We start from the raw sequence: 57671 nt of genomic DNA on the forward strand, positions 1-57671 counted from the left end.
ACGACTTCGTCAGCCCGCAGATCCTGCTCAGCCCCGGCTCGGGGCGGTACACGGTGACGACGGCGATCTACGCGGGGATCAGCCAGTACTCCACGGACCTGACGAAGGTCTTCCCGAACCTGCTGCTCGCCGTGGCGCCGGTGATCATCTTCTTCGTCTACATGCAGCGCCACATCATCAGCGGCCTGACGGTCGGCGCGGTCAAGGGCTGAACCGCCCCCACGCCACGGCGCCGCCCCCAGGTGGCCGCGCCGTCAGGCCGTCATGCCTTCAGCCACACATCCGTCATGGACGGAAGAGGGAGGAAATGAAGTGTTAGGTAACTGGCGGCCGGTCGCGGCCGTGCTGATCGCGTCGGTGTGCGGCGTCGCCGCGGCCGTCCCCCCGGCCGCCGCCGACACCGCCGACGGGGCCGACGGCGGCGCCACCTACTACGTCGCGCCCTGGGGCAGGGAGTCGTCCAACGGGCGCTCCACCGTGGCGCCGTACCGCCACATCCAGCAGTGCGCCGACGTCATGGTGCCCGGCGACACCTGCCTCATCATGGGAGGCACCTACGAGGAAACCGTCGTGCCCGCCCGCTCGGGCACCGAGGGCAAACCCATCACCTACCGGGCCTTCCCCGGCGCGAAAGTGACGCTGAGCGGTACGACCCGGCTGCGCGGCTGGGCCCGCCTCACCGGCGACGACGTGCAGCGCATCGCCCAGACCGACCCGTACGCGCTCGACTCGCCCTTCAGCCAGGCCGTCGAGGCGGGCCACGTCTACAGCACCGCCGCCGACCTCGGAACCGACGTCACCACCGTGCAGACGTTCACCGACAAGAAGATGAACATCGAGGCCCAGTGGCCGTACCCCGGCCTCGACCTGCTCGACCCGGCGGTGCAGTACGCCGCCGCCGGCAGCGCGGCCGCCACCATCGTCGACCCCGCGCTGACCCGCCCCGCCGGGTACTGGAACGGCGCCCGCGCCCAGACGAACTACTGGTTCATCACCGCCACCGGCACCGTGAAGAGCTCCGAGGTCGGCTCCGTCACCCTCGACGTGGCGCCGCCCTGCAGCCACAAGATCGTGCCCAAGGACACCCGCTACGCGCTCTCCGGCAAGATCGGCGAGCTCGCGCACCCCGGCACCTGGTTCTACGACCCCGCCGGCAAGCGCCTCTACCTCTACAGCGAGGACAACCCCAACCTGCACGTCATCGAGGCCAAGACCCGCAAGCTCGCCTTCGACCTGCGCAACGTCGGCCACACCACGATCGCCGGGGTCAACCTGTTCGCCTCCACCATCGAGACCGGCGTGGGCAGCAGCCACGTCGTCATCGACGGGATCACCGCCAAGTACCTCTCCCACTACACCGACATCACCCGCGGCGCCGCCGACTGCGGCTCGACCGTGACCCGCGGCGTCGCCGACACCGGCATCGTCGTCAACGGCACCGACAACCAGGTCGTCAACAGCGACCTGTCGCTCAGCGCCGGCAACGGCATCGCGCTGCGCGGACAGCGCAACACCGTCTCCAACAACGTCATCCACGACGTCAACTACCTCGGCACCTACGCCGCCCCCGTCGCCGTGCAGGGCAACAGCCAGACCATCACGCACAACACCATGTACCGGGTCGGCCGCAGCGGCATCAACCTGCAGTGGGACACCGCCATCGGCGGCACCCCCGGCCCCGACCACATCGCGTACAACGACATCTCCGACTACGCGCGCCTGAGCCTCGACACCGCGGCGATCTACACCTGCTGCGGCTCCGACATGCTCGGCACCCAGATCCACCACAACGTCCTGCACGACCCCACGCCGAAGAAGGGCGCCACGTCGTTCGGGGTCACCGGCGTCTACGCCGACAACGGCCAGAGCAACATCGTCATCGCCAACAACGTCGGCTGGGGCAACCCCGAGGGCACCGTCATGCTGAACGGCCTCGGCGGCGGCTCCAAGAACAACGGCGTCTACAACAACACCGGCGGCATGACGATGTTCTACGTCAAGGAGCCGGGCAACTCGACCGGCACCAAGGTCTACAACAACATCGGCCCCATCCGCGGCATCAAGGACGCCACCAACGGCGGCATGGTGCTGTCCAACAACCTGCCCGACGGCGTCGACCCGCTGTTCGTGGACGCCGCCAAGCACGACTACCGCCTGTCGGAGCCCTCACCCGCCCGCAACGCGGCGATCCCGCTGCCCGGCGTCAACGACGGCTCGACCGACCCCGTCCCCAGCCTCGGCGCCTACCAGTACGGCGCCCCGAAGTGGGAAGCCGGCGCCACCCGCTGACCCCCTCAAGACCACCCAACCACAACCACCCCTCCGAAGGACCACCCCTCCGAGGAACCACCTCTTCGAAGGACCACCTCTTCGTGGGATCGCCCCTTGTGGCGACCACCCTTTGAGGGACGACCCTTGAGGCGACCAGTTCTCTGGCGGACCACCCCGCATGGTGGCCACCTCTTCGAGGCGGCCACCACCTGGGGCGGCCACTACCCGGGGAAGCCACTACCGGGGGCGGCCACCATGCGGTGCGGCCACCACCCGAGGTGGGCATTACCCGGGGCGGCCACCATGCGGGGCGGGCACTGCCCGGGGAACACACCGACACTTGGGGTGGACACCACCGGACCGGTGCACCACCCGGCCGCGCACCGACACCCGGCAATCTGCGCCGCGCCCGAGCCACCCCGGCCCGGGCGCGGCGTCTTTCTCGCCGCCTGGAGTGTGCACGCCCTGATGTGCGCATTTCCTGGGGCGGGCGGGGGTGGTGTGCGTCGTGTCCGTGTCGCCCTGGCCCGGGTGCGGCGTCTTTCTTGTCGTCTGGGTGTGCACGCGCTGATGTGCGCATTTCCTGGGGCGGGCGGGGGTGGTGTGCGTCGTGTCCGTGTCGCCCTGGCCCGGGTGCGGCGTCTTTCTTGTCGTCTGGGTGTGCACGCGCTGATGTGCGCATTTCCTGGGGCGGGCGGGGGTGGTGTGCGTCGTGTCCGTGTCGCCCTGGCCCGGGTGCGGCGCTTTCTTGTCGTCTGGGGTGTGCACGCCCTGATGTGCGCATTTCCTGGGGCGGGCACGGGCGGTGTCCGCCGTGTCCGTGCTGCCCTGGCCCGGGTGCGGCGCTTTTCTTGTCCTCTGGGTGTGGAGGTCCTGGTGCGTGCGCCTTCTGCGGTGAGTACTGGTACGACTGGCGGTCTGCGCCGCGTCTGAGCCCCCGGCGTGGGCTCGGCGTCCTTTGCCACCGTGGGTGTCGAGCCCCGGGGGAGTGTGCGCCCAAGGGGATGTGCGCCCAGACAAGGCGCACCGACGTGAGCGTGAGGATGATCTCGGTGGCGCGTCTGGTGAGGTGGCCATTCCGCAACGTCAGCACCGCATCCGGTTCGGCCGTGGACGACTGTCCGCAGATCCAAGTCCTGCGAAGAAGCGCGCCGACTACCGTGGCGCCGTCCCGGCAGTAGCGGCGCCTGCGACGCCCGCCCTCGGCCGGTCGTCCTCGGCGGCCTGCAGGTCGGGGTCAGCGGTGGGGAGGCGACAGCCGGGCGTCACCGTACCGATGGGCCTCGCCTCCCAGGCCGGACGCGGTACTCGGTCTCGCTGTCGTCGAACCCTGTTACGGCCCAGCCAGCCATGGCCCAGTGGACCCGACGACTCCATCTGGATCCACCGGGCGTGCAGATGTCCCTGGCATCCGGTAAGCGGTCAGGCTTCAGCCGCTGGTGTCGTCCGAGGAGTCGCGGCCGACGTTCGGCTCCGAGCCGGCTGTGTCGCCGTCCGAGCCCACCGCGGGCGTTCTGCGTCGTGTTGGCGAAGCGCAGCTTCTTGGCGTTGCCACCGATGGTTCCAGCAGGCGTCGGACCCGCGCCACGACCTGGTGGCCTGCCGCCGACGCCGACGCCGACGCCGACGCCGACGCTGCGCGGCGTCGTGGCCGCCGGGCGGTTGCCGACGGCACGCTGGCCGACGGCACGCTGGCCGAAGGCACGCTGGCCGAAGGCACGCTGGCCGACGGCACGCTGGCCTTCGCCGCCCGCCACGCGTAGCTCGACGGCCGTGGTATCTCGCCGCTCCCGTGCCGTTCCCGGAACGGAGTTCAGCATGGCATGATCCGTTGGGGCCGAGCTGGACGTGAAGGGGACTTTCGCATGAGTGCCAGGGCGTTGGCGTTCGCGGCTTTCCTGCTGATCGGCTCGGGTGCTCTCACCGGCCTGCTCCCGGTCACCTCGGGCGGAGAAGGATGCGGGTCGGCTTTCGTCCAGGCCATGCCCGGCGAGTCTCCTTCCCCATTCGCCACCTTGGTGGAACAGAACAGCGCGGTGGGATGCGTGGACGTTCGTAACCTCGTGAGGATTCCAGCGATAGTCCTCATGGCGGCCGGTGGTGCCACTCTTTGTGCCGCGGGTGCGGCTCGTTGGCGTATCAGTCTGGCCAGAGGCTAGGAGGTCCCGCTGGGTGCGCCCCCTCCGGGATGTCGCGGCGCAGGTGGGCGAGGCGGTGGTGACGCTCGGGGTCGTTGCAGGAGGAGCCGGCGCGGCGGCTGACCGGGAGCGGCAGCGGATCGCTGAGCTTCACGAGCAGTGGGCCGCGGAGTGGGCGCGGCTGGACGTCGAGAAGGTCGACCGTCGTGGTTGGAGAACACCGGGAGCAGCGGAGGCAGGTCGGCCGTCGTCTCCGGGGTGGGCGGCGAGCGGAATCCGGTCAAGATCCAGATTTTGTCGGCGATGGATGCTTGGCTGGATCAGGTGAACCAGCAAACCGAACTGACGCGCATCCGCGAGGTGTGCGTCGAACGCCTGGGAGATCATCTCGGGCCCCAGGTGGCCGCGCTTGCCAGACCCGGATTCGGCCTGGAGCCCGCCAGTGAGAACCGGCCGGCGACGGGACGATGCCGTCTGGGCGGCCCCGCCCTGATGGACCCGGGAACGCCGTGGCCGATGTACGACGATGATCTACCGCTCACTCTGTTCGCCGTCCTGGACGTCGACGCGCTGGCGCCGTGGCTTGGGGACTCGCTGCCCCGCCGGTTCGGTCTGCTCAACTTCTTCTGTCACTACGCGATCCCCCACGGCTTCGAGCACCGCTATGTCGATCACCAGGATCCCGCCTACTGCCGCGTCGTTCCCGCTGATCCGGCCCGTGCCACGGAGGTCTCGGGGCCGTCGCCGGTGGCGGACGGCTTCACGCCGGTGCCGCTGCACGCCGACCCCTGCCTCGGGTTGCCGAACGTCCCTGCCGACGCGAGCCTGGAGCAGCTCATCGAGGAGTTCGGCCTCGACCCAGGGCCCGACCTTCGCAGCCTGGGGGATCCCGAAGAGAGTGTTCTGGGACCGGAGTGGTTCGACGCGTGGCCTCCGGGCGAGGGCTACTATCCGGCGGCCATGCACGACGATCAGGCCTTCGGGTGGCTGCTGAACACCGACCAGCTCTCGTCGGACGGGCACACCCACCTGCTCCGGATCTCCAGCAACCTCGGAGAGTGGGAGTTCTCCGAAGGAGGAGCCGTGCTGTTCGTCATTCCCACCGAAGCCCTCCGTGACGGCGACCTTTCCCAGGCGTTCATCGAAGCGGACATGTGGTAGCGCCTGTTGTGCGCTCGCGCCGTCTTCGGTCCGATCGACGCGGCCAAGGCCACGACCGGCTTGTCCGGAACGAACCACACCCCGAGCCCGGGCGCCCGTCTCCAGGCGGTCGCCTTGGTGGGGTGGCTACGGGGTTCTGGGTGCGGCGGTCACCTTGGTGGGGTGGCCGAGGGTGATCCAGGTGAGGTTGCGTAAGGAAGGGGTGCCGGGGGTGAAGTAGTCGCTGTGGCCGCCTGCTCCCGCGTCGAAGTGGCGTGCTCCGAAGCCCGGGCTCATCGGGTCGGTGCCGAAGCCGACCGGGCCGATCCTGGTGTGCGGGACGAACCGGATCCAGTCGTTCTGCCCCCGGGCCGCCCACACCCTGAGGGCGCTTCCTTGTACGGCTGCTCCGGTGGCGGCTGCGACGGCCCTTCGGGGCGTGCCGGCCGATGCGGTGAGAGCGGCGCGGGCGTCGATGCGCGAGCCGGTCGTGGCCGGCGGGCGGTCGCCCGAGGAACGCTGCTCGGCGGGGGAGCCGGCGAGGTCGGCGGCGGTGCGGGCCCCGCCGAGGCCCGGGCTGCCGAAGACCGCCAGGTCGGAGACGGGCAGGCCCGGCGCGGCGGCGGCGCACAGGACCGAGCCGTAGCTGTGGCAGAGCAGCGCGATGGGCGCGGCCGTGTGCCGGCGCAGGTCGTGCACCGTCCGGCGGAGCTCGCGGGCGCCCTCGACGGCCGCGCTGGAGGTGAGCGCGCCGAAGCTCCACGTGGCAGGCGCGTCGTAGCCCAGCCACGCGACCACCGCCAGCCGGGTGCCCGGGGAGAGCCTGGCAGCCTGGGCCAGCAGCGCTCGGGCGGCGCCGCCCGGACGTCTCGCGCTGTTCTCGAACGTCGCCGCCGTGGTGTCGGCGCCGGGCACGATGACGGCCACCCGGTCGGCCGAGGCCAGGTCGGCGCCGTACACCTTGATCATCCGCCCGGACGCCTGGGCGGGAGTCATCAGGACGACGGCGGCGCCCGCCAGGACGGTGGTGATCGCGAGCTTCTTCAGCATGCGCCAGAACCTACGGAAGCGGCCCTGTCACCCGCGTCACCGCACGGTCTGAACTTCTCTGTCATACCGGGGGGTGACGCCGTCTGCCCTGGGCGTGATCCGGCCGGCCCCAGGTGGTGAGGGGGCGCGTCGAGAAGTCCGGGCAGCGGTGCTGGCTGCGGGTCACCGGGGCAGTGGTCAGCGGCCTGGGCTGAGTGCTGTGAGGTAGAGGCGGGGTCGGGGCAGCGGCCTGGGCTGCGCCTGGGTGATGTGAGGCGGGGCTGGGGCGGCGGCCTGGGTCGCGGGGGGTAGTGGCAGGCGGGCGCGGGCGCCGAGGTCAGCGGGTGTAGCGGTGTTTGGCGCCCGGCGGGAAGTAGTCGGGGTCGCCGGATTCGCGGAGCCGGATGAGGGGCGTCTGCTGGCGCGGCGGCACGTACGCGGCGAACTCGCTGTTCAGCCGCAGCAACTGCCCGAGGATGGACTCGCCAATGGTGTGCGCGATCTCGTCGGACGGCTTCTCGCCGGGCATCAGCTCCACCGTCACCATGAGGTGCGGGTCGTGGCGGGTGTCCTTCACCACCTCCGTCACGAACTTGCCGGTCACCAGCCCGCTGACCTGGGGCTGCTCCAGGCCGACCGCGACGTTCTCCGGGTACACGTTCGCCCCGTAGTAGGACACGATGTCGTGGGAGCGGCCGAAGACATACACGAAGGGACGTTCCGGGCTGGACGTGGAGGGCTCGAAGCCGTGTCCGCGCACGAAGGCCAGCATCTCGTCGTACGGGACGACGCCGCCCTCGTCGGCGATGTGGTAGCGGATCAGCGGCACCCCGTTGTCGCCGGAGAACAGCAGCGTGCCCTCGTGCTCCTCGAAGAAGCGGATGTCCGGGTCGTACTGGACGAGGGTGGGCAGCCGGGGCTCGCCGAACAGTTCCTTGGCGGTGTCGGGACGTTCCGCCAGGAAGTGGCGGATCTCGATCGACAGCGGGGTCTCGTTGCCGAGGATCCCGGCGTCGGCGGTGCCGTACAGGGAGGCGATGCCGTGGACGGGGTCGTCGATCCCGGCGCGCGCGGCGACCAGGGCGCGCCACTCCTCGCTGAACACCTCGCCCGCCGTGACGATCTTCACGTTCCACTCGTGCCAGGGGAGGTCCTCGGTGTCGATGACGTTCTTCAGGTACGGCGGGTAGCCCATCAGGACGACCTGGTCGAAGTAGGGCGCGAGCTCGGGGAGGATGCGGCGGATCTCCCTGCGGTTGGTGCCGGGCGCGACGGCGGTGATGGGGTAGCCGCGTTCGGCGAGGTGGCGGCAGCAGTTGAGCGTGAACAGGCCGCCCACCCAGGTGCCGAGGGAGAAGCAGACGACGGCCAGGGTGCGGCGTTCGTGCGCGGAGAAGGTGCCGCGGAACACCTCCTCGAAGCGGTCGGCGATCATCCGCTCGTCGGAGGCCGAGCGCGGCCAGAACGACGGCACGCCGGTCGAGCCGGACGACACCGCGATGATGTCGCCCATCACGCCGTGCCGGCACAGCTGGGGCAGGGGGTGGCGGCGGGTGTAGCCCTCCTTGGTGGTCATGGGCAGCCGTACGAAATCCTGAAATGTCCGGACGTTGGCGGGATCGATGTGGTTCTCCGCCAGGAACGCCCGATAGGCGGGAACCGTGCGCGCCACGTCGTGGAAGAGATCGACCGGGTTCATCAGCCGACTGTACGACCCGGCGGTCGCCCGGGGAATGCCCCACGCCCCGGCCCGTCAGCCGCCGGGACGCACGAGGCCCGTCTCGTACGCGTACACGATGGCCTGCGCCCGGTCGCGCAGCCCCAGCTTGCTGAGCACCCGCCCCACGTGCGTCTTGACCGTCTGCTCCGCCACCACCAGCCGTGCGGCGATCTCCTGGTTCGACAGCGCCTGCGCCATCAGCGTGAGCACCTCGGTCTCGCGCTCGGTCAGCCCCTCGGCGCGCCTGACGGGGGGACGGGGCCCGCCCATCCTGGCGAACTCGTCGATGAGCCGCCTGGTGACGCCGGGAGAGATGAGCGCGTCGCCCGCCGCCACGACCCGCACCGCCTCGGCGAGCTGGGCCGCGGACGCGTCCTTGAGCAGGAACCCACTGGCGCCCGCGCGCAGCGCCTCGTAGACGTAGTCGTCGAGGTCGAACGTGGTCAGGATGAGCACCCTCGGCGCCGGCCCGTGGCGGCCGGACAGCAGCTCCCTGGTGGCTTCGAGCCCGTTCATGACCGGCATGCGGATGTCCATGAGCACCACGTCGGGGCGCAGCTCGGCGGCGCGCAGCAGCGCCTCGCGCCCGTCGGCCGCCTCGCCGGCCACCTCGATGTCGGGCTGGCTGCTCAGGAAGACGGTGAACCCGGTGCGCACCATCCCCTGGTCGTCGGCTATCAGCACCCTGATCAAGCGCTCTCCCTCTCCTCGGCCGAACCGGCGGAAGCGGCGGAACCGGCGGAACCCCCGGCCGAACCCTGGACCGGCAGCACGGCGTGCACCTCGAACCCCCCGCGCGGGAGCGGCCCCGCGTCGAGCGCGCCGCCGAGCAGCGCGACGCGTTCGCGCATGCCGACGAGGCCGTGCCCGGCGCCGGGACCGGACCCGGAACGCGAGCCGGGCCCGTTCACGACGCGCAGGCGCACGCTGCGGGCGTCGCGGGCGATGCCCACGGCGACGTCGCTGCCCGGCGCGTGGCGCATCGCGTTGCTCAGCGACTCCTGCACGATCCGGTACGCCGACAGGCTGACCGCGGGCGGCAGCCCCTCGAGCGCGCCGGACCGCCCGACCCGTACGGACAGGCCCGCCGAGCGGGCGTGGGCGACCAGCTCGTCGAGGCGGTCGAGCCCGGGCTGCGGCGCGGTGTCGGTGCGGCCGTGCTGGTCGCGCAGGACGCCCAGGACCTGGCGCAGCTCGGCGATGGCCTCCAGCGACAGGCGCCTGATGCCGCCGAGCCCCGCCTCCAGCACGGCCGGGTCGCCGGACGCCTGCATCGGCACCGCCTCGGCCTGGATCGCGATGACGGACAGGTGGTGGGCGACGACGTCGTGCAGCTCGCGGGCGATCCTGGCCCGCTCCTCCAGCACCATCTGGGCGCCCTCGGCCTGCCGGGTGCGGCGTTCCTCCTCGACGAGCCTGGCGGTGGCCAGGCGCCGCGCCCGTACGTTGTGGCCGAACAGCACGACCCCGCCGGTGACCACGGCGACCAGCGGCCCCGAACCGGGGTGGACGATCCAGGCGGTCAGGACGGTGATGACCCAGATGCCGAGTGAGGCGCCGCCGGGGGCCCGGGCGGCGGCGGAGTACAGGACGAGGAGGTACATGAGGATCGCCGTGACGGGGTACGGCGCGTCGCGGGGCGTGTCTCGCGCGGTGGCGGTGACCCACAGGACGAGGGGCAGCAGCGCGGCCGCCAGGCGCCAGGCGGCGAGCGGCCCGCGGTGGCGCAGGACGAGGGGCAGGGCGCACCCAGCGGCCGCCGCGTACGCGAGCAGCAGGGGGTGGGGCGCGTCGAAGCGGGCGGGGGAGCTCCCGAACCAGCCGGCCAGCAGGTTGACGGTCGAGGCGAAGAGGATCGCGGCCAGGAGGGTGTCGGCGACCTGGACCAGGTGGAAGGTGCCGAACGGCAGCACGCGCAGGAAGCGCGGCACCCGGAACGTCAGGCGGCTCGCGGGCGGCGGCGGGTCGGGGGCGGCGGCGTACAGCGCGAGCGCGAAGGGCGCCACGATCGCCGCCGCGACGCCGCGCACCGTCACCGGCCGGTGCCGCCAGGGCCGGCGAGGCCGGCGCCCGCCCGCACCCGCTGCTCCCGCGCCGCGCCGCCGGGCGGGGCGCGCGCCGCTCCCGGGACCGGGCTCGTGCTGCGGGGTGATCACGACGCCAAGCCTACGAGCGAGCCCGCCTCCCGGCATCGGACCGGGGTCTGATCCCGCCGATCCCCCTCAGGTAGTGCTTACACCATTACGATCGCCCTGAGCGAACACAGGCAGACTTGGGAACAACGCCGGGCTCCAATGAATTGAGTCGGTATAACTCAACCCTTTGGAGTTCGCATGAGTGAGAGCCTGACCCTCCCGGTCCTGCCGCTGGACGACGCGGTGGTCCTGCCGGGCATGGTGGTCCCGCTGGACCTGTCCGACTCCGAGGTGCGGGCCGCGATCGACGCCGCACGCGCATCCGGTGGCAACAAGCCGCGGGTCCTCCTCGTTCCCCGGATCGACGGCCGCTACGGCGCCGTCGGCGTCCAGGCCGTCGTCGAGCAGGTGGGGAGGCTTCCCGGCGGCGAGCCCGCCGCCGTGGTCCGCGGCGTCGGCCGGGCGCGCGTCGGCACCGGCACGACCGGGCCCGGCGCCGCCCTGTGGGTCGAGGCCATCGCGGTCGACCCCGTGCCCGCCGGGGAGCGCGCCCAGGAGCTGGCCAAGGAGTACAAGGGCCTGGCCACCACGATCTTGCAGAAGCGCGGCGCCTGGCAGGTGATCGACCAGGTCAACCAGCTCGACGACCCGTCGGTGCTGGCCGACAGCTCCGGCTACACCCCGTGGCTGTCCACCGCGCAGAAGGTGGAGCTGCTGGAGTCCCCCGACCCGGCCGACCGGCTGGCCAAGCTGATCGAGTGGTCGCGCGAGCACCTCGCCGAGCTGGACGTCGCCGAGACGATCCGCAAGGACGTCCAGGAGGGCATGGAGAAGCAGCAGCGCGAGTTCCTGCTGCGTCAGCAGCTCGCGGCGGTCCGCAAGGAGCTGAAGGAGCTCAACGGCGACACGGCCGAGTCCGAGGAGGAGGACTACCGGGCCCGTGTCGAGGCCGCCGACCTGCCGGAGAAGGTGCGCGAGGCCGCGCTCAAGGAGGTCGACAAGCTGGAGCGCACCTCCGAGCAGTCGCCCGAGACCGGCTGGATCCGCACCTGGCTCGACACCGTCCTCGACCTGCCGTGGAACGTCCGCACCGAGGACAACTACGACATCGACGGCGCGCGTGCCGTGCTGAACGCCGACCACACCGGCCTCGACGACGTGAAGGACCGCGTCATCGAGCACCTGGCCGTGCGCAGGCGCCGCCAGGAGAAGGGCCTCGGCGTGGTGGGCGGCCGCCGCAGCGGCGCCGTGCTCGCCCTGGCCGGCCCTCCCGGCGTCGGCAAGACCTCGCTGGGCGAGTCGGTGGCCCGCGCCATGGGGCGCAAGTTCGTCAGGGTGGCGCTGGGCGGCGTCCGCGACGAGGCGGAGATCCGCGGGCACCGGCGCACCTACGTCGGCGCGCTGCCAGGCCGCATCGTCCGCGCGATCCGCGAGGCGGGCTCGATGAACCCGGTCGTCCTGCTCGACGAGGTCGACAAGGTCGGCGCCGACTACCGCGGCGACCCCACGGCGGCGCTGCTGGAGGTGCTCGACCCGGCGCAGAACCACACGTTCCGCGACCACTACCTGGAGGTCGAGCTCGACCTGTCGGACGTGCTCTTCCTCGCCACGGCCAACGTCCTGGAGGCCATCCCCGGGCCGCTGCTCGACCGCATGGAGGTCGTCACGCTCGACGGCTACACCGAGGACGAGAAGGTCGCCATCGCCCGTGACCACCTGGTGCCCAAGCAGCTCTCGCTGGCCGGCTTCGCCGAGGGCGAGGTCGTCGTCGAGGAGGACGCGCTGCGCAGGATGGCCACCGAGTACACCAGGGAGGCCGGGGTCCGGTCGCTGGAGCGCTCGATCGCCAGGATCATGCGCAAGGCGGCCGCCAAGGACGACGTGCCGGTGACCGTGTCCGCCGACACCCTGGTCGAGTACCTCGGACGGCCGAGGTTCGTGCCCGAGTCGTCGCTGCCGGAGTCGAAGCAGCGCACCTCGGTGCCCGGCGTGGCGACCGGCCTGGCGGTGACGGGCGCGGGCGGCGACGTCCTGTACGTGGAGGCGTCGCTGGCCGACCCGGAGACGGGCGACACAGGGCTCACGCTCACCGGGCAGCTCGGCGACGTGATGAAGGAGTCCGCGCGGATCGCGCTGTCCTACCTGCGCTCCCACGGCGCGGAGCTGGAGCTGCCCGTCACCGCGCTGAAGGACCGCATGGTGCACGTCCACTTCCCCGCGGGCGCCGTCCCGAAGGACGGCCCCTCGGCGGGCGTGACGCTCACGACCGCGCTGGCCTCGCTCCTGTCGGGCCGCCTGGTCCGCTCGGACGTCGCCATGACCGGCGAGATCTCGCTGACCGGCCGGGTGCTGCCCATCGGCGGCGTGAAGCAGAAGCTGCTCGCCGCGCACCGGGCGGGCATCACCACGGTGCTCATCCCGGCCCGCAACGAGCCGGACCTGGACGACGTGCCCGAGGCGGTGCGCAATGAGCTGACCATCCACCCGGTCAGCGACGTGCGCGAGGTCCTCGACATCGCCCTCGCCCCGGCTCAGGTGTCCTCGACGGTCGCGGCCTGACCCGCGCGCCGTCCGGCTCCCCCCACCGCGCTCAGCCGCGGTGGGGGGAACCGCGCTGTCAGGGGTCGGGGGAGCCGCGCTGTCAGGGGTGGCCGGGGTCGTCGAGCAGCAGGCGCTCCAGCCGTGGCCGTGGCCCCGGCCGGGCGGACGAGGGTGCGGCGACCGTCGGCGGGGCCGATGTATCGTCAGGCGGGCGGTCACGTGACACAGGTCACGGAACGAGTCGGGAATAAGGGGATCTGAAGCCGCCGTTAGCACCGTCGTGAACGAGGAGTACGCGACCGGCATGAACGCCCATCGGTGTGGTCGTCGTCGTCCGCGTATGGGGTGTCTGTGTTGCATGGGGCGAATGTCCGTCATGACGGCCCGCTAGCACCCGACCCCGCCCGCTCTCCTCGAAGGTCCCCCATGATCGCACCGCATTTCGTGCTGCGCAGGCTCAGCCACCTGCCCTTCCACCCCGGCACGCGCTAGACCACGCCTCGCCTTCCCGTCCGGTGATGTCCGAACCCGGCGGTCGCGGCGCGGCCGCCCTCAGTCGTGGGGTATGTGGTGATCCAGGCTTCCGGCCTGCGCAAGCAGTACGGCGAGACCGTCGCGCTCGACGGCGTCGACCTGCACGTACGCGAAGGTGAGATCTTCGGCGTGCTCGGGCAGAGCGGCGCCGGCAAGAGCACGCTGCTGCGCTGCGTCAACCTGCTCGAACGCCCCGACGCGGGCACCGTCACCGTCGCCGGCCAGGACCTCACCGCGCTGCGCGACCGCGAGCTGAACCGGGCCAGGCAGCGCATCGGCATGATCCACCAGCACTTCGCGCTGCTGTCCTCGCGCACCGTGGCGGGCAACGTCGCCTTCCCCCTGGAGGTCATGGGCGTGCCCCGCGCCGAGCGGCGGCGCCGCGTGGCCGAGCTGCTCGACCTCGTCGGGCTCGGCGGCCGCGCCGGCGCCAGGCCGCACCAGCTGTCCGGCGGCCAGAAGCAGCGCGTCGGCATCGCCAGGGCGCTCGCGGGCAACCCGTCGGTCCTGCTCTCGGACGAGGCCACCTCGGCGCTCGACCCGGCCACCACGCAGTCCATCCTGTCGCTGCTCAAGCGGCTCAACGCCGAGCTGGGCCTGACGATCCTGCTCATCACGCACGAGATGAACGTCGTCAAGAGCGTCTGCGACTCCGTCGCCATCATGTCCAGCGGCCGGATCGAGGAGTCGGGCGCCATCGCCGACCTGGTCAGGACGCCCGGCTCCCGCCTGACCAGGGAGATCTTCCCGCTGCCCGAGCCGCCTCCGCCCGGCTCGGTGACCCTGACGTTCACCGGCGACCCCGGCCGGTCGCTCGTGTCGGAGGTCGTGCGCAAGTTCGACGTGGACGTGAGCATCCTCGGCGGCGCGATCGAGGAGCTGGCGGGCGGCGCGGTCGGGCGTCTGCGCGTGTCCATCACCGGCGCGGAGTCGCAGGCGGCCGTCGCCCACCTGAGCTCCGCCGGCCTGCTCGTGGAGGTGGCCCAGTGACCTGGGACGAGATGGCGCCGCTGCTGTGGCAGGCGTCGGGGGAGTCGGCCGTCATGGTGGCCTGGTCGACACTCTTCACCGTGCTGTTCGGGCTGCCGCTCGGCGTGGCGCTGGTCGTGCTCGACCGGGGCGGGCTGCGCCCGATGCCCGCGCTGAAGTCCGTGCTCGGCTTCCTCGTCAACAGCGGCAGGTCCCTGCCGTTCATCGTACTCATGATCGCCATCACCCCGTTCACGCGGCTGGTGGCGGGCACCACGGTCGGCACGGCCGCGTTCGTGGTGCCGCTGACGGTCGGCGCGGTGCCGTTCTTCGCCCGCCTGGTGGAGACGGCGCTGAGGGAGGTCGGCCCTGACGTGGTGCAGGCGGCCCAGGCGATGGGCGCGAGCCGGCTGGCCGTCGTCCGCAAGGTCCTGCTGCCGGAGGCGCTGCCCGGCCTGGTCGCCGGCCTGACCGTCACGGTCGTCGCGCTCATCGGCTACTCCGCGATGGCCGGCACGCTGGGCGGCGGCGGGCTCGGCGACCTGGCCGTCCGCTACGGATACCAGCGCTTCGAGACGGCGCTGATGATCGTCACCGTCGTGCTGCTCATCGTCATCGTGCAGCTTCTGCAGAGCCTGGGCGACCGCGTCGCCCGGCGGTTGTCCCACAAGTAAAGGAAAAATCATGAGAATCAGCCGCATCTTGGGTGCTGTCACGCTGGCGCTGTCGCTCGCCGCATGCGGAACGTCGCAGTCCGCGACGTCCGACAAGCCCGCGGAGAAGCCCGCGGACGCCGTGCTGAAGGTGGGCGCCAGCCCGGTGCCGCACGCGGAGATCCTGAAGTTCGTCAAGGACAACCTGGCCCCCGCCGCCGGGCTGAAGCTGGAGATCGTCGAGTTCACCGACTACGTGCAGCCGAACGTGCAGCTCGACGAGGGAGAGCTGGACGCCAACTTCTTCCAGCACAAGCCGTACCTGGACGACTTCAACGCCTCCAAGGGCACCAAGCTGAGCTTCCTCACCCCCGTGCACCTGGAGCCGCTCGGCCTGTACAGCAAGAAGATCACGTCCCTGGGCGCGCTGGCCTCCGGCGCCACCGTGGCCGTCCCGAACGACGCCACCAACCTCGGCCGCGCGCTGAAGCTGCTCGCCGACAACGGCGTCGTCAAGCTCAAGGACGGCGCGGGCACCGCGGCGACCGAGCGCGACGTCGTCGAGAACCCCAAGAACCTGCAGTTCAAGCCGGTCGAGGCGGCGCAGCTGCCGCGCACCCTGGAGGACGTGGACGCCGCCGTCATCAACGGCAACTACGCCATCGAGGCCGGGCTCAAGCCGGCGAGCGAGGCGCTGGCGCTGGAGAAGACCGAGGCGAACCCGTACGTGAACGGCCTGGTCGTGCGCCAGGGACACGAGAAGGACCCGAACATCGTGACCCTCGGCAAGCTCCTGCAGGACCCGAAGGTCAAGGACTTCATCAACCAGAAGTACCAGGGCTCCGTCATCCCGGCGTTCTGACGCCCCGCCGCCAACGCCCCCTCCGGACCCCGGAGGGGGCGTTCGCGTTCTCCGGTCCTGGCGTACCGTGAAGCGGCCGAATAGTGTTCGGTTCATGTATCCGGGAGCCATCGCAGCAGCCACCCCCGACAAGCCCGCTGTGATCATGGCGGGCTCCGGCCGGGTCATCACGTACCGCGAGCTCGACGAGGAGTCGAACCGGCTGGCCCACCTGTTCCGCGCCGCCGGGCTGCGGCCGGGCGACCACGTCGCCTTCATGCTGGCCAACCACCCGCTCTTCCTGTCCGTCGCCTGGGCCGCCCACCGGTCCGGCCTGTACTACACCGCGATCAGCTCGCGGCTGCAGACCGACGAGCTTGCCTACGTCGTCGACAACTGCGGCGCCCGGATCTTCATCACCAGCGCCGACCTCGCCGACGTCGCCACCTCCGTCACCGCCGCCACGCCCCGCGTCGAGCGCCGCCTCATGCTGGACGGCGTCGCCGACGGCTTCGAGTCGTACGAGGAGGCCGTCGCCGCCCAGCCCGCCACCCCCATCGCCGACGAGTGCCAGGGCGTGGACATGCTCTACTCCTCCGGCACCACCGGCCGGCCGAAAGGCGTCAAACCCGCCCTGTCGTACGAACCGCTCACCAAGCCCGGCTTCCTGGTCAGGTTCATCCAGGGGCTGTTCGCGCCGTCCGGCGACAGCGTCTACCTCTCGCCCGCGCCGCTCTACCACGCCGCCCCGCTGCGCTACTGCATGTCGTTCCAGCGGCTCGGCGCGACCGTCGTCGTCATGGAGCGCTTCGACCCCGAGAGGTACCTGGAACTCGTCGAGAAGTACCGGGTGACGCACACCCAGCTAGTCCCGACCATGTTCATCAAGATGCTCAAGCTGCCCGAGGAGACCAGGAAGGCGTACGACGTCTCGTCGCTGCGGTGCGCGATCCACGCCGCCGCGCCGTGCCCGGTGCCGGTGAAGGAGCAGATGATCGCCTGGTGGGGGCCGATCATCCACGAGTACTACGCGGGAACCGAGGGCAACGGCTTCCTGTACGTCAACTCAGAGGACTGGCTCCGGCACAAGGGCACCGTCGGGCGCTCGCTGCTCGGCACCGTCCACATCCTCGACGAGGACGGCGAGGAACTGCCCCCTGGCGAGCGCGGCACCGTCTACTTCGAGAGCGGCGTCCGCTTCGAGTACCACGGCGACCCCGACAAGACCCGCTCCGTCCAGGACCCGAAGGGACGCGGCTGGACCACCCTCGGCGACATCGGCCACCTCGACGAGGACGGCTTCCTCTACCTCACCGACCGTCGCTCATACATGATCATCTCGGGCGGGGTGAACATCTACCCGCAGGAGGCCGAGAACGTCCTGGCGCTGCACCCCAAGGTCGCCGACGTGGCGGTCTTCGGCATCCCGGACGAGGAGATGGGCGAGCAGGTCAAGGCCGTGGTGGAGCCCGTCACGGCCGAGGACGCGGGACCGGGGCTGGAGGCGGAGCTCATCGCCTACTGCCGCGCCCACCTCGCCCACTACAAGTGCCCCAAGTCGATCGACTTCCGCGCCGAACTCCCCCGCCACCCCACCGGCAAGCTCTACAAACGCCTCCTCCGCGACGAGTACTGGCCCACCAACCCCTGACCGGGCGTCGCCGGGGACGCGGCCGGTGCACGGTTCGTGTACGGCGTGGCCGTTCTGGCGGTCCTGCTGGTGGTTCTCGGCCTCGGCCTGGCCGGACTCCTTGCATGATCGAGGCGAAGGGGCGCAGGCTCAGGCGGGGCGGCTCGTGGGGACGGGCCTCCGGATCGAAGCCGCGATCCGCGCGACCCGCGAACGCTGAGCTGCCCCTGCCCGCGGCCGCTTTCATGGTTCGCTCCGGCGTGCCATGATCGTGAGCGTGACCCTGATCGCGTCGACGCAGAGAAAGATCACCAGCGCCTCCAAGTGGTACGGCACGCGGGTGCACGCACGTCCCGTGGCCACGCTCGCCATCAGCGGCGTGATCCTGGCGTCGTTCTCCTTCCTCCTGGGGGTGTCGGTCTCCGTGGCGGCAGGCGACGCGTCCATGCCGTGGGCTCGGTACGTCACCATGGCCCTGACCCAGGTGGGGATCTGTCTGGGGATAGGCCTGTACCTGCGCGACCGCCGCTGACTGCCGTCGAGCCCCGCGCGTGAAGGGGCGGTCCAGGTGCAGCCCGGAGCCGCGGTGTCGCGGGGCGGGCGGTCACACGCGATCGGCCGGGGCCGGTCCGCCCGGATCGGGGTGGCGCCCACGCCGGTCACCTTGGGAGCGCGCATCATGAGGGGCACCACCCGTGTGGACGTCGCGGGAACCGGTTTCCCGCCGTGGGCACACGGGGAAGCGGGCTTCCACCAGCATCGATAAGGCGGCCGTGAACCGTCTCATTCTTCTTCGATCATCCCCTTAAGCTGGTCTTACGCGTGTCTTGCCACCCTTGAGTCATAGGGATTTGAGGGAGATGACAATGAACGCGAACGAGCCTCGCGAGCAGGGCACCGGCGGGTGGAGCCAGTTCGGCGCCACGCCGCCGACCCCCGGGGGCTTCCCCCGGCGGGACACCATCACCATGGGGCAGCCGCTGCCGCCGCCGCCTCCTCCTGCGCCGTCCAGGAAGTTCGGTTTCGGCGGACGGAAGGCCATCGCCGGGCTCGCGCTCGCCGCGACGGCGATCGGCGGCGGCGCGGTGGGGGCCGTCGTCGCCACCGCGTTCCAGCCGGAGCGGCAGGTCGTCAGCGCGCCGAGCCCCGTGTTCAAGCAGGCGTCCAACGAGATGACGGTCGCGGACGTGGCGGCGAAGGTGCAGCCGTCCGTCGTGATGATCCAGGGGCAGACCGGTGAGGGCTCCGGCGTGGTGCTGTCGGAGGACGGCCTCATCCTGACCAACAACCACGTGGTCGTGGGCGCCGGTCAGGGCGGCGGCCAGATGACGGTCAAGTTCAGCGACGGCAGGACGGCCAAGGCGAGCGTCGTCGGCACCGACCCGGCCACGGACCTCGCCGTGATCCGGGCGGAGGGGGTGTCCGGGCTGACGAAGGCCGCGCTGGGCGACAGCGACCAGCTCAGGGTGGGCGACTCGGTGCTCGCCATCGGCAGCCCGCTCGGCCTGGACGGCTCCGTCACGATGGGCATCGTCAGCGCGCTCGACCGCACCCTCACGGTCGGCGGCGAGCAGGACCAGCAGGTCCCGCCGGGCTGGGGCCGGCAGGGCCAGGACAGCACCACCACGATCGGCGGCGCCATCCAGACCGACGCCGCCATCAACCCGGGCAACTCGGGCGGCGCGCTGGTCAACGCGGCGGGCCAGCTGATCGGCATCAACACCGCCATCGCGACGAACGGCGGCAGCAGCGGCAACATCGGCGTCGGCTTCGCGATTCCGATCAACACCGCCAAGCAGGTGTCGGAGCAGCTCATCAGCAGCGGCAAGGTCAGCCACGCGTTCCTGGGCGTGAGCGTCACCGACGCCACGGGGGACGTGCCGGGCGCGCTGATCAGGCAGGTGACGCAGGGAAGCCCTGCGGAGAAGGCGGGTCTGCGCCAGGGAGACCTCATCACCAGGATCGGCGACAAGGCAGTTGACGGAGGAGATACTGTAGTTGGACAGGTCAGAGGTTTCAAACCCGGCCAACAGGTCAAGATCACATATATGAGGGACGGCAAGGCCAACGAGGTCACGGTCACCCTCGACGCGAAGAAATAACCCAAAGACCCCCTCATGGACGGGTGTGCCGTTGAGATCGCTGCGGACTCGGCGGCACACCCCCGTCCCTCAGGTGAATCGGCGGCCCTCGTCGCGGCGGTAGGCCCACGCGGCGGCGGCCGCCGCGCCGGCGGTCCAGACGGCCAGCATGACCAGCGGCACCGGGCCGGGCGTCACGCCCGAGGTGGCCGCCCAGATCAGCTCGGCGGCGCCCCGGCTCGGCACGTACGGTGACACCGCCTCGACGAAGCCGGGCAGCGTCTGCGGCGGCAGCAGCAGCCCGCCGAGGATCGCCACCGGGAAGAACACGATCTGCGACACCGCGAGCGCGGCCTTGAACGTCAGCAGGAACCCGAGGAACAGGCCGATCAGCATGAACGGGACGCAGCCCGCGACCAGCGCCGCCAGTCCGAGCGCGAGGCGTCCCGGCGTGATCGTGGCCTCGGTCAGCAGCGCCGCCACCAGCAGCACCGGCACCACCGAGACCAGCATGACGGCCAGCGTGGACAGGATCCGCCCGGCGAAGCGGGGGAACGGCCCTGCGGGCAGCGTGCGGACGTAGGTGTTCCACGGTTGCTCGCGGTCCTGCGCCACGGAGAGCGCCAGCCCGATCAGCGCCGACGACATCGCGCCGAACAGCATCATCGAGCCCGTGGCCGCCGTCGCCGCCCGCGGGTCGCGTCCGGCGAACGGCACCACGAAGGCCAGCATGGAGATGGCGGGGAACAGCGAGCCGGCCAGCAGGCCGATCGGCACCCGGAGCTGTTCGAGCAGCTGGTAGCGGGTGTGGGCGAGGACCAGGCTAGGCATGCGAGCGCTCCTTCGTCTCGTCGGACGGCCCCGCCCCGCGCGTCTCGTCGGACGGCTCGGTCCTGCGGGCGGTGATGGCGAGGAACGCCTCCTCCAGGGTGGCCGGCCTGATCTCCAGGCCGGAGAACGGGACGCCGCTCAGGACCAGCGCGGTCACCAGCCGGTCGGAGTCGGGCGTCACCAGGTGGATCCGCCCGTCCGACCGCTCCACGCCGGAGACCCCGGGCAGTTCGGGCAGGTCGTCCGCCACGAGGGAGACCCGCCTGACGCCCACCGTCTCGCGGATGGCGCGCACGGTGTCGTCGGCCAGGACGCGGCCCTCGCCCACCACGACGACCCGCTCGGCCAGCGCCTCGATCTCCTCCAGGTAGTGGCTGGTCAGCAGCACGGTGCCGCCCGCCTCGTGGAACGCGCGCACGCCGTCCCACAGCGCCCGCCTGGCCTCGACGTCCAGGCCGGTGGTGGGCTCGTCCAGGAAGACGAGTCGCGGGTCGCCGGCGAACGCGAGGGCCACGGCCAGCCGCCGCCGCTGCCCGCCTGACAGGCCGCCCACCTGCCGCCTGACCAGGCCGTCCAGCCCGAACCTGGCGAGCAGTTCGTCCCTGTCGGCCGGGCGCGGGTAGTGCGCCGCGGCGAACGCGACGATCTCGCCGACACGTAAGGACTCCGGGAGGCCGGTCTCCTGCGGCGTCACGCCGATGGCGCGCCGCGTGACCGGGTCGGCGGGGGAGCCGCCGAGCAGCTCCACCGTGCCCGACGTGGGCCTGCGCAGTCCGGCGAACAGGTTGATCAGCGTGGACTTGCCCGCGCCGTTCGGGCCGAGCAGTCCCACCAGCTCGCCCGCGCGGATGTCCAGTGAGACGCGGTCGAGCGCCAGCACGTCGCCGTAGCGGCGGCTGGCCTCGACGGCGCGCGCGAGTACGGTCACGTGATGCCTCCCGAGGCGTCGAGCAGGGCGCGGATGGCCTTGGTGTAGTCCTCGAAGGCCAGCCGGCCGCGCTTGGTGAGCGAGACGTAGGTGACGGGGGTGCGCCCCCTGTGCGTCTTCGTGATGCGGACGTATCCGGCGTCCTCCAGCTTGCTGAGGTGCACGGACAGGTTGCCCGCGGTCATGCCGAGCAGCTCCTTCAGCGCGGGGAAGGCCAGCTCGTCGCCGCCGCCCAGGGTGTTGAGCGCCGCGACGACCCGCAGCCGGGCCTGCGCGTGGATCACCGGGTCGAGTTCGGGCAGCTCCTGGTGCGCGGTCATCCGCGGCGCCTCAGCCACAGGCTCATGACGATGAACCCGCCGCCCAGCAGCACCGCCGTCAGCAGGGCGTGCCATCCGATGCCCAGCAGGACGCCGAGGGCGTTCACGGCGGCCACCCAGACGCCGGCGAAGAACATCCGCCAGTCGAGCCAGATGGCGCCACCGGCCATGTACAGCACGGCCACGACGAGCATGGACATGCCCGCCCAGATCAGGGTGGCCTCGGCGGGGGGAAGCTGCGGGCTCATGCGCGAGGCGATGATCCCCATGAGCAGCATCCCGGCGCACCAGGCGTAGCCGAACATCGCGCCCTTGGCGGTGCTCTCGCCGCGGGTGAGCCTGCTCGCCCGTACGATGCCGAGCGCGGCCACCCCGCCCGCGACGATCTGGGCCGCCATGAGCACGGCCAGGGCCTGGCCCTGGCTGATCGGCGCGTACGGCCGGCCGTCCAGCCCGTAGTGCAGGAAGAACGCGGTGAAGCCGATCAGCCAGGCGGTGCCCCAGGGCGCGTAGAACAGCAGCGGGTCGCCCTTGAGCCGGCGTACCGTCGCCGCGCGCTGCTCCTCGATGAGGCGCAACGTCTCCTCGGGGCCGGGTACCGCGTCGTCGTCCACCATGGCCGTCCCTTTCCTCCGCAAACTGGTTTGTATCGTAAACCTGTTTGCCGTGCAGGGCCAAGGGGGAGGCGCGGAGACGGCGACCGCGGGGTCAGGCCCTCGTGAGGGCTTCGGATTCCCAGAGGTCGCGGTAGTAGCCGGGCGCGGACACCAGGTCGTCGTGGCGGCCGCGCTGGATGACGCGGCCCTCGTCGAGCACGACGATCTCGTCCACCGACTCCAGGCCCTTGAGCCGGTGCGTGACGAGCAGGGTCGTGCGGTGCCTGGTGACGTCGAGCAGGTCGGCCATGAGCCGGTCGGCCGTCTCCTCGTCCAGGGCCTCGGCGGGCTCGTCGAGCAGCAGGACGGGCGGGTCGTACAGCAGCGCCCTGGCCAGGGCGAGGCGCTGGAGCTGCCCGCCGGACACGGTGGTGGCGTCCTCGCCCAGCTCGGCGTCCCAGCCGGTGCGTTCCACCCAGGCGTCGAGCCGGGCGTCGCGCACCGCGCGCAGCAGCCGCTCGTCGTCGGCGTCGGGGCCGGCCAGACGCAGGTTGTCGCGCACGGTGGTGCGGAAGACGTACGGGTCCTGGGTGAGGCCGGTCATCAGGGTGCGCACGTCGTCACCTGACAGCTCGCCGAGGTCGACGCCGTTGACGCGGATGGCGCCCGACTCGGGTTCGACGAGCCGCATCAGCGCCGCGAGGAGCGTGCTCTTGCCCGCGCCGCTCGGACCGACGACGGCGACCCGCTTGCCGGGGGTCAGCCGCAGCGACACCCCGTCGAGCGCCGGCCTCGCCGCCGCCTCGCCGTCGCGGCCGGGCGTCGCCGTCTCGCCGTGCCTGGGGGTGTGGCGGACGACGAGGTCGTCGATCTCGACGGTCAGCGGGGCCTCGGGCTTCGGGGCGGGCGCGGCGGGCTCGGTGACGGCCGGAGGGGTGGAGCGGGCCTCCCTCAGCCGCCTGAGCGCGGCGAGGATGCCCGCGAGCCGCTCGCCGGCCGCGGCGAGCGGCAGCACCGGTTCGAAGGCCACGAGGGACGTCAGCGCGAGCACGGCGGTGCCGACGGAGCCGACGCCCGCCCCCTGGGCGAGCAGCACCACGGCGACCACCGTCAGCACCTGCACGAGCACGCCCCCGGCGAGCGCGGCGGCGTGGACCCGCGCCTGGCGGCGCTCCAGGGCCGCCAGTTCCTCGTCGGCGGCCAGCGCCCTGGCCAGCGCGGCGTCGTCGGCGCCGTACGCGGCCAGGTCGGCGGAGCCGTGGACGAGGTCGGCCACGCGCCCGGCCAGCGCCGCTCGGGCGGGGGCGATCCTGGCGGACCAGCGCCTGGCGGCGGCGGCCGTGCCGGCGGGCAGCAGCACGCCGGCCAGCACGAGCCCGGCGACGAGCACCAGCGCGGCCACGGGCAGCAGCGTGAGCCCGGCGACGACCGCGGCGAGCCCGGCGACGGCCGCCGCGGCGGCGGGCAGCAGGCAGCGGACGAGCAGGTCCTGGACGGCCTCGGTGTCGTCGACCATGCGGCTGAGCAGGTCGGCGCCGCCGTGGCGGGGCTGCTGCGGCGGGATGAGCGCCTCGTAGAGCCGCTCGCGGGTGCCGGCCTGGGCGCGCAGCGCCACGTCGTGGCCGGTGAGGCGTTCGGTGTAGCGGAAGACGCCCTTGCCGGTGGCGAACGCCCTGGTGGCGACGATCGCCACGCTGAGCGCGGCCAGCGGCGGCTGCTGGGCGGCGCGGGTGATCAGCCAGGCGGCGGCGGCGATGAGCCCGAGCCCGGCCAGGTCGGCGGCGGCTCCGGCGAGGACGGCCCACAGCAGCCTGACGCCGGTGCGGCGGTTCATCGCCGTCCTCCTTCCAGGGGGGCGGCGGCCCGGTCGCCCGCGCCGGTGTCGGACACGACGCGGCCGTCCTGGACGCGGACGACCCGGTCGGCGAGCGCGATCATGGCGGGCCGGTGGGCGACGACGACGGCCGTGCGGCCCTCGGCCAGCTCGGCGGTGGCGGACACCACGGCGGCCTCGCTGCGCCCGTCGAGCCGGGCGGTGGGCTCGTCGAGCAGCAGCACCGACGCGCCGGGACGGCAGAAGGCGCGGGCCAGGGCGACGCGCTGGCGCTGCCCGGCGGACAGGTTCGCGCCGCGCTCGCCGAGCACCGTGTCGAAGCCCTGGGGCAGTTCGTCGACGAAGCCGGCGGCGTGGGCCGACTCGGCGGCGCGGCGGACGTCGCCGAGCGACGCGCCGGGGGCGCCCAGCCGGATGTTGTCGGCGACCGAGGTGGCGAACAGGTGGGGGCGCTGCGGGACGAACGCCAGGTGGGAGCGCCAGGCGGCCGGGTCGAGCTCGCGCAGGTCGACCCCGTCGACGAGGACGCGCCCCTCGGACGGCGTGACGAAGCCCATGACGAGGTGGAGCAGCGTGCTCTTGCCGCCGCCGCTCTCGCCGACGAGAGCGACCCGCTCGCCCGGGGCGATGGTGAGGCTGACGTCCCGCAGGGCGGGGACGTCGCGGCCGGGGTAGCGGACGGTGACGTGCTCCAGGCGGATCTCGGGGGCGCCGGACCGCTCGGGGGCGCGGGTGCCACGGGGCTGCTCGGCGGCGGCCTCGTCCAGGACGGCGAAGGCGGCGTCGGCGGCGGCGACGCCCTCCATGGAGGCGTGGAAGCGGGTGCCCATGGCCCGCAGCGGCAGGTACGCCTCGGGCGCGAGCAGGAGCACCAGCAGCGCGGTCGTCAGGTCGAGGGAGCCGCCGAGCAGCCGCAGCCCGATCGGCACGGCGACGAGCGCGAGCGACAGCGACGCGCACAGCTCCAGCACCAGCGCCGACAGGAACGCCACGCGCAGCGTGCGCATGGTGGCGGCGCGGTGGGCGTCGGCGACCTGCTTGATGACGGTCGCCTGGTGGCGGGCCCTGCCGAAGGCGCGCAGCGTCGGCAGCCCGCGCACGACGTCGAGGAAGTGGCCGCCGAGCCGCGCGAGCGCGTGGAACTGCCGCTCGGTGACGGCCTTGGTGGTCATGCCGACGAGCGCGCCGAAGACGGGGATGAGCGGAAGCGTGACGAGGACGATGACGGCGCTGCTCAGGTCGGCGGCGAAAAGCCGGACGAGCACCGCCAGCGGCACCACCCCGGCGACGGCCATCGACGGCAGGTAGCCGGTCAGGTAGGCGTCGAGGCCGTTGAGCCCGTGACCGGTCAGGGTGACGAGCTCGCCGGAGCGGTGGGAGGTGAGCCGGCCGGGGCCGAGCTCCTGCAGCCGGGCGAGCAGCCGCCGCCGCAGCGCCGACTTGACGGCGGTGGCGGTGTGACCGGCGAAGACCCCCTGCGTCCAGGCGAGCAGGGCGCGGGCGGCGACGACCGCGGCCACGCCGCCGAGCGCGACCGCGGTGAACCGGCCGGACAGCACCCCGGCCAGCAGCTCGGCCTGCACCAGCACGAGCAGCCCCGCCAGGACGGCGGCGGCCAGGGTGACCGCCAGGTGGCGGCGCACCGACCGCTCGGCCCGCATGAGCCGCAGGAGATCCTTGTGCACGTGGCCTCAGAAGAACGACGGGGTCCGGGGGGCGTCCTCGCCTGGACGGAAAGTGCGCCACACCCATACTTGCGCGCCCAGCATGACCGGTGCGAAGGGGAGCACCATGAGACTGAGCACATTCAATGTAGTGCCGGGGGTGGTGTGGTCCAGCAAGTGGGGCGCGCTCAGGGCGATCACCGCGAGCGCGGGGAGCGCGGCCACGACGGCCGACACCAGCAGCGCGCGTCCCGGCCGTGCCGTGCCGGTGAGCGCGGGGGCGCGCCAGGCGAGGAACGTCCACCCGTGGAAGGCCATCAGGAGGGTGGTGACCACGCCGAGCATCAGCCCGAGCGGGTGCAGCGGCGAGCCGGTGGCGGCGCCGTGGAGCGCGGGGCCCCAGCCGTACGCCAGGCCGAGGGAGCCGAGCCAGACCAGGCCGTCCCAGAAGGCGCGCCAGCGCGGGCCGCCGAGCCTGCGCCTGAACCACAGCCCGGTGTCGCGCACGATCCAGCACAGCAGCATGGCGACCACGACCGGGTAGAGCCCGAACAGCACCGGGCCTTCGAGCAGCGGGTAGACGCCGAACAGGGTCCCCGCGAGCGCGACCAGCCACACCTCGTTGGCCAGCACGTACGGCGCCATCGCGGCGACCATCCGGTCGCGGCGGTCGCGGCTCCTGCCCAGCACGGGCAGCAGCAGCCCGACGCCGAGGTCGAAGCCCTCCAGGGCGAAGTATCCGGCGAGCAGCAGCGCGAAGACGGCGAACCAGATCACGTCCATGTCTCTCCTACAGGCTCAGGGCGGGGGAGCGGGGGGCGTCGGCGGCCGGGGCGCCGAGGGCGAGGTCGCGCGGCCCGCGGCGGACCATCCGGGCGATGAGGGCGTAGTCGACGATCGCCAGCAGCCCGAGCACGGCGGTGAAGCCGATCAGCGAGGCGGTGACCATGCCGGGGGTGAGCCCGGGGGACAGGGCGTCGGCGACGGTGAGCTTGCCCCAGATCATCCAGGGCTGGCGTCCGACCTCCCTGGCCAGCCAGCCGAGGACGGCCAGGACGAACGGCACGGGCGTCATGATGATGAGCAGCGGGTGCGTCCAGCGCCACCGGTGGAGGACGCCGATCATCGGCAGCATCACGAAGAGCACGACGAGCGCGAGCAGCTGCCCGAACTCGATCATGAAGCCGAGCGGGACGGCCGCCCATGTCTTGGCCGAGAACTTGTCCTCCTGCACGCCGGCGAACTGCGCGTACCCGAAGGCGACGGTGATCATGATGCCGACGGCGGCCATGACCACGCCGGTGCGCAGCGACCTGGTGAAGAACTCGGCGTCGGGGGTGCGGCGGCGCAGGTGGTACGCGCTCGCGCCGACCATGACCATCGCGCCGGTGAACAGCCCGGCCCCGACGACGTGCGGGAAGGAGAAGACGAACGCCTTGTTGGCCACCAGCGCGCCCCAGTCGACGAGCTCCAGCCTGCCGCCCCTCTCGACGGTGCCGGCGGGGTTCTGCAGGAACGAGTTGGCGATCATGATGAAGAACGCGCTGGCGTACGCGGTGAGCGCGACGAGCCAGATGCAGGCCAGGTGGAGGAGGCGGGGGAGCCGGCCCCATCCGAAGATCCACAGTCCGAGGAAGGTGGACTCCAGGAAGAAGGCCAGCAGCGTCTCCATGGCGAGGGGCGCGCCGAACACGTCGCCGGCGTAGTGCGACAGGCCCGCCCAGGACAGGCCGAACTGGAACTCCATCACCAGGCCGGTGACGATGCCCAGCGCGTAGTTGACGACGTAGATCTGCCCCCAGAACCGGGTCATCCCCTCGTGGAGGGGCCTGCCGGAGATCGCCCAGCGGGTGTGCATGATCGCCACCAGGGGCGCCAGGCCGAGCGTGAGCACGACGAACAGGAAGTGCAGGCTTCCCGTCACGGCGAACTGCGTCCGCGCCAGTTCGAGTACGTCCATTCCCCGTCCACCTTCTTGTTGTGTCTGTCTACATATAGAGAGCCTACATGTAGACTGTCTACATGAGGAACGGTTGCCTAAGATCTGAGCCATGAACCCTGACGCGCTGCGCGGGCACATGGACGCCCTGCTGCTCTCGGTGCTCGAGCGGGGGCCCCTGCACGGCTACGCCATCATCGAGGCGCTCCAGGAGCGCAGCGGCGGCGTGCTGAACGTGCCGACGGGCACCGTCTACCCGGCGCTGCGCCGGCTGGAGCGCATCGGCCACCTCGACAGCGAGTGGGCCACGGTGGGCGGGCGCAAGCGGCGTACGTACCGGCTCACCGAGTCGGGAAGGAAGCAGCTCGAAGGGGAACGGTCGGCCTGGCGCGAGTTCGCGGGCGTGATCGGCAGCGTGCTGCGCGCCGACGTCAGGCCGTCGTCGTCCGGCTGATCCGCAGGCAGCGCGTCGCGCCGTACATCTGCATGCCCCACAGCGCCACCGTCACGAGGTTGGCCGGCACCGAGGGCAGGAAGCCGAGCGTGTTGGGCGCGGACGTGCCGTGCGACAGCAGCAGGCTGAGCGCGAAGGTGACGGGCAGCATGGTCCAGACGAGCACGCCCAGCGACCTCGTCACCGGGCGGGGCCGCAGCCACCGCACGCCCCGGCCCAGCGCGAACAGCGCCAGCCCGCCGTACAGGCCGGTGCCGAGCTGCAGGACGTCGAGCAGCCGGGAGACCGGGTGGTACCAGGCGGGCTGGCGAGCCCACGAGACCGGGTCGGCCGGGTAGAGGCGCCACAGCACCGACCACATGAGCACGGTGACGGGCACGCTGATGAACAGCAGCATGCCGAGCCGCCGCCCGGCGCACGCGGTGAGCTCGGCCTGGTAGCCGGGCGCGACGACCGTGACGGGCCCGAACTCCTCGACCGCGCGCCGCTCGGCCTCCGCCCGGTCGAGCCCCTCGTCCTCCAGCGCGTCGGCGGTGTCGACCAGGCTGTCGCGTGCCTCGACGACCAGGTCGCGCTTCGCGCCCGCCGGCCCGGACAGGGCCCGGCCGAGATCGGCCACGTAGTCGTCGATCAGCATGATCCGAGTGTACGACCCGGCCGGCTCCCCGGCCATCGGGGATCTCCCCTACGGGTTGTGATGTAGGAATTTTCCTACATATAGTGTCCGGCATGGTGATTCCGGCATGACGGCCGACCCCGTGTTCGCGGCGCTGGCCAGCCCCGCCCGGCGCGAGCTGCTGCGCCTGCTGCTGGAGGAGGGGGCGCAGCCCGCCGGGCGGCTCGCCGAGCGGTTCGACATGAGCAGGCCGAGCGTCTCCGAGCACCTGAAGGTGCTCAGGGACGCCGGTCTCGTGGCCGAGACGCGCAGAGGCAGGGAGCGGCACTACCGCCTGGAGGCGGCGCCGCTCATGGAGGTCCGCGACTGGCTCACGCCGTACGAGCGGTTCTGGCGCGAACGGCTCACCGGCCTGAGCGCGCTGCTCGACGAGCTGGAGGAGACGGACGCGACACAGGAGAGCGAGGAGAACGATGGATGACGACCAGCGGGCCATCAGGCTCGACCAGTACGTGGCCCACCCGCCGGAGAAGGTGTGGCGGGCGCTGACCGAGCCGGAGCTCATCGCCCGCTGGCTCATGCCCAACGACTTCAGGCTGGAGGTGGGGCACCGCTTCACGTTCACCACCGCGCCGAGGAGGAACGTCGGGTTCGACGGGGTCGTCCACTGCGAGGTGCTGGCGTTCGAGCCGGGTGAGCTGCTGCGCATCAGCTGGAGCGACGGCAGGCGGGCCGACTGGACCGTCACCTGGCGGCTGCGTCCCGAGGGCCGGGGCACCCGCGTCCTGTTCGACCACGAGGGCTTCGACCCCGGCGACGAGGCGCAGGTGCTCGCCCGCAAGATCATGGGAGGCGGCTGGCGCTCCCACTTCTCGAAGATCGAGGAGATCGCGGGCGAGCTGTAGGCGGCGCGCCGGCTCCCACGGCCCGGCGTCAGCCGTGGACGGACGGGACGTGGGTGCCGGCCCGCCGCTCGGCGTGCGACGCCGACGTCCACAGCACCGCGCCCGCGGTGACCGCGGCCAGCAGGGCGAACCAGGCCGCGAACCGTCCCGTCCTGCGGGAGGACACCAGGCAGGCCGCCCGTGAGGACACCAGGGACAACACCAGGAAGGACGCCAGGGAGGACGCCGACAGCCACGGCATGATCGTCCAGCGGCGGCCCGCGGCCTGCCGGCGCATCTCCAGCGCGGCGAAGGCGAAGTCGTCGGAGGTGCCGCGGTCGTCCACCCGGCCGCGCAGCTCGGCGTAGAGGTCGGCCAGGCCGCCCGGTGTCGCCCACGGGCCGTCCTGCGGGTCGCCGGTGAGCAGGGTGCGCTCGTCGGCCAGGGCGCTGCGGCGGGAGAACCAGCGCACCATCGGCCTGCGCACGCTGACCCGCAGCCCGCGCGGCGTCAGCGCGAACGTGCAGTCCTTCACCCGCACCCCCGACGGGTGTGCGAGCCCCGCGAACCTGCAGGCCGACAGGTCCAGGCCCGATAACGCCAGGCTGGGCGCGTCCACCCCGCGCAGCGACGTCACCCTCGACCTGCCCCTGCCCGTCACCGTGGCGGGGCCGCGCAGCACCGCGCCCTCCAGGTCGGCGTACGAGTCGGTGAGCCGCAGCGTGGTGGCGCCCGCCACCTCGGTCCTGCGCAGGTCCACGCCGCACCCGGCGACCGTCATGTCGAGCAGGCCGTCGGCGCGGGCCCGCACGAGCGACAGGCGGCCCGTGGCCGACAGGTACGCGTCGGCGGCGAAGTGCGCCCCGTCGAACCCGGCGCTCCCCGTCACCTTGCGGAACGACAGCGTGCGGCCGAACCTGGCGCCGCGGAAGGCCGCGCCGTCGCCGATCCGCGCGCCGTCGAACGTGGCGTACCCGTCGAACCTGGCCCGCTCGCACGACAGGCCGCGTTCGAGGACGGCCTGGCCGAACAGCGCGTCACGCGACATCACGGCGCGCTCCAGCGAGACGTGCCCCCGCGCCCGCACGCCGTGGAAGGACAGCTCGCGCGCGAAGACGGCGCCCGCCAGGGAGACGTTGCGTTCGAAGCGGGCGCCGAAGAACGACGCCAGCCGGTCGAACCTGGCGCCGTCGAGCGAGACGTCCCCGGCGAACGTGACGCCGGCGAGCCTGACGTCGCCGGTGAACCTGGCCCGGTCGAGGCGGGTGCGTCCGGGGCGGTGGCCGGCCGCCTCCAGCACGCGGGCGAGCAGGTCGCCGGTGAGCACGGTCCCGCGCAGGTCGAGCAGGCGGCCGGGGGCCATCCCGGCGAGCGCGGCGGCCAGGTCGTCGGGGGGCAGGTGGGCGAGGCAGTGACCGGACGGCTGGTGGGCGACTCCGGTGCATGCGGCCGAATACGCGCAGGTGACCCAGTCCATGCAGTGCTCATACCCGCCCCGGAGCACTGTCAAGGTTCGATGATTTAATGTTCTAGCCACATTTACGTGGAATTATGTGGTCAAAACTGGCTCTACAGTGCCGGTCATGCGTGTTTTACCTCGGGCCTCCTTCGGCGCCCTCCTCGTCGTGGCGCTCGGCGCCACCCCGGCTCTCGCCGACTCGGCCGCCGCGGCCGCCTGCGACACCCCCGCGACGCACCGCGTCTCGCAGGTGCAGGGCGCCGGCGACGCCACCCCGGTCCCCGGCCAGACCGTACGGGTCGAAGGCGTCGTCACCGGTGACTTCCAGCGCACCGACCAGCTCAGCGGCTTCTTCATCCAGGACCCGCGGCCCGACTCCGACCCCAGGACCTCCGAGGGCCTGTTCGTCTTCGCCCGGGAGTCCTTCAAGGACGTCAAGCCCGGCGATCGCGTCCTCGTCACCGGCAAGGCGACCGAGTACAACGGCTGGACCGAGCTGTCGCCCGTCAGCGCCGTGGACGTGTGCGGCACCGGCGCCGTGACGCCCCAGCCGTACACGCTGCCCGGCGACGGCCTCGAAGCCGTCGAGAACATGCTCCTGACCTTCCCCCAGCCGCTGACCGTCAGCGACACCTACAACCTCGGCCGCTACGGCGAGGTCACCCTCGCCGCCGGCGGGCGCGTCTTCCAGTCCACCGACAGGCCCGGCGTCGACCCCGCCGCCGACAAGCGCCGCTCCCTCCTGCTGGACGACGGCTCCACCCGCGAGAACCCCGCCACGCTGCCCCCGATCGTGCGGCTCGGCGACGTCGCCACCGGCCTGACCGGCGTGCTCGGCTACGGCTTCGGCCAGTACCGGCTCCAGCCCACCCAGCCCGTCCCGTACGCCGGGGCCAACCCGCGCACGCCGCGCCCGGAGCCCGTCGTGGGCAACGTCACCGTGGCGTCGTTCAACACGCTCAACTGGTTCACCACCGTCGGCACGCGCGGCGCGAGCAACCCGCAGGAGCAGCAGCGGCAGCTCGCCAAGCTGGTGGCCGCGCTCAAGGGCGTCGACGCCGACGCGGTCGCGCTGATGGAGGTCGAGAACAACGGCCAGACCGCGCTCCAGGCCCTCGTGGACGCGCTCAACGCCGAGGTCGGAGCCGGCACGTACGCCGCGCTGCGGCACCCGAACCCCGGCACCGACGTCATCCACGTCGGCCTGATCTACAAGCCCGCCAAGCTGAAGCCGGTCGGCGAGGCGTCCTCCTCGCAGGACCCGGTCTTCACCCGGCCGCCGCTCATCCAGACCTTCCGCAGGGTCACCGGCGGCCAGCCGTTCACCATGGTCGTCAACCACCTCAAGTCGAAGGGCAGCTGCCCCGCCGGCGGCCCGGACGCCGACCAGGGCGACGGGCAGAGCTGCTGGAACGCCACCCGCGTCAAGCAGGCGCAGGCGCTGCTGCAGATCGTGGACGACCTGCCGAACCCGATCGTCCTCGGCGACCTCAACGCCTACGGCGAGGAGGACCCGATCGACACGCTGGAGGCGGGCGGCCTGACCAGCGTCACCAAGAAGTTCGTGCCCGAGGAGCAGCGCTACAGCTACCTGTTCCAGGGCCAGTCGGGCGAGCTCGACCACGCCTTCGTCGGCCGGCAGCTGCTCAAGCGCGTCACCAGCGCCACGATCTGGCACATCAACGCCGACGAGCCGCGCGTCCTCGACTACAACACCGAGTACAACCCGCCGGACCTCTACCGTCCCGACGCCTACCGCTCCTCCGACCACGACCCGCTCGTCGTCGGCCTGACCCTGCCGGGCGGCCGCTGAGCCCGTCCCGTCGCCGCAGGTCGAGGCCCGGGTCGCGCGCGGCGCGCGGCCCGGGCCCGGGCATGGAATGCTGGTGATGGGTACGTGGTTGACAGGTACTGCGACAGAGTCCACCGACGAGCGAGGAGCCACTTGTGGCGACCATCGAAGTAACCGAGAAGAACTTCAACGACATCGCCGACAAGGGGATCGTCCTGCTCGACTTCTGGGCGACCTGGTGCCCGCCGTGCCGGAAGTTCGGGCCGATCTTCGAGGCCGCGTCCGAGAAGCACGAGGACATCACGTTCGGCAAGATCGACACGGACGCCGAGCAGGGGCTCGCGCAGGGCTTCGACATCACGTCCATCCCCACGCTCATGGCGATCCGCGACGGCATCGTCGTCTTCGCCCAGGCCGGCGCCGTCCCGGCCCCGACGCTGGAGGACCTCATCCGCCAGGTCCGCGCGCTCGACATGGACGCCATCAGGGCCGAGCTGGCCGAAGAGCTCAAGAACGCCCAGCAGGGCTGAGAACGTGAGGAAGGCCCCGCCGACCGGCGGGGCCTTCCTCACGTCCGGAACGTCGACGGGGTCAGAGCTTGCGGCCGACCCCCGCGTAGCCGATGGCCGTGCCGCCCGTCACCGGGCCCTCGGGGCGCCAGTCCTTCGGGTACACCAGCCCCGGCTCGGCCAGCTCGTAGCCGTCGAAGAAACGCGCGATCTCCTCGTGGGTGCGCAGGTTGAGTGCCGCCGTCGACTGCCTGTACACCTCCAGCGCCTGCGGCGTGGTGTCGGGCTTGGCGTCGATGGCGTGGCTGATCACGAGGTGGCTGCCCGGCGCGCTCGCCTCACGCAGCTTGCCCACCGCTGGGTAGGCGACGTCGTCCGGGATGAAGTGGAGGATGGCCAGCATGAGGAAGGCCACCGGGCGGTCGAGGTCGATCAGCCCGTCCAGCTTCTCCAGGAGCGCCCCCGGCTGCCTCACGTCGGCCTGGACGAAGTCGACGTTCTCGCGCCTGGCCAGCAGCGCCCGTCCGTGCGCGCACACCACCGGGTCGTAGTCGACGTAGACGACGCGGGCCTCGGGAGCGATCTCGTGGGTGTTGCCCTGCGTCGGCAGGCCCGCGCCCACGTCGACGATCTGCCGGATGCCGGAGTCGGCCAGGTGCCGCACCGCCCGGCGCAGGAACGCCCGGTTCTCGCGCGCGGAGTCGCGCGTCGCGGGGAACAGCTTGAGTATCTGCTCCGCCGCCTCGCGGTCGGCCGCGAAGTTGTCCTTGCCGCCGAGGTAGTAGTCGTACATCCGCGCGACGTTGGGGACGCTGGGGTCGACCCCCTCCGGGGCACTGTCCACGGTTTCTCCCGAAAATCCATGCTTTTCGGGTGATCATAGCCGTACTAGAACGGCATTCGCCGGGTTTCTTGCAGGTTGTGAGCTATGTGCGTCGGGCGCGGGCACCGAAGGATGCCCGCGCCCGGAACGGTCGCGCAGAGGGTCGCACAAGGACGGGCCGGACCGTTGGATCAGGCCGTGAGCCAGGCCCTGCAGGTCAGGCGCGGTAGAGCTCCGCCACGCGGAAGGCCAGGTCGAGCGACTGGCCGCGGTTGAGGCGCGGGTCGCAGGCCGTCTCGTAGCGGGTGGCGAGGTCGTCCTCGGCGATCTCGTGTCCGCCGCCGACGCACTCGGTGACGTCGTCGCCGGTGAACTCGATGTGGATGCCGCCCGGGTGGGTGCCCAGCGCGCGGTGCACCTCGAAGAACCCGGCCACCTCGTCGAGCACGTCGTCGAGCCGGCGCGTCTTGTGCCCGCTCGGCGCCTCGAAGGTGTTGCCGTGCATCGGGTCGCACAGCCACGCCACCTGCGCCCCGGCGGCCGTGACCTCCTTCACCAGCGCTGGCAGGAGCTCGCGGACCTTGGAGGCGCCCATGCGGGTGATGAACGTGAGCCGCCCCGCCTCGTTGTGCGGGTTGAGCTTCTCCACCAGGGACAGCGCCTCGTGGGGCGTGGTGGTGGGGCCGAGCTTGACGCCGATCGGGTTCTGGATGCGGGAGAAGAAGTCGACGTGCGCCCCGTCGAGCTGGCGGGTGCGCTCGCCGATCCAGACCATGTGCGCCGACACGTCGTACGGCAGGCCCGTACGCGAGTCGATGCGGGTGAGCGCGCGGTCGTAGTCGAGGATCAGGGCCTCGTGCGAGGAGTAGAACTCGACCGTGTGGAACTCCTCGGGCTCCGCGCCGCAGGCGCGCATGAACGCGAGCGCCTGGTCGATCTCCCTGGCGAGCTGCTCGTAGCGGCGCCCCGCCGGGGACTCGCCGACGAAGTCCTGGTTCCAGGCGTGCACCTGGCGCAGGTCGGCGTAGCCGCCCTTGGTGAACGCGCGGGCCAGGTTCAGCGTCACGGCCGACGAGTGGTAGGCCTTCAGCAGCCGCCACGGGTCGGGCGTGCGCGCCTCCGGCGTGAAGTCGAAGCCGTTGACCATGTCGCCGCGGTAGGCGGGCAGCTCGACGCCCTCGCGGATCTCGGTGGGCTTGGAGCGCGGCTTGGCGAACTGGCCCGCCACCCGGCCGATCTTCACGACCGGCACCTTGGCGGCGTAGGTCAGCACGATCGCCATCTGCAGCAGCGTCTTGAGCTTGTTGCGCACGTTGTCGGCGGTGGCGCCGGAGAACGTCTCCGCGCAGTCACCCCCCTGCAGGACGAACGCCTCGCCGCGCGCGACGGCCGCCAGCTGCTGCTTGAGCTGGTCGCACTCGCCCGCGAAGACGAGGGGAGGCAGGCCGCCGAGCTCGGCGACGACCTTGTCGAGCTCGCCGCGGTCGGGCCAGTCGGGCTGCTGCGCCGCGGGGAGCGCTCGCCAGGAATCGAGATCCACGAGTTTGCTGCTCACGAGATACGAGGGTATTCCACTGGGTCGTGCGTACCGACCTACCTGTCCACCTACTGAGAAGCCTATGTCACGTCCGTACGTGCTCCGGGAGCACGCCGAAGCCGATGAACCGCCGCGTGACCTTGCTGAGCAGCGGGAACTCGCTGACGTCCGACGGCAGGAAGGACGGATCGAAACTCCGGCTCAGCGCCGGGCGGATCACGCGGTTCTGGACGATCCGCTGCGCCGCCTGCGTCACGACCGTGGGGGGCGTGCGCCGCCGCTGCAGGAGGGCGAGGGTCCGCTCCGGGATCGGCGCGCCCGCCGCGAGGGGGCGCGCGAGGAGGTTCGCCGCGGCGACCGCGTCCTGGACGGCCAGGTTGATGCCGACGCCGAACACCGGCGACATGGCGTGCGCGGCGTCGCCGATGCACACGAACCCCGGCCGGTGCCAGCGGCGCAGCCGGTTCAGCGCCACCGTCAGCATGCTGACGTCCTCGTAGCCCGCGATCTCGCCGATCCTGTCCCGCGTGAACGGCAGCAGCTCCGCCACCGGCCCGCGCAGCGCGTCGATGCCGGAGGCGGCCAGCCGCTCGTACGCGCCCTTCGGGATCAGGTAGGCCAGCTGCCAGTACGTCTCCCGGTTGATCGCGACCATGATCCGGCCGCTCGAGATGCGCAGGAACGGCTCGTCGGGGTCGGACTCCTTGCGGGGCAGGCGGAACCACAGCACGTCCATGGGCGCGCCGAGCTCGCGCGGTCTCAGGCCGGCCCGGCGGCGCAGCACCGAGTGCCGTCCGTCGGCCGCCACCGTGAGCGCCGCCCTGATCTCGTGCTCGCCCGAGGCGTCGCGGTAGCGCAGGCCGCGCACCGCGCCGCCCTCGCGCACCAGGTCGTACGCCTCGGCCTGCATGAGCAGGCGGAAGTTCGGGTAGCGCCGCGCCTGCGACGTGATGAGTTCAAGGAAGTCCCACTGCGGGACGAACGCGATGAACGGGAACCGCGTCCGCAGGCGGCGCAGGTCCGCCAGCCTGATCCGCCGGCTGTCGGTGAGCATGCTCAGTTCGTTCGCCTTGCGGTGCGGCAGCTTCAGGAACTCCTCCGCCAGGCCGATCTCGTCCAGCACCTCCATGGTGGACGGATGGATGGTGTCGCCCCTGAAGTCCCTGAGGAAGTCGGCGTGCTTCTCCAGCAGCGTCACCTCGACGCCGGCCCTGGCCAGGAGCAACCCCAGCATCGCGCCTGCGGGCCCTCCGCCCGCGATCACACACGACATAATTCATCACCCGTTGACATTCTCTCTCGCCCCAACCCCTGTGACAACCCCTACCCAGGGCCGGGCGCCCGCGCCGTTGCGGGAACAAGCGAGGGGCGCTGCGGCGCGGCACGGGGCGGAGTCGCGCGCGCCGCCCCCGGCGGGCGTCCTTCGGGGAAGGGGCGGTATGCGAGGCCGGGCGGCAGGAGAGCCTTCGGCGGCGGGTCGTCAGGAGGGGAGGGGCGGGCGGCCGTGGAGCGCGGTCCAGGCGGTGTAGGAGGGGCTGCGCGCGGCCACGGCGGCGTGGGCGGCGCGGGCGCTCTCCAGCAGGGCCGGCGCGTGCGGCGCGAAGCTGGGACGCCAGATGAGCAGCAGCCGCATCCACAGCGGGTTCCCGCGCAGCGGCAGCACCGCCACGCGCTCCCCGGGGTCGTGCAGCGCCTGGCAGGCCGACACCGCGTGGCCCGCGCCGATGAGCTCCTTGCGGACCCCCGCCTCGACGAGCTGGTATCGGCCGCGCGGCGTGAACCCGGCCCGCGCGCACGCCTCCAGCAGGTGGTCGGGCCAGCCCATCCCGTCGGGAGGCGGCAGCACCCACGGCTCGCCCGCCAGGTCGGCCAGCTCCACCTCCTCTCGCCGGGCGAGCGGGTGCGCGGCGGGCAGCGCCACGAACACCGGCTCCACCGCCACCACCCCGAGCCCCCTGGACGGGTGGGGCCGCAGCTCGTGCCCCGGGTAGTCGGCGACGAGGGCGACGTCGAGCCGCCCGTTGGCGACCATGTCGACGAGGACGCGGACGAAGTGCTCGGTCTGCAGCGTCACCCGGGACTCCGGCAGCGCCCTGGCCAGGTTGGCGACGAGGGTGACGACGACCGGGTTCTCGAAGCTGCCCACCCGTACGGCCTGCCCCGCCAGCTCGTACGGCCCCGCCGCCAGCAGGTCGTCCACCCCCGCGAGCACGACGCGCGTCCTGGCCAGCACGAACTCGCCGAACGCGGTGACGGCGACGCCGCGGTGGTCGCGGGTGAAGACCGCGCCGCCGAGCAGCCGCTCGATGCGCCGGAGCTGCGCGGTGAGCGCGGGCTGGGAGACGCCGAGCGCCGCGGCGGCCTTGGTGACGCTGCCGTGGTCGGCGATGGCGCGGAGCGTCCTGAGGTGGCGCAACTCCAGCTGCATCCCGCAGAAGCTATCACGCCGGAGTTATCCCCTTATGGGATGAGACTGCGGGCCCTGCCGGGCCGATAGTGCTGGGCATGCGTAGATTAGCGGCCCTGGTGCTGGCCGCCGCCGTCGTCGTGTCCGTGCCTCCCGCTCACGCCGCCGCCGCGAACGGGACGGCCGCCGAGCCCGGCGCGGCCACCGTCGTGCCGGTCCAGGTGACGGGCGCCCCCGCCAAGCGGTTCAACCTGATCGTCATGGGTGACGGGTACACCGAGGCGGAGCAGGAGAAGTTCCGGCAGGACGTGGACCGCCACCTCAACGTCATGTGGTCGATCGAGCCGTTCAAGTCCTACCGCAACTACATCAACGTCTACCGCGTGGACATCGTCTCGGGCGAGTCGGGGGTCAGCTGCGACCCCGGCCTGGACGCGCCGCGCCGCACCACGCCCCTCGGCATGGGCTTCTGGGGCCAGTGCAACCCGGGCAGCGTCCAGCGGCTGATCACGATGAACAACACCGCCGCCACCCGGTACGCCAACCTCGTGACCGGCACCTCGTCCGGCAACAGGCAGATCCTGGCGCTCGCCAACAGCTCCACCTACGGCGGCGCGGGCGGCTCGTACGCCACCGCCTCCGGCAGCAACGCGATGTCGGCCCTGATCAGCCCGCACGAGCTGGGCCACTCGCTGGGCGGCCTGCAGGACGAGTACGACTACTACCAGCGTGGCGTCCCCGGCGGCGCCTACGCGGGCCCCGAGCCGTCGAGCGCCCACCACTCGCTGCTGACGGAGCAGCAGATGGGCGACCAGAAGAAGAAGTGGTGGCGCTGGCTGGGCGAGCCGAGCGAGTCGGGCGGCCCCATCGGCCGTTACGAGGGCGGCCTGTACCACACGTCGGGCGTCTGGCGGCCGAGCAGGCACTCCATGATGAAGACCCTCGGCTACTACTTCGACCAGGTCAGCCGCGAGGTGATGGTGCAGCGCATCACGGCGAAGACCATGGTCGTGCACGACTCGGCGCCCACGGACGCCCCGGTCGGCGCCGACCGGGTGCTGTGGGTGGAGCCGATGCGCCCGGTCAGCCACGCGCTGACGGTCACCTGGTCGGTGGACGGCAAGGAGCTGCCCGGCCGTGCCGAGTCGCTCGACCTGCGCACCCTCGGTCTCGCCGCGGGCAGGCACACGGTCACGGCGACGGTGTCGGACCCGACGGAGTTCGTCCGCGACCCCGCCGTGCGGGCGGCGCTGACCCGTACCCGCACCTGGACGGTGGACACCGCGGTCACCACCCCGCCGGACGGCACGGCGACCGCCATCGTGTCGTCCACGCCGACGGACCGGGCGCTCGGCCGTGACGAGGTCGTGTACGTGGAGACCACGCACCCGGCGGCCGTCGTCCCCGAGGTCGCCTGGACGGTGGACGGCCGCGCCGCGGGCGACGGCGGGAGCGACCTCGACCTGGGCGCCCTCGACCTGGCGGCGGGCGCGCACACGGTCACGGCGGCCCTCGGCGGCAGGACCCTGACCTGGACCGTGGACGCCGCCCCGCCCGCCACCGCGTACGAGCTGTCGGAGCCGCTGGCCCGCTCCGGCGACACCTACGTCTACAACGGCCCGTTCACCATGCGGCTGAAGAGCGACGACGACCGCGACGGCTACGTGGTGTCGGAGTCGCGCGTGGACGGCGACGGCTGGTTCAACTACTTCGGCTGGCCCACCTCGTCGGAGCTGCCCTGGACGTTCAGCGAGGAGGGCACCGTCATCGACTCGCTCGTCTACGGCAGGTTGCCGCGCGGCCGGCACACCGTCGAGTACCGCTCGATCGACGCCGCCGGCAACGCGGGCGAGGCGGGGAGCTTCACGGTCACGACGATCGCCCCGCCGCCCGCCTGCACCCGCACGGTCACGGGCGCGCACCGCGGCGCGCTGACCGTCGCCGACGGCGTGACCTGCCTGGACGGCGCCGAGGTCACCGGCCCGGTGACGGTGCGCGCCGGCGCGTCGCTCGTCATGAAGGGCGGGCACGTGAACGGCGCCGTGACCGCCGCAGGGCCCGCCGCGGTGCAGCTGCTGCGCGCCAGGATCGACGGCGCCGTCACCGTGTCAGGCGCCGGCTCCCTGGTCGTCGCGGGGACGCAGGTGCGCGGCGCGGTGACGCTGACCGGCGGCGCCGCGCCGATCGTGACCGGCTCGGTGATCCGCGGCGCGCTGTCCTGCTCGGGCAACGCCGCCGAGGCCGCCGACCTCGGCGTGCCGAACCAGGTCACGGGCGCGGGCGCGGGCCAGTGCGCGTCACCCTCCCGTGGCGTCACGTCCAAGGGGAAGGCGTACGAGGCGGTCCAGCACCCCGGCCAGTGAGGCCGTCGCGATGTCGCGGATCCTGGCGTACTCCGACTCGGGGTACTGCCGGGGGCCGTTCTCGACGAGCAGGATGAGGTACAGGTAGGCGCGGTACAGGTCGAACCTGGCCAGCGCGCGCGGGGTGAGCTCCAGCGGGCTCACCTCGCGGTACCCGGCGAGCAGCGGGTCGTCCTCGCTCAGCTCGCCGAAGAGCGTCGGCGTGACGAACTCGGCGAGCGGGTCGCCCCAGAACGCCCGCTCGTGGTCGATGATGGCCTGGATGCGCGGCGGCCCCGACAGGTCGAGGAACACGTTGCCCGCCCACACGTCGAAGTGGACGAGCCGCGGCGTCGTCACGTCGTCCAGCACGGGGGAGGCGGCCGTCACCACCGCCATGATCTCCCCGGCGGGGCGCGGCAGCGGCGTCGGGTAACGCTCGGTGTCGCCCAGCAGCGCCGCCGTCATCGCGAGGAACGCCTCCCGCCAGGTGCGGCCGACGATGCCGGCGTGCGGGTAGCCGAACACCTCACCCGTCACCGTGTTGAACCTGGCCAGGTGGCGGCCCAGCTCGCGGCGCAGGTCGTCCTCGGAGTCGGGTTTGACGGCGTTCCACGAGACGCCGTCGAGCGCCGCCATCAGCAGGTAGTCGCCGCCCAGCACCGGGTCGTCGAACCCGGCGACCAGCAGCTCGGGCACCGGCACGCCGGCCGCCGCGGCCAGCTCGTACGCCGCCGCCTCCATGCGCAGCAGGTTGCGCTCGTAGCTGAGCTGCTCCAGCTCGGGCGGCGGCGACAGCTTGAGCACCACCCGCCGCCCGTCGTCGAGCTCCAGCCGCCACACGGCGTTGGCGAAGCCGTCGGTCAGCTCGGTGGCCGACCTGACACCCGCCCCGACGGCCCTCCTGGCCAGCGCGTCGAGCTCGCCGCCCGACAGCCGGCGCTTCGTCCTGCTCTCCACGGGCACCCCGTTCCGGTCTGTGAGGTCGTCCGTCAGGCGAGGCCGACGGTCCAGCTCGCCGCGTGCTCCGCGCCCGGCTCCAGCACGACCAGGTCGTCGCCGGAGTTGAACGCGTCGGGCGGGCAGGTCATGGGCTCGACGGCGACGCCCTCGTAGCCGAGCTGCCCGCCGGTGCACACCTGCACCCACGGCAGGACGGCGGCGTCCCACGTCATGAGCACGCCGCCCACCCGGGCCCGGCCCTCGGCCAGCCCGGTGAAGGCATGGTCGAGCCGGGTGCCGCCGACCGGGCGGCCCCGCCCGAAGTCGTACGGCGAGCCCGCCACCCGCGCCCGCCACTTCGGCAGCAGCCGCTCGTCGGTCTCCAGGTACTCGGCCGCCGCGAGCTCCAGCTCGTCGCCGAGCAGCCACGGGTGCGGCCCGCAGCCGTAGGGCGCGGGCCGGTCGCCGCCGTTGCGCGCGGTCAGCGTGGTGGTCAGGCCCCGCGGGCCGAGCCGGTGCTCGACCCGCAGGTGGAGCGTGAACGGGTAGCCCGGCGCGCCGCTGACCGTGTGCTCCAGCCGGGCCGAGGACGGGCCCGCGGCGGCGACGCGCCACTCGGCGTGCGCGACGAGCCCGTGCAGCGCGTGGCCGCGGCCGGACTCGGTCACGGACAGCTCGTGGGCATGGCCGCCGAAGGAGTAGCGGGCGCCGCCCACCCGGTTGGGCCAGGGGGCGAGGATCGTGCCCGCGTAATAGGGCACGGGCCCCTCCTCCGGCCACGACGTGATCAGGGGCCGCCCGGAGTGCGCCAGCCCCCTGACGGCGGCGCCGCGCGTGCTGATCAGCGCGGTGTAGCCGTGGGACGCCAGCGCGGGCACGCGGGCCGCGCCCGCGCTCACGCCGACTCCCGCAGCACCAGGTGGGTGTCGAGGATGACGACGCGCTGGCGCAGCTCCTCGCCGTTGATGCGGGCGACCAGCAGCTGGGCCATCTGGCGGCCCATGGCCTCGGTCGGCTGGTGCACGGTGGTCAGCGGCGGGTCGGCGTGCAGCGCCGCCTTCGAGTCGTCGAACCCGATCACCGCCACGTCGCCGGGGATCGCCCTGCCCTCGGACTTGAGCACGCGCATCGCGCCCAGCGCCATCGGGTCGGAGGCGGCGAAGACCGCGTCGAGGTCGGGGTGCCCGGCCAGCAGCTCGGCCATCGCCGTGGAGCCGCTCTCCTCGGAGAAGTCGCCGTACGCCACCAGCTCGGGCAGCCCGGACGGCAGCAGCGCGTCGCGGTAGCCGGCCAGACGGTCGACGCCCACCCCCATGTCCTGGGGGCCGGCGATCGTCGCGACGCGGGACCGGCCGAGGCCGAGCAGGTGCTTGACCGCCTGCCGGGCCCCCGCCCTGTTGTCCATGTCGACGTAGCTGTACGGGTCGAGGCCGACGGGCCGGCCACCGAGCACGGTGGGGACGCCCATCGCCTCCAGCCGGCCCGGCAGCGGGTCGGCGCCGTGCAGCGACAGGAGCAGCACGCCGTCGACGTGCTGCCCCGACAGGTAGTTCTCCAGCCGCTCGTGCTCCTCAGGGGCACGGGCCATCGCCAGGATGAGCTGGAGGCCGGTCTCGGCCAGCGCGGAACCGATGCCGCGGATGGTGCCGGCGAAGTACGGTTCGTCGAACACCCGCAGCTGCGACTCGGAGACGACCAGGGCCACCGTGTCGGTACGGCGCGTCACCAGGGCGCGCGCCGCCCTGTTGGGCACGTAGCCCAGCTCGCGGATCGCCTGCTCGACGGCTTCGCGGGCCTTGAGGCTGACGTTCGGCGAGCCGTTGATGACTCTCGACACCGTGCCCCGGCCCACACCGGCCCGAGCCGCGACTGCCTCAAGAGTCGGTCGGTTCATGGTGCCTATTCTGCCGGATGATCTCCGAGTACCAGAGCGCGCTGTCCTTGAGCAGGCGCTCCTGCGTCTCGAAGTCAACGTGAACCAGGCCGAAACGCTTCCCGTAGCCCCAGGCCCACTCGAAGTTGTCCATCAGCGACCAGGCGAAGTAGCCCTCCAGCGGCACGCCCGCGTCGATCGCCTCCCTGCAGGCGGCCAGGTGGGCCTCGACGTACGCCTGCCGCTCCGCGTCGTGGACACGGCCGTCCACGATCACGTCGTCGAACGCGGCGCCGTTCTCCGAGACCACCATCGGGATCGGCGGGTAGTCGCGCGCCACCCTGGTGAGGATCTCCACCAGGCCGCTCTCGTCGATCTCCCAGCCCATCGCGGTCACCGGGTGGCCGCCGTTGACGAACGAGACGTGCTCGCTGCCCACCCACGGCGAGGCCGTCTCCGTGGGCGCGGCCGCCGCCGAGGCCTTGCCGCCCGGCGCCCCGGAGACCGTGAAGCGGCTGTAGTAGTTGACCAGCAGCACGTCGATGGGGGCGTTGACGGTCTTCATGTCGCCCGGCTGGACGAAGTCCATGTCCACCGGCAGGTCGGCGAGCACGTCCTCCGGGTAGGCGCCCTTCAGCAGCGCGTCCAGGAAGAACCTGTTCTGCAGGCCGTCGATGCGGCGGGCGGCGTCGAGGTCGGCCTCACTGCCCGTGGCGGGCGAGATCGCGTACAGGTTGACGCAGCCGCCCACCCGGCGGGCGTTCATCGCCTGGACGGCCAGGCCGTGGGCGAGGTTGAGATGGTGCGCGCCCCTGATCGCGTTCCCCGGCTCACGCCTGCCCGGGGCGTGCTCGCCCGAGGCGTAGCCGAGGAAAGCGGCGCACCATGGCTCGTTCACCGTGCTGAACGTGTGGACGTGGTCCTTCAGCGCGTCGTGCACGACGGCGGCGAACTCCGCGAAGCGGTAGGCCGTGTCGCGGTTGGGCCAGCCGCCCCGGTCCTCCAGCTCCTGCGGCAGGTCCCAGTGGTAGAGGGTCAGCCACGGGTCGATGCCGTGCGAGCGCAGCTCCTCGGTGAGCCGCTTGTAGAAGTCCAGGCCCTTCTGATTCACCTGGCCGGAGCCGTCCGGCTGGATGCGCGGCCACGACACCGAGAACCGGTAGGCGGACAGGCCGAGGTCGGCCATGATCCGCACGTCGTCGCGGTAGCGGTGGTAGTGGTCGATGGCCACGTCCGCGTGGTGGCCGCCCAGCACCCGGCCCGGCGTCCTGGTGAACGTGTCCCAGACGGAGGCGCCGCGGCCGTCCTCGGCCACCGCCCCCTCGATCTGGTACGCCGAGGTGGCCGCGCCGAACGCGAACCCCGGGGGGAAGCGCAGACCTGGACGCGTCTGTTCCTCTTGAGTCGTCACGCCTTGACCGCACCTTCCATGAGTCCGCCGACGATCTGGCGGCCGAATGCGATGAACACCGCGATGAGCGGGATGATGGACAGCGCCGTTCCTGCGAAGATCAGCGTGTAGTTGGTGGAGAACCGCGCGTTCAGCGAGTTGATCGCGATCTGCACGGTGGGGTTGTCCGGGGTCAGCACGATCAGCGGCCACATGTAGTCGTTCCACAGCAGCATGAACGTGTTGATGCCGAGCACGCCCATGCCGGGCCTGACGGCCGGCAGCACCACGTTCCACCAGATGCGCAGCGTCGCCGCGCCGTCCACGCGGGCCGCCTCGACCAGCTCGGCCGGCACCGCCTGGCGCGTGTACTGCGTCATCAGGAACACGCCGAACCCGTTCAGCAGGTACGGCAGGATGACCGCCTTGAGCGTGCCCGTCCACTCCAGGTTCACCATGAGCCGATAGAGGGGCACGACGCCCATCTGCTGGAGCGGCACCGCCATCGTCAGCAGGACGAGCAGCAGCAGCGCGTTCCTGCCCTTGAACGACAGGCTGGCGAACGAGAAGCCGGCCAGCGTCGAGATGACCACGACGGAGACGGTGACGACGGACGCCACGACGAAGGAGTTGGTCAGGCCGACGAGGAAGTGCGCGTCCTCGTTGTCGAGCACGGCGACGATGTTCTCGCCGAGGTTGCCGCCGGGAAGGAACGCGGGAGGCACCGACACCGCGTCGGAGTTCGTCCGCGAGGCGATGACGAGCATCCAGTACAGCGGGAACGCCGACAGCACGATGGCCAGGGCCAGCATGAGCCGCGTCATGAGGGTGGGTCGCCAGACGGTCACTTGCTGCCCCCGATCCTGCGGACGAACAGGAAGTTCACCAGCGCGCCGATGAGGATCAGCAGGAACAGCAGCCACGCGGCGGCCGCGGCGTAGCCGTAGTCGAACTCGCGGAAGCCCTGCTTGACGATGAACATCGCGACCGTCTGGAACTGGCCCTGCGAGCCGCCGTCGACGTTGCCGTTGTAGAAGGTGGTCGGCTCGGAGAAGAGCGTCAGACCGCCGATCGTGGAGTTGAGCACCACGAAGATCATGGTCGGGCGGAGCATCGGCAGCGTGATCTGCCAGAACTGCCGCCTGCGGGACGCGCCGTCGATCGCCGCGGCCTCGTACAGGTCGCGCGGGATCGTCTGCATGCCCGCCAGGAAGATGATGGCGTTGTAGCCGGTCCATCGCCAGTCCACCATCGTGGCGATGGCGATCCAGGACGGCACCCGCTCGGCCCGCCAGTTGGTCGGGTCCACGCCGAACCAGCCGAGCACCCAGTTCACCAGGCCCCAGTCACGGGCGTAGAGCTGCGTGAACACGACGGCCACCGCGACCACCGAGGTGACGAGCGGCAGCAGCACGCTCATCCGGATGGCCAGGCGGAACCTGAAGCGCTTGTTCAGCGCGTTGGCCAGCATCAGCGCCAGCAGCATCTGCGGGACCGTGGCGAGGAAGAACATGCCCACCGTGTTGACCACGGCGTTCCAGAAGTCCTCGTCGGTGAGGAGCTCGGCGTAGTTGCCCAGCCCGGCCCACTCGGTGGTGCCGGCCAGGTCGTAGTCGTAGAGGGAGTAGTAGAGCGTGAAGACGAGCGGGAAGAGCCCGAACGCCGCGAACAGCAGGAAGTAGGGAGACACCAGGACGTACGGCATCGCCTTGACGTCCAGGCGTGAACGCCAGCGGCGGCCGGGCGGGCGGTGGCGATGGCCGGAGCGCGCCGTCCGCGGAAGGGTGTCGATGCTCATAGCAGACCTTTCGGCGGCATGAGCCCGGCCCGCTCGTGGCGGGCCGGGCGGGCGGGGATGATCAGCCCGCGGCCTTGACCGCGTCGTCGACCAGCTGCTGCCAGGCCTTGTCGTAGGCGACGGAGCCGTCGTCCATGCCCTGGACGACCGACTCGATGGCGTTCTTCACCTGGGCGTGCTTGACGCCGAGGAAGACCGGCTGGAGGCTCGCCGCCGACTTGGCGAAGATCTCACCGATGGGGGCGTCGTTGAAGAACTCGTTCTTCGCGCCCTGGACGGCCGGGTCCTGCTGCGCCTTGGTGTTGCTGGGCATGTTGCCGAAGGTGCTGAAGATGCTCGCCTCGGTCTCGGCGTTCGTCAGGTAGTCGGCGACCATCGCCGCCTCCTTCGGGTGCTTGCTCTGCTTCGGCACCGCCAGCCAGGAGCCGCCCCAGTTGCCGCCGCCGCCCGGCACCGACGCGACGTCCCACTTGCCCTTCGCGTCGTCGCCGGCGTTGCCGCTGACCACGCCGAGCATCCACGACGGGCAGCCGACCGTGGCGAACGAGCCCTTCTGGGTGCCCGTCGCCCACTCGTCGGTGAAGTTGCGCAGCTTCGCGGTCAGCCCGGCCTGGCTCATCTTCGACGCGAAGTCGAACGCGTTCTTCACCGCCGGGTTCTTGTCGACGATGAGGTTGTTGTCCTTGTCGAAGTAGGTGACGTTGCCGTTCTTGGCGGCCTCCTGGTACAGGTACACCTGGTAGAGGGTGTTCGTGCCGTCGGTGAACTTGGTGTCCTTCACCTTCGACTGGAACTGCTGCCCCACCTTGATGAAGTCGTCCCAGGTGGGCCACAGGGCGCTGACCTTGTCGCGCTCGGACGGCAGGCCGGCCTTCTTGAACAGGTCGGCGCGGTAGCACAGGCTCATGCCGCCGATGTCGGTGCCCAGGCCGAAGATCTTTCCGTCGGCCGTGACGCCGTTCTCCCACTTCCACGCCGGGTAGTCGGCCTTGCGCGACTCCAGGCCGTACTCCTTCAGGTCGGCCCACCACTCGGGGTGCGCCTTGGCCAGGCCCATGCCGCCCTCGTCGATGCCGACCACGTCACCCGCGCCGTTGCCGGCCTGCAGCCACTGGATCATCTGGGGCCAGTACTGCTGCTCGAACTGGTCGGTCAGGTGCTCTTCCTTGATCTGGATGTCCTTGTGCTCGGCGTTCCACTTCTCGATGGCCTTCTTGTAGCCGAAGTTCGAGCCGCTGCCGAAGGTCTGCACCCGGATCGTGACCGGCTCCGCCGCGGCGGAGGAGGCGGGGGCGCCGCTCGCGTTCGAGCTCGTGCCGCCGCCGGAGCTGCAGGAGGCGACGGCCAGCGCCGCGGCGGCGAGGGCGGAGGCCGCGGCGAGAGGACCGCGACGCTTGCTGATCATCATGGTGGACCCCTTCTCGGGTGAATGGTGGGAGGTGCACCGCGGCACGCGCTCAGCCGCGGTGGGAGTGTGTGGGAGCGCTCCCACAAAGGGTGCACTCGCCGCCTCTGCGCGTCAATCCGCTGAAACGCAACCGTTACCTGTCGTGCGTTTTAGCCGCAGAGAAAGCGGCGTATGGTGACGAACGGTGCAAAGGGGGAATTGGGAGCGCTCCCACCACAAGCGGCACCTTTCGTGGCCGTTGATGGCCATGTCACCCACAAGCTGCGGCTTTGCTACTTCTTACGGGAAGCGGTCACGCGTGCACGCCCCTGAGAGGGGCGACGTCTGGGGGCGATGGTGGCCCTCGAGAGCGATGACGTCAGGGGCGAGGGTGGTGGCGCCGAGAGAGTGAGGTCAGGGGGACCGGCGGTGGTGGCGGCCGAGAGAGCTGACGTCGGGTGGGCGGGGTGCCGCCCCGTCGAGAGGGTGCCGTCAGGGGCAGGGGTGGCCGCTGAGAGGTGACGTCAGGTGGGTGGGGTGGTGGCGGCGCGGTGCCGCAGGAGGGCGCGCTCGCGGGCGTTGCGGGTCAGGGCCGCCGCCCGCTCGAACTCCGCGCGGGCCTCCTCGTGCCGTCCCAGCCTGGACAGGAAGTCGCCCCGGACGCTCGGCAGCAGGTGGTAGCCGCGCAGCGCCGGGTCGTCGGCGATCTGGTCGAGCAGGTGCAGCCCCGCCTCCGGCCCGTACGCCATCGACAGCGCGACCGCGCGGTTCAGCTCGACGACGGGGGAGCGCGCGAGCCTCGCCAGCGCGTCGTACAGCGTGGCGATGCGCTCCCAGTCGGTGGCGGCCGGGTCGAGCGCCCGCGCGTGGCAGGCCGCGATCGCCGCCTGCAGCGTGTACGGCCCCGGCTCGCCCGCCAGCCCCTCGGCCCGCTCCAGCGCGGCGAGCCCCCGGCGGATGAGCAGGCGGTCCCAGCGGGCCCGGTTCTGCTCCATGAGCAGGATCGGCTCGCCCGACGGCCCCACCCTGGCCGCCGAGCGCGACGCCTGGATCTCCATGAGCGCGAGCAGGCCGTGCACCTCGGGCTCGCCCGGCATGAGCCCGGCCAGTACGCGCCCCAGTCGCAGCGCGTCCTCGCACAGGCCGGGACGCATCCAGTCGTCGCCCGCGGTGGCGGAGTAGCCCTCGTTGAAGATCAGGTAGATGACCTCCAGCACCGACGCCAGCCGTTCGGCGAGCTCCGCGCCCTGCGGCACCTCGAACGGGACGCGCCTGGCCGCGAGGGTCCGCTTGGCCCGCACGACGCGCTGCGCCGCGGTCGCCTCGGGCACGAGGAACGCGCGGGCGATCTCCTCGGTGGTCAGCCCGCCGAGGACGCGCAGCGTCAGCGCCACGCGAGAGTCCATCGACAGCGCCGGATGGCACGCCGTGAACACCAGCCGCAGCAGGTCGTCCTCGATCCCGCCCGGCTCCGGCGGCTGCTCCTCCGCGCCGTCGGGCAGGTCGAGCAGGCGGCCCAGCTCGGCCAGCTTGCGCTCGTGGATCTCGTTCCTGCGGAACAGGTCGATCGCCCTGCGCTTGGACACCGTCATCAGCCAGGCCCCCGGGTTGCGCGGCACGCCCGTACGCGGCCACTGCTCCAGTGCGTTGACCAGGGCGTCCTGAGCGAGCTCCTCGGCCAGCCCGACGTCGTGCACCAGGGCGGCGAGCCCGGCGATGAGGCGTGCGGCCTCCATGCGCCAGACCGTCTCGATCGCGCGGTTGGTGTCGGTCGCCATCACCGACCCATGAGACCAGCGCCGCACCGCCGCCGCAACCCACCCTCGTCGTTCAGCCCGGGGCGTCGCCGCCGACCGGACGATCTCCCTCCGGAAAGGGCCGATGCGGGAGAATGCCGCGAACGTGTTCCGGCCGAGGCGTCGATCCGCCTCCGGCTCGTTCGACGTGCTGGCGAGACGAGAGGAGACACCCGATGAAGTTCATGATCGTCGGCAAGGCCAACGAGGACATTGAGGCGGGCGCGCTGCCCGACCCCGAGTACGTCGAGCGGATGCACGCCTACAACGAGGAACTGGCCAAGGCCGGCGTCCTGCTCGCCGCCGAGGGGCTCTACCCCAGCTCGCGCGGGGCCAGGATCGCCTACAGCGGTGGCAGGGCGAGCATCGTCGACGGGCCGTTCACCGAGGCCAAGGAGCTGATCGCCGGGTTCTGGCTGATCCAGGTGAAGTCGAGGGAGGAGGCGGTCCAGTGGGCGCTGCGCGTGCCCATGCCGCCGGGGTACGACGGCGTCGGGCTCGACGTCTGGCAGGTGTACGACGCCGCCGACACACCCGACACGGCCGGCATGTCGCCGGAGGCGGCGGAGTGGGAGTCGGCGCTGCGCGAACGCCTGGGTGACCGCGCCTGCTGACCCCTTCGGGCTCTGCCGCGTGCCCTCGGCGGGCCCTGCCGCTGGCCGCTTTCGGGTCTGCCGTGCGCCTTGGCGGGTCCTGCTGCTGACCCGATCATTGCTCTGCCGCTCGGCCCTGTGGCTCCGGCCGGCGAACGGCTACGGGCCCCGCCCCGGGAGGTCCGGGGCGGGGGCCGTCGCGACGCGCGGGAGGCGACGTCGAAGTGTGTTGGAGACGGGGTCCGGCAGGGGGACGGGATGGCGGGCCCTCCGGTACGGGGGCGTGCCCGCCCCCCGTACGGGGGGACGGGCCCTTCCGCACGGGGGACGGGCACTCCCGCACCGGGGACGGGCCCTCCCGTAGAGGGGGCGGGCCCTCCCGTGACGGGGGGTGGCGGGCCGTCCTGCAAGGGGGGGTGGTCGGACGGCACGGGGGGGCGTCCGGCACGTCCTCGGGGGAGGGGACGTACCGGGGCCGGGGCAGGGGACGTACCGGTGCCGGGCCGGGGGAGGTGTGGGTGCGGCCGTTCCGTGGGGGAGGCGGGCGGGCGCGGTCCGGTCGGCGGGGGTGGGTGAGTCAGGCGGCGTAGTGCGGGTAGCCGTAGCCGACGACCTGGGAGGTCGGGCGGACGCGCTCCTCCACCTTGCCGTTGCCGGTGTTGCCCTCGATCGTGGTGATCGTGCCGTCGCCGTTGTCCTTCTCGACGAAGCCGACGTGCTGGATCGAGTCGAGGTCCTTGCTGCCGTCCCAGGCGAAGAAGACCACGGCGCCCGGCTTGGGCGTGCTGCCCCAGCGGCCGTTGGCCTTGAACCACTTGGCGTGGGTGACGGTGTAGGCGTCCCAGCCGATCTGGCTGCGGGCGCCGCTGTGCTCGCCCACCCAGGAGACGAACATGGAGCACCAGGCGGCGTTCAGGTAGTCGCGGGGGGCGCCGCCGTCGCGCTTGACGGTCTCGGCGGCGCGGGGCGAGGTGGCGTACCACTCCTGGAACTTGGTGCCGCCGCCCTGGGCGTTCTCGCTGGTGCCGATCTGCTGCCTGGCCAGGGCGAGGACCTGGGTCGCCGTGGCGGTGACGGCGGTCTGGCTGCGCTGCGCGGAGGCGTTCTCGTGGACGTCGTGGCCGGCGATTCCCGCGGCCTGCGCGGTGTGCTGGGCGCCGGTCTGGAGGGTGTCGGCGAGGGCGGCGGTGTGGCCGCCGAACGCGGTCAGGAGGACGGTGGCTCCGAGGGCGGCGCCGGCGTAGTTGATCTTCGGCGCACGGGTAAAGCGGTGCTTGGCCATCGAGGGGTCAGACTCCTTGCTTCCATGCCGCTTACCGGGTTAGCTGACGGGTTCGGACGTGGAAGCTGCCCTACGGCACCGGAGTGCCGATTCACCCCAAGGACTTGGGTCCCCGGTTCCGCCCGAGGGTGGATTCAGCGGTCACAGGACGTTCCTGTGATCAACGCGATGGTTTGACATCGCCGGAAAAATCCGGACGTATGCCGCGAGATGTCCCATAAGGTAATAGATGCGGCAAGGAACTTACAAACTCCTAAAAGTAAAGTTTGTGATCCTGGCCTGGGCGTCCCCCAGGAGCCCCATCATGGCAAGGGACTCGTCAAGGGGCATGATCGCGCTCTCGGTGCGGCCCTCGGCCATCGCGGAGCGCACCTCGCGCAGCTCGCCCGCGTACCCGTTGTCGGCCGGATCGAGCACGTACTCCTCAGGCTCCATGGACGGCCCGCTGAGGACGAGGCGCCGCGGCGCCCAGAACGGCGCGTCGAGATGGGCCCGCATCCCGGTGCCCACGACGCTGGCATGGTTGGGGTAGTTCCCGAGCAACGACGCCTCCACCAGAGCCCGCCTGCCGCCGGGGTAGAGCAGAAGCCCCGCCGCCTCCGCGTCGACCCCCGTGGGCGCCAGCGAGCCCGTCACGTGCATCTCGGCCGGCATCCCCAGCAGGAGCTGTGCCAGCCCGAACGGGTAGATCCCGAGGTCGAGCAGGGCGCCGCCGCCCAGCTCCGGCGCCCACAGCCGGTGCGCGGGGTCGTACGGCGCGGCGAAGCCGAAGCAGGCCTGCACCGAGCGGATCTCCTCGAAGCGCGGATCGTCCGCGAGCCTCCTGACGAGCGGGTTGAAGCGCATCCACATGGCTTCCATCAGGAAGACCCCGGCCTCGCGGGCCAGGCGCACCATGCGCTCGGCGTCGGCCGGCGTGGCGGCGAGCGGCTTCTCGCACAGCACGCCCTTGCCCGCCGCGATGGCGGCCTCGGCCACCTCCAGATGCTGGGCGTGCGGGGTGGCGACGTACACCGCGTCGACGGCCGGGTCGGCGCACAGCGCCTCGTAGGAGTCGTACGCCGACTCCGCCTCAAGGGTGTCGGCCAGCGCCCTGGCGCGGCCCAGGTCGCGCGAGCCGACCGCCGCCACCCGCATCCCCGGCTCCGCGGCGATCACTGCGCCGACCGTCCGCGCGATGCCACCCGTCGCCGCTATTCCCCAAGCGAAATCCCGCACGCGGCGATGGTACGGCCTTTACCTCAGGTTGAACGTCTCGGGGTCGGGGCCGAACCTCTGATGCCTGCTCATCGCGCCGATCGCGGCCATGTCCTCGCCGTCCAGGATGAAGTCGAACACGCTGACGTTCTCCTTGATCCGCGACGGCGTGACCGACTTGGGGATGACGACGTTGCCCAGCTGCAGGTGCCAGCGCAGCACGATCTGCGCGGGCGTCCTGCAGTGCTTCTCCGCCAGCACCGCCAGCGCCGGGTCGTCGAGCAGGCCCCTGCCCTGGCCGAGCGGGCTCCAGGCCTCCGTCAGGATGCCGTTCGCCTCGTGGAAGGCCCGCATCTCCCGCTGCTGCAGGTAGGGGTGCAGCTCGATCTGGTTGATCGACGGCGTGATGTCGGTCTCGTCCATGAGCCTGGTCAGGTTCGCCACGGTGAAGTTCGACACGCCGATCGCCCTGGCCCGGCCGTCACGGTAGATCTTCTCCAGGCTCCGCCACGCCTGCACGTACCTGTCCTGCTCCGGCACCGGCCAGTGGATGAGGTACAGATCCACGTAGTCCAGGCCGAGCCTGGCCAGGCTCTCGTCGAAGGCTCGCTCGGCCCGGTCGTGGTCGCCGTTCCACAGCTTCGTGGTGACGAACACCTTCTCGCGCGGGACGCCGCAGGCGCGCACGGCCGCGCCCACGCCCTCCTCGTTCTGGTACGCGCTGGCGGTGTCGATGTGGCGATACCCGGCACGCAGCGCGGTCGCCACGGCCTCCTCGGCGCCCTCGGCGGGCACCTGCCAGACGCCGAACCCCAGCTGCGGGATCTGGACGCCGTCGGTGTTGAGCATGAGCGAGTTCATACCGTCCATTGTTCACGCCGCGTTCCTTACGGCTTAAGCCGGTAGGGCTACCTTGAAGCGGTCGTGAACGGGCGATTCCCCGGCTGGGAGAACAGAGTGGTCAAGCAGGCGTCGGCCTGGGTGGAGTCTCCGCTCCAGATGCTGTGCGCCGTCGAGGCCCACCACGCGGGCCTGCTCGGCCCGGCCACCGTCGTCGTGCCGCGCGCCGGGCTGCGCGCGCTGAAGGCCACCAGGCGGGAGCTGCTGCGGCTCGGCCCGCCCCCGGGCCTGGAGCTGGCCGAGCCGCGCGAGCGCATGCCGCGCCGGCTGAACGCCGTGGGCGACGCGTTCTCGGGGCGGGTGCAGGTGCGCTGGCTCACGTCCCTGCCCGGCGAGGTCGTCGTCGTGGACGACGGCCTGGCCACGCTGCGGCTGCTCGAACTGCTCGCCGAGGGGCCGTTCCGGCCGCTGCTGCGCGCCCGCGCCGAACCCGGGCCGCTGCGCACCGCGCTCGGCCTGGCCGCCGCGCTGCGCCTGCGCGCCGGCCGCGTGTCGGTGTTCACCGCCCTGCCGGTGCCCGAGCCGCTCGCCGCGTCCGTACGCGCCGCGGGGGTGCGCCTGGTGACGCACGACTTCGCCTGGCTGCGCGCCCAGCCGCCCAGCCCGCAGGGCCCCTCCGAGCGCACCGTCGTGCTCGGCACGTCGCTGGTCAGGAACGGCCTGGTGCACCGCGACCGCTACCTGCGCTGGCTGACCGGCCTGGCCGAACGCGAGCCGCTCGCCTACTACCCGCACCGCCGCGAGGACCCCGTGGACGTCGCGCTGATCCGGGAGAGCCCCGGCATCACCGTCCACGACGCCGGGGTGCCCGCCGAGCTGACGCTGCGCGGCCTCGACCCCGGCCAGCGCGTGCTCAGCCTCCCCTCGACCGCGATCTCCTCGCTGCGGGTGCTGCTCAGCCCGCGAGGCGTCGCCGTCGAGCCCGTGGACGTTCCCGACGACTGGTGGACCAGCAGGGCGGCGCCCGCCCTGCGCTCGCATTTGACAGGAGTTACCGGGTGAAGGTGCTGGCGGTCGCCGACTCCGACTCGTACCTGAAGTGGGCGGCCTGCCTCCTCGGCGACCTGCCCGCGGGCAGCTCGCCGGAGCTGGTGGTGGTGCGGACCCCCATCGCGCCCTCGCCCGACCAGATCGCCGCCGCGGTGAACGGCGCGGCGGGGAGCGGGACGGGGGTTCCGCCGGTGCTGTCGGCCAGGGCGCTGCGCCGGGCCGCCGAGCGGCTGCGGCCCGACGTGATCCTCGTGGCCTGCACGGGTCCCGTCGTGGACGTGCTGGTGGCCGACGTGCTGGCGGACCTGAGGCCGCGCCCGGTGTTCGTCAGCGGGCTGCCGGGCATCTCGGTGCCCGCCACCGAGAAGGCGTGGCTGTTCCGCAGCGGCTGCGACCTGTTCGTGCTGCACAGCGAGCGCGAGGTGGCCGAGTTCTCGCAGATCGCCGGCAGGCTCGGCGGGGGAGGGGCGCTGGGCCTGGCCCGGCTGCCGTTCCTGCGTCCGGCGGCGGAGCGGGGCGGCGGCGGCTCGGCCGTCGTGTTCGCCACCCAGGCGAAGGTGCCGCGCGAGCGGGCCGAACGCGAGCGGGTCCTGCTGGCGCTCGCCGAGCTGGCCGTGCGCCGCCCCGACCTCGACGTCGTGGTCAAGCTGCGCGCCCTGGAGGACGAGCGGCAGACCCACAGGGAGCGCCACCACTACCAGCGGCTGTGGCGTGAGATGGGCGAGCCGGGCCGGCTCTCCTTCGCGGCCGGCTCGATGCACGACCAGCTCGCCCGCGCGGCGGGGTTCGTCACGGTCAGCTCGACGGCCGCGCTGGAGGCGATCGCGCAGGGCGTGCCGTCGCTGGTGCTGAGCGACTTCGGCGTGAACGCCGAGATGATCAACCTGGTGTTCGAGGGCAGCGGGCTGCTCGGCACGCTCGACGACCTGGTCGAGGCGGACTTCCGCGACGCCGACCCGGCCTGGTGCGCGGCCAACTACTTCCACCCGCGCGAGCGCGGCGACTGGGCCGCGCGGCTCGCGGAGCTGGTGGCGGAGGGGCCGAGGGAGCCGGCGAGGTCGCTGCTCGACGGTCCCGAGCACGCGGCGGCCCGGCGCAGGACGCGGCTGCGGGTCGAGGTGCCGCCCCGGATGCTGCGGGCGGGCTACCGGGCCAGGCGCCGGGTGCGCCGCTACCTCAAAGCCCTCACCTGACCGCCTCACCTGACCGCCTCACCGGGCGCGCCTCCGCCGTGAGGGGCGCGCCCGGTCAGGAGGGCGTGCGGGTCTGGAGGATGTGCGGGTCTGGAGGGGCGCGCCCGGTGAGGGCGTGCGGGTCCGGAGGGGCCCCGCGGCCGGGCGGTGGGCGTCGGCTCGTGCGCCGCCGCCCAGCGACGCCCACCGGCGCCCGGCAGGCGCCCGCCAGGCGGGTCGGGCGGGCCGGGCGCGGGCCGGGCTAGAGGGCGGCGCGGAGCTTTCTGCGCAGGCGGGCGAAGCCGCTCGGGCGTTCCGCGAGGCCCAGCGTCTCCAGGCGCTTGCGCTTGAAGTAGCGCGGGTCGAAGTCCATCCGCTCGGGCCGCAGCTCCGGGTACGCGTCCGCCTGCATGCAGTACCCCACCGCCCGCACCAGCGCGGGCAGGTCCACGGCGGGGGGCCGCTCCACCGAGCCGTCCTCGGCGAGGCGCGGCAGCAGCGCGTGCACGATCGTCGCCGGGATCCTGTTGCTGTTCTCGTACGGCGCCAGCCGGTCGAGCACGAGGTCGGCCCCGTACGAGGCGACCTGCAGCCCGAAGTGGCGCCAGGCCGTCACCAGCGCGGTGGAGAAGCAGCCGACGACCAGCTCGGGACGCAGCGCGGAGAAGCACACCTCGGCGGGCACGCTCTCCCCGGCGACGGACAGCCGCACGCCGAGCCGCCCAGCCGCGGCGCGCAGGAGCTGGGCGTGCCGGCGGCCCGCCGCCGGGTGCGGCTTGAACACGACCGCCTCGTGCCCGCGGGCGGCCAGCGCGCGCAGCATGGTCTCGTGCAGCGCGGCCTCCTCGTCCGGCGTGACGATCTCCAGCGCCGACAGGTACTGCCCGAGGATCATCGCCTGCCCGGCGGGCAGGCCGGGGGCGGTGGCGGCGACCTCGTCCACCACCGGCAGGAACGCCTCGGCGGGCAGGACGGCGGACGGCACGCCGTACTCGCTGAGCAGCAGCGGCGCCAGGCCCGGCACCAGGTCGAGGTGGAGCAGGCGGCCGATGCGGCGGAAGATCTCGGCGGGCAGCGGGTCGCGGGTGGGGCCGTAGCTCATCAGCCCGTCGGAGTAGACGGTGATCGGGCAGTCGCGCACCAGCCCGGCGATCGTCCGCGCGGGCGGCACCGCGATCGACTCGAGGACCAGCTCGTCCACGCCGTCGAGGCGCAGGTGGGAGCGGATGAGCCGCTCCATCATCGGCACCTCGACGATGCGGGCCTTCCAGTCGGACGGGTGCAGCGGCGCGATGAGGTCGTTCCAGGAGTGCACCTCGTCGAAGCGGTGGCGCAGCGCCGCGAAGCCGGGGGTGGCGTCGAGCGGGGCGGCCACCTCGGGGATCGCCGCGTTGTTCGACACGACCAGCACGCGCCGCCCCTCGCCGAACCGGCCGTCGTCGATCGCGGCGGCCAGCGACATCGCCCCGAACAGCGTCGAGGCGTAGAAGACCTTCACTTACGTCTCCTCCCGGTCCCGGCGGAGCCGGATGTGGGGGCTGGGGGGCAGGTCGGGCACGAGGGCGCGCAGCGCCGTCTCGCGTTCGACGGCCATCCGCGACACCGCCTCGACCACCAGGTCCGCCGGCAGCGAGCGCACCATCTGCGCGCCCCGCTCCTCGAACCTGGCGCGCAGCGCGGGCGTGAAACGGCCGGCGATCTCCAGGTGGTGGGCGAGCAGCGCGCAGAAGTTGC

Annotated in this window: 51 protein-coding genes and 1 riboswitch (2 of these 52 running past the window's edge); of the genes, 20 read left to right on the plus strand and 31 right to left on the minus strand. The window is 72.2% G+C overall.

Annotated features, from left to right (window positions below; all coding sequences use genetic code 11):
• The 4 genes from BMX74_RS24485 to BMX74_RS24500 all read left to right on the plus strand — a co-directional run.
• On the plus strand, positions 1 to 212 hold the end of the coding sequence (locus BMX74_RS24485; RefSeq protein WP_082534826.1) for a carbohydrate ABC transporter permease. The gene continues 673 nt to the left of window position 1, outside the view; the window shows 212 of its 885 coding nt (coding positions 674-885); its start codon lies beyond the left edge, outside the window; the stop codon is at positions 210 to 212.
• Positions 213 to 312: 100 nt separating this feature from the next.
• Entirely contained in the window at positions 313 to 2289 is a 1977-nt protein-coding gene (locus BMX74_RS24490; protein WP_218154030.1) for a right-handed parallel beta-helix repeat-containing protein, read from the plus strand.
• Between the two features lie 1421 nt (positions 2290 to 3710).
• Entirely contained in the window at positions 3711 to 4034 is a 324-nt protein-coding gene (locus BMX74_RS24495) for a hypothetical protein (RefSeq protein WP_091103055.1), read from the plus strand.
• 633 nt (positions 4035 to 4667) lie between these two features.
• Positions 4668 to 5570 (plus strand): DUF1963 domain-containing protein, encoded by a 903-nt coding sequence (locus BMX74_RS24500; protein ID WP_091103057.1) that lies wholly within the window; start codon positions 4668 to 4670, stop codon positions 5568 to 5570.
• 126 nt (positions 5571 to 5696) lie between these two features.
• Here the strand turns inward: BMX74_RS24500 and BMX74_RS24505 are convergent, their stop codons facing one another.
• The 4 genes from BMX74_RS24505 to BMX74_RS24520 form a co-directional block, all read right to left on the minus strand.
• Complete coding sequence (locus tag BMX74_RS24505) at positions 5697 to 6599, minus strand: alpha/beta hydrolase (protein WP_091103058.1); 903 nt, start codon at positions 6597 to 6599, stop codon at positions 5697 to 5699.
• Positions 6600 to 6915: 316 nt separating this feature from the next.
• A complete protein-coding gene (locus BMX74_RS24510; RefSeq protein ID WP_091103060.1) occupies positions 6916 to 8277 on the minus strand; it encodes a phenylacetate--CoA ligase family protein in 1362 nt (453 codons plus the stop codon).
• A 54-nt stretch (positions 8278 to 8331) separates the two neighbouring features.
• The gene (locus BMX74_RS24515) at positions 8332 to 8991 is read right to left on the minus strand and encodes a response regulator (RefSeq protein WP_055502812.1); all 660 of its coding nucleotides are present in this window, start codon (positions 8989 to 8991) and stop codon (positions 8332 to 8334) included.
• Positions 8988 to 10454 (minus strand): sensor histidine kinase, encoded by a 1467-nt coding sequence (locus tag BMX74_RS24520; protein ID WP_177227493.1) that lies wholly within the window; start codon positions 10452 to 10454, stop codon positions 8988 to 8990. The genes BMX74_RS24515 and BMX74_RS24520 overlap by 4 nt, the downstream gene beginning before the upstream one ends.
• A gap of 177 nt (positions 10455 to 10631) precedes the next feature.
• Between BMX74_RS24520 and lon the strand changes: the two genes are divergently transcribed.
• From lon to BMX74_RS24555, 7 genes are all read left to right on the plus strand, one after another.
• Entirely contained in the window at positions 10632 to 12992 is a 2361-nt protein-coding gene (lon, locus tag BMX74_RS24525) for an endopeptidase La (RefSeq protein ID WP_055502810.1), read from the plus strand.
• A gap of 552 nt (positions 12993 to 13544) precedes the next feature.
• The gene (locus BMX74_RS24530) at positions 13545 to 14498 is read left to right on the plus strand and encodes a methionine ABC transporter ATP-binding protein (RefSeq protein ID WP_055503990.1); all 954 of its coding nucleotides are present in this window, start codon (positions 13545 to 13547) and stop codon (positions 14496 to 14498) included.
• Entirely contained in the window at positions 14495 to 15151 is a 657-nt protein-coding gene (locus BMX74_RS24535) for a methionine ABC transporter permease (RefSeq protein WP_177227495.1), read from the plus strand. Before BMX74_RS24530 ends, BMX74_RS24535 begins: the two co-directional genes overlap by 4 nt.
• 10 nt (positions 15152 to 15161) lie before the next feature.
• Positions 15162 to 15992, plus strand: a complete 831-nt coding sequence (locus BMX74_RS24540; RefSeq protein WP_055502809.1) for a MetQ/NlpA family ABC transporter substrate-binding protein — start codon at positions 15162 to 15164, stop codon at positions 15990 to 15992.
• Between the two features lie 94 nt (positions 15993 to 16086).
• A complete protein-coding gene (locus BMX74_RS24545; protein WP_055502808.1) occupies positions 16087 to 17622 on the plus strand; it encodes an AMP-binding protein in 1536 nt (511 codons plus the stop codon).
• A 256-nt stretch (positions 17623 to 17878) separates the two neighbouring features.
• Entirely contained in the window at positions 17879 to 18133 is a 255-nt protein-coding gene (locus BMX74_RS24550) for a hypothetical protein (protein WP_143078752.1), read from the plus strand.
• A gap of 334 nt (positions 18134 to 18467) precedes the next feature.
• Complete coding sequence (locus BMX74_RS24555) at positions 18468 to 19703, plus strand: S1C family serine protease (RefSeq protein WP_091103066.1); 1236 nt, start codon at positions 18468 to 18470, stop codon at positions 19701 to 19703.
• Between the two features lie 69 nt (positions 19704 to 19772).
• Here the strand turns inward: BMX74_RS24555 and BMX74_RS24560 are convergent, their stop codons facing one another.
• The 8 genes from BMX74_RS24560 to BMX74_RS24595 all read right to left on the minus strand — a co-directional run bounded on the left by BMX74_RS24560 (position 19773) and on the right by BMX74_RS24595 (position 27815).
• Positions 19773 to 20513 carry an ABC transporter permease gene (locus BMX74_RS24560; RefSeq protein WP_055502806.1) on the minus strand — a complete coding sequence of 247 codons (741 nt, stop codon included), beginning with the start codon at positions 20511 to 20513 and terminating at the stop codon, positions 19773 to 19775.
• Positions 20506 to 21441 carry an ABC transporter ATP-binding protein gene (locus tag BMX74_RS24565; RefSeq protein WP_091103068.1) on the minus strand — a complete coding sequence of 312 codons (936 nt, stop codon included), beginning with the start codon at positions 21439 to 21441 and terminating at the stop codon, positions 20506 to 20508. The genes BMX74_RS24560 and BMX74_RS24565 overlap by 8 nt, the downstream gene beginning before the upstream one ends.
• Positions 21438 to 21761 carry a winged helix-turn-helix domain-containing protein gene (locus BMX74_RS24570; protein WP_055503988.1) on the minus strand — a complete coding sequence of 108 codons (324 nt, stop codon included), beginning with the start codon at positions 21759 to 21761 and terminating at the stop codon, positions 21438 to 21440. The genes BMX74_RS24565 and BMX74_RS24570 overlap by 4 nt, the downstream gene beginning before the upstream one ends.
• Entirely contained in the window at positions 21758 to 22378 is a 621-nt protein-coding gene (locus BMX74_RS24575) for a hypothetical protein (RefSeq protein WP_055502805.1), read from the minus strand. The genes BMX74_RS24570 and BMX74_RS24575 overlap by 4 nt, the downstream gene beginning before the upstream one ends.
• 91 nt (positions 22379 to 22469) lie before the next feature.
• Positions 22470 to 24191 carry a thiol reductant ABC exporter subunit CydC gene (gene cydC, locus BMX74_RS24580; RefSeq protein WP_091103070.1) on the minus strand — a complete coding sequence of 574 codons (1722 nt, stop codon included), beginning with the start codon at positions 24189 to 24191 and terminating at the stop codon, positions 22470 to 22472.
• Positions 24188 to 25876: a thiol reductant ABC exporter subunit CydD gene (cydD, locus tag BMX74_RS24585; RefSeq protein ID WP_201784503.1), complete on the minus strand. Its 1689-nt coding sequence runs from the start codon at positions 25874 to 25876 to the stop codon at positions 24188 to 24190. The genes cydC and cydD overlap by 4 nt, the downstream gene beginning before the upstream one ends.
• 6 nt (positions 25877 to 25882) lie before the next feature.
• A complete protein-coding gene (locus BMX74_RS24590) occupies positions 25883 to 26638 on the minus strand; it encodes a cytochrome d ubiquinol oxidase subunit II (RefSeq protein ID WP_091103071.1) in 756 nt (251 codons plus the stop codon).
• A 7-nt stretch (positions 26639 to 26645) separates the two neighbouring features.
• Complete coding sequence (locus tag BMX74_RS24595) at positions 26646 to 27815, minus strand: cytochrome ubiquinol oxidase subunit I (RefSeq protein ID WP_091103073.1); 1170 nt, start codon at positions 27813 to 27815, stop codon at positions 26646 to 26648.
• 91 nt (positions 27816 to 27906) lie between these two features.
• On the opposite strand from BMX74_RS24595, the gene BMX74_RS24600 reads away from it, so the two are divergent.
• Positions 27907 to 28248: a helix-turn-helix transcriptional regulator gene (locus tag BMX74_RS24600; protein WP_055502801.1), complete on the plus strand. Its 342-nt coding sequence runs from the start codon at positions 27907 to 27909 to the stop codon at positions 28246 to 28248.
• Here the strand turns inward: BMX74_RS24600 and BMX74_RS24605 are convergent.
• On the minus strand, positions 28226 to 28885 hold the full coding sequence (locus BMX74_RS24605; RefSeq protein WP_091103180.1) for a permease prefix domain 1-containing protein: 660 nt from the start codon (positions 28883 to 28885) through the stop codon (positions 28226 to 28228). The genes BMX74_RS24600 and BMX74_RS24605 overlap by 23 nt on opposite strands.
• Before the next feature lie 106 nt (positions 28886 to 28991).
• On the opposite strand from BMX74_RS24605, the gene BMX74_RS24610 reads away from it, so the two are divergent.
• Positions 28992 to 29345, plus strand: a complete 354-nt coding sequence (locus BMX74_RS24610; protein WP_055502800.1) for an ArsR/SmtB family transcription factor — start codon at positions 28992 to 28994, stop codon at positions 29343 to 29345.
• Positions 29338 to 29769, plus strand: coding sequence for an SRPBCC family protein (locus BMX74_RS24615; protein ID WP_055502799.1), 432 nt, complete (start codon positions 29338 to 29340; stop codon positions 29767 to 29769). The genes BMX74_RS24610 and BMX74_RS24615 overlap by 8 nt, the downstream gene beginning before the upstream one ends.
• A gap of 28 nt (positions 29770 to 29797) precedes the next feature.
• On the opposite strand, the gene BMX74_RS24620 is transcribed toward BMX74_RS24615, so the two are convergent.
• Positions 29798 to 31225 (minus strand): pentapeptide repeat-containing protein, encoded by a 1428-nt coding sequence (locus tag BMX74_RS24620; protein ID WP_091103075.1) that lies wholly within the window; start codon positions 31223 to 31225, stop codon positions 29798 to 29800.
• Positions 31226 to 31331: 106 nt separating this feature from the next.
• Between BMX74_RS24620 and BMX74_RS24625 the strand changes: the two genes are divergently transcribed.
• Both BMX74_RS24625 and BMX74_RS24630 read left to right on the plus strand, forming a co-directional pair.
• Positions 31332 to 33020 (plus strand): ExeM/NucH family extracellular endonuclease, encoded by a 1689-nt coding sequence (locus tag BMX74_RS24625; RefSeq protein ID WP_091103076.1) that lies wholly within the window; start codon positions 31332 to 31334, stop codon positions 33018 to 33020.
• A gap of 134 nt (positions 33021 to 33154) precedes the next feature.
• A complete protein-coding gene (locus BMX74_RS24630) occupies positions 33155 to 33529 on the plus strand; it encodes a thioredoxin family protein (protein ID WP_055502797.1) in 375 nt (124 codons plus the stop codon).
• A 61-nt stretch (positions 33530 to 33590) separates the two neighbouring features.
• Here the strand turns inward: BMX74_RS24630 and BMX74_RS24635 are convergent, their stop codons facing one another.
• The 4 genes from BMX74_RS24635 to BMX74_RS24650 form a co-directional block, all read right to left on the minus strand.
• A complete protein-coding gene (locus BMX74_RS24635; protein ID WP_082534822.1) occupies positions 33591 to 34352 on the minus strand; it encodes an SAM-dependent methyltransferase in 762 nt (253 codons plus the stop codon).
• A 196-nt stretch (positions 34353 to 34548) separates the two neighbouring features.
• Entirely contained in the window at positions 34549 to 35886 is a 1338-nt protein-coding gene (locus BMX74_RS24640) for a class II 3-deoxy-7-phosphoheptulonate synthase (RefSeq protein ID WP_055502796.1), read from the minus strand.
• A gap of 67 nt (positions 35887 to 35953) precedes the next feature.
• Positions 35954 to 37141, minus strand: coding sequence for an FAD-dependent oxidoreductase (locus BMX74_RS24645; RefSeq protein ID WP_091103078.1), 1188 nt, complete (start codon positions 37139 to 37141; stop codon positions 35954 to 35956).
• Positions 37142 to 37348: 207 nt separating this feature from the next.
• Complete coding sequence (locus BMX74_RS24650) at positions 37349 to 38296, minus strand: LysR family transcriptional regulator (RefSeq protein WP_091103080.1); 948 nt, start codon at positions 38294 to 38296, stop codon at positions 37349 to 37351.
• Positions 38297 to 38373: 77 nt separating this feature from the next.
• On the opposite strand from BMX74_RS24650, the gene BMX74_RS24655 reads away from it, so the two are divergent.
• Positions 38374 to 40638 carry a M64 family metallopeptidase gene (locus BMX74_RS24655; protein WP_091103181.1) on the plus strand — a complete coding sequence of 755 codons (2265 nt, stop codon included), beginning with the start codon at positions 38374 to 38376 and terminating at the stop codon, positions 40636 to 40638.
• Here the strand turns inward: BMX74_RS24655 and BMX74_RS24660 are convergent.
• The 8 genes from BMX74_RS24660 to BMX74_RS24695 all read right to left on the minus strand — a co-directional run bounded on the left by BMX74_RS24660 (position 40573) and on the right by BMX74_RS24695 (position 49785).
• Positions 40573 to 41577: a phosphotransferase family protein gene (locus BMX74_RS24660; protein ID WP_091103081.1), complete on the minus strand. Its 1005-nt coding sequence runs from the start codon at positions 41575 to 41577 to the stop codon at positions 40573 to 40575. The two genes, BMX74_RS24655 and BMX74_RS24660, sit on opposite strands and share 66 nt — an antisense overlap.
• A gap of 32 nt (positions 41578 to 41609) precedes the next feature.
• Entirely contained in the window at positions 41610 to 42458 is an 849-nt protein-coding gene (locus BMX74_RS24665; protein WP_256257250.1) for an aldose 1-epimerase family protein, read from the minus strand.
• Positions 42455 to 43453, minus strand: a complete 999-nt coding sequence (locus BMX74_RS24670) for a LacI family DNA-binding transcriptional regulator (RefSeq protein ID WP_055502792.1) — start codon at positions 43451 to 43453, stop codon at positions 42455 to 42457. Before BMX74_RS24670 ends, BMX74_RS24665 begins: the two co-directional genes overlap by 4 nt.
• Positions 43434 to 44843, minus strand: coding sequence for a GH1 family beta-glucosidase (locus BMX74_RS24675; RefSeq protein ID WP_055502791.1), 1410 nt, complete (start codon positions 44841 to 44843; stop codon positions 43434 to 43436). The genes BMX74_RS24670 and BMX74_RS24675 overlap by 20 nt, the downstream gene beginning before the upstream one ends.
• Complete coding sequence (locus tag BMX74_RS24680) at positions 44840 to 45670, minus strand: carbohydrate ABC transporter permease (RefSeq protein WP_201784502.1); 831 nt, start codon at positions 45668 to 45670, stop codon at positions 44840 to 44842. Before BMX74_RS24680 ends, BMX74_RS24675 begins: the two co-directional genes overlap by 4 nt.
• Positions 45667 to 46620, minus strand: coding sequence for a carbohydrate ABC transporter permease (locus BMX74_RS24685; protein ID WP_055502790.1), 954 nt, complete (start codon positions 46618 to 46620; stop codon positions 45667 to 45669). Before BMX74_RS24685 ends, BMX74_RS24680 begins: the two co-directional genes overlap by 4 nt.
• A gap of 61 nt (positions 46621 to 46681) precedes the next feature.
• Positions 46682 to 48028, minus strand: coding sequence for an extracellular solute-binding protein (locus BMX74_RS24690; protein ID WP_055502789.1), 1347 nt, complete (start codon positions 48026 to 48028; stop codon positions 46682 to 46684).
• Between the two features lie 503 nt (positions 48029 to 48531).
• Positions 48532 to 49785 (minus strand): RNA polymerase sigma factor, encoded by a 1254-nt coding sequence (locus BMX74_RS24695; RefSeq protein ID WP_091103083.1) that lies wholly within the window; start codon positions 49783 to 49785, stop codon positions 48532 to 48534.
• Positions 49786 to 49979: 194 nt separating this feature from the next.
• Here BMX74_RS24695 and BMX74_RS24700 point away from each other — a divergent pair, with 194 nt between their 5' ends.
• Positions 49980 to 50417 (plus strand): YciI family protein, encoded by a 438-nt coding sequence (locus tag BMX74_RS24700; protein ID WP_091103085.1) that lies wholly within the window; start codon positions 49980 to 49982, stop codon positions 50415 to 50417.
• Positions 50418 to 50973: 556 nt separating this feature from the next.
• Here BMX74_RS24700 and BMX74_RS24705 read toward each other — a convergent pair.
• The 3 genes from BMX74_RS24705 to BMX74_RS24715 all read right to left on the minus strand — a co-directional run bounded on the left by BMX74_RS24705 (position 50974) and on the right by BMX74_RS24715 (position 53736).
• Positions 50974 to 51678 (minus strand): CHAP domain-containing protein, encoded by a 705-nt coding sequence (locus BMX74_RS24705; RefSeq protein WP_055502786.1) that lies wholly within the window; start codon positions 51676 to 51678, stop codon positions 50974 to 50976.
• A 13-nt stretch (positions 51679 to 51691) separates the two neighbouring features.
• Positions 51692 to 51828: riboswitch (cyclic di-AMP (ydaO/yuaA leader) on the minus strand.
• A 93-nt stretch (positions 51829 to 51921) separates the two neighbouring features.
• Positions 51922 to 52896 (minus strand): Gfo/Idh/MocA family protein, encoded by a 975-nt coding sequence (locus tag BMX74_RS24710; protein ID WP_055502785.1) that lies wholly within the window; start codon positions 52894 to 52896, stop codon positions 51922 to 51924.
• An 18-nt stretch (positions 52897 to 52914) separates the two neighbouring features.
• Positions 52915 to 53736, minus strand: a complete 822-nt coding sequence (locus BMX74_RS24715) for an aldo/keto reductase (protein ID WP_055502784.1) — start codon at positions 53734 to 53736, stop codon at positions 52915 to 52917.
• Between the two features lie 63 nt (positions 53737 to 53799).
• Between BMX74_RS24715 and BMX74_RS24720 the strand changes: the two genes are divergently transcribed.
• Entirely contained in the window at positions 53800 to 54777 is a 978-nt protein-coding gene (locus BMX74_RS24720) for a hypothetical protein (protein WP_063791995.1), read from the plus strand.
• The gene (locus BMX74_RS24725; protein WP_091103086.1) at positions 54774 to 55958 is read left to right on the plus strand and encodes a DUF6716 putative glycosyltransferase; all 1185 of its coding nucleotides are present in this window, start codon (positions 54774 to 54776) and stop codon (positions 55956 to 55958) included. Before BMX74_RS24720 ends, BMX74_RS24725 begins: the two co-directional genes overlap by 4 nt.
• Before the next feature lie 241 nt (positions 55959 to 56199).
• On the opposite strand, the gene BMX74_RS24730 is transcribed toward BMX74_RS24725, so the two are convergent.
• Together BMX74_RS24730 and BMX74_RS24735 are read right to left on the minus strand one after the other, a co-directional pair.
• A complete protein-coding gene (locus BMX74_RS24730) occupies positions 56200 to 57435 on the minus strand; it encodes a polysialyltransferase family glycosyltransferase (RefSeq protein WP_091103088.1) in 1236 nt (411 codons plus the stop codon).
• Positions 57436 to 57671: the end of a glycosyltransferase family 2 protein gene (locus BMX74_RS24735; protein WP_055502780.1), read on the minus strand. It continues 754 nt past the right edge of the window; 236 of the gene's 990 nt are visible here — the last part of the coding sequence; its start codon lies off the right edge, out of view; it ends in the stop codon at positions 57436 to 57438.

The organism is Nonomuraea pusilla, from assembly GCF_900109355.1.
Taxonomy (GTDB): Bacteria; Actinomycetota; Actinomycetes; order Streptosporangiales; family Streptosporangiaceae; genus Nonomuraea; species Nonomuraea pusilla.

Bases quoted from the DNA above. Each gene is read 5' to 3' on its own strand.
- BMX74_RS24560 (WP_055502806.1), bottom strand. From the start codon at position 20,513: ATGCCTAGCCTGGTCCTCGCCCACACCCGCTACCAGCTGCTCGAACAG.
- BMX74_RS24705 (WP_055502786.1), bottom strand. From the start codon at position 51,678: ATGGCCAAGCACCGCTTTACCCGTGCGCCGAAGATCAACTACGCCGGC.
- BMX74_RS24650 (WP_091103080.1), bottom strand. From the start codon at position 38,296: ATGCAGCTGGAGTTGCGCCACCTCAGGACGCTCCGCGCCATCGCCGAC.
- BMX74_RS24540 (WP_055502809.1), top strand. From the start codon at position 15,162: ATGAGAATCAGCCGCATCTTGGGTGCTGTCACGCTGGCGCTGTCGCTC.
- BMX74_RS24570 (WP_055503988.1), bottom strand. From the start codon at position 21,761: ATGACCGCGCACCAGGAGCTGCCCGAACTCGACCCGGTGATCCACGCG.
- BMX74_RS24685 (WP_055502790.1), bottom strand. From the start codon at position 46,620: ATGAGCATCGACACCCTTCCGCGGACGGCGCGCTCCGGCCATCGCCAC.
- BMX74_RS24690 (WP_055502789.1), bottom strand. From the start codon at position 48,028: ATGATGATCAGCAAGCGTCGCGGTCCTCTCGCCGCGGCCTCCGCCCTC.
- BMX74_RS24715 (WP_055502784.1), bottom strand. From the start codon at position 53,736: ATGAACTCGCTCATGCTCAACACCGACGGCGTCCAGATCCCGCAGCTG.
- BMX74_RS24700 (WP_091103085.1), top strand. From the start codon at position 49,980: ATGAAGTTCATGATCGTCGGCAAGGCCAACGAGGACATTGAGGCGGGC.
- BMX74_RS24575 (WP_055502805.1), bottom strand. From the start codon at position 22,378: ATGGTGGACGACGACGCGGTACCCGGCCCCGAGGAGACGTTGCGCCTC.
- BMX74_RS24625 (WP_091103076.1), top strand. From the start codon at position 31,332: ATGCGTGTTTTACCTCGGGCCTCCTTCGGCGCCCTCCTCGTCGTGGCG.
- BMX74_RS24510 (WP_091103060.1), bottom strand. From the start codon at position 8,277: ATGAACCCGGTCGATCTCTTCCACGACGTGGCGCGCACGGTTCCCGCC.
- BMX74_RS24655 (WP_091103181.1), top strand. From the start codon at position 38,374: ATGCGTAGATTAGCGGCCCTGGTGCTGGCCGCCGCCGTCGTCGTGTCC.
- BMX74_RS24610 (WP_055502800.1), top strand. From the start codon at position 28,992: ATGACGGCCGACCCCGTGTTCGCGGCGCTGGCCAGCCCCGCCCGGCGC.
- BMX74_RS24590 (WP_091103071.1), bottom strand. From the start codon at position 26,638: ATGGACGTGATCTGGTTCGCCGTCTTCGCGCTGCTGCTCGCCGGATAC.
- BMX74_RS24595 (WP_091103073.1), bottom strand. From the start codon at position 27,815: ATGGACGTACTCGAACTGGCGCGGACGCAGTTCGCCGTGACGGGAAGC.
- BMX74_RS24695 (WP_091103083.1), bottom strand. From the start codon at position 49,785: ATGGCGACCGACACCAACCGCGCGATCGAGACGGTCTGGCGCATGGAG.
- BMX74_RS24555 (WP_091103066.1), top strand. From the start codon at position 18,468: ATGAACGCGAACGAGCCTCGCGAGCAGGGCACCGGCGGGTGGAGCCAG.
- BMX74_RS24670 (WP_055502792.1), bottom strand. From the start codon at position 43,453: ATGAACCGACCGACTCTTGAGGCAGTCGCGGCTCGGGCCGGTGTGGGC.
- lon (WP_055502810.1), top strand. From the start codon at position 10,632: ATGAGTGAGAGCCTGACCCTCCCGGTCCTGCCGCTGGACGACGCGGTG.
- cydC (WP_091103070.1), bottom strand. From the start codon at position 24,191: ATGAACCGCCGCACCGGCGTCAGGCTGCTGTGGGCCGTCCTCGCCGGA.
- BMX74_RS24620 (WP_091103075.1), bottom strand. From the start codon at position 31,225: ATGGACTGGGTCACCTGCGCGTATTCGGCCGCATGCACCGGAGTCGCC.
- BMX74_RS24605 (WP_091103180.1), bottom strand. From the start codon at position 28,885: ATGCTGATCGACGACTACGTGGCCGATCTCGGCCGGGCCCTGTCCGGG.
- BMX74_RS24645 (WP_091103078.1), bottom strand. From the start codon at position 37,141: ATGTCGTGTGTGATCGCGGGCGGAGGGCCCGCAGGCGCGATGCTGGGG.
- BMX74_RS24545 (WP_055502808.1), top strand. From the start codon at position 16,087: ATGTATCCGGGAGCCATCGCAGCAGCCACCCCCGACAAGCCCGCTGTG.
- BMX74_RS24505 (WP_091103058.1), bottom strand. From the start codon at position 6,599: ATGCTGAAGAAGCTCGCGATCACCACCGTCCTGGCGGGCGCCGCCGTC.
- BMX74_RS24600 (WP_055502801.1), top strand. From the start codon at position 27,907: ATGAACCCTGACGCGCTGCGCGGGCACATGGACGCCCTGCTGCTCTCG.
- BMX74_RS24615 (WP_055502799.1), top strand. From the start codon at position 29,338: ATGGATGACGACCAGCGGGCCATCAGGCTCGACCAGTACGTGGCCCAC.